55 protein-coding genes (1 of these 55 only partly in view) are annotated in these 55,950 nt (G+C 59.6%); 35 read left to right on the top strand and 20 right to left on the bottom strand.

Going from position 1 to position 55,950, the window contains the following annotated elements; all coding sequences use genetic code 11:
* Positions 1 to 493, bottom strand: partial view of a TetR/AcrR family transcriptional regulator gene (locus FJU08_RS17880; protein ID WP_141150407.1) — the 5' portion only. It extends 98 nt beyond the left edge of the window; the window shows 493 of its 591 coding nt (coding positions 1-493); it begins with the start codon at positions 491 to 493; the stop codon falls past the left edge of the window.
* 215 nt (positions 494 to 708) lie between these two features.
* Entirely contained in the window at positions 709 to 966 is a 258-nt protein-coding gene (locus FJU08_RS17875; protein WP_141150406.1) for a hypothetical protein, read from the bottom strand.
* A 49-nt stretch (positions 967 to 1,015) separates the two neighbouring features.
* Between FJU08_RS17875 and FJU08_RS17870 the strand changes: the two genes are divergently transcribed.
* The 8 genes from FJU08_RS17870 to cynS all read left to right on the top strand — a co-directional run bounded on the left by FJU08_RS17870 (position 1,016) and on the right by cynS (position 8,497).
* A complete protein-coding gene (locus FJU08_RS17870) occupies positions 1,016 to 1,858 on the top strand; it encodes an ABC transporter ATP-binding protein (RefSeq protein ID WP_141150405.1) in 843 nt (280 codons plus the stop codon).
* A gap of 35 nt (positions 1,859 to 1,893) precedes the next feature.
* Complete coding sequence (locus FJU08_RS17865; protein WP_141150404.1) at positions 1,894 to 3,180, top strand: ABC transporter substrate-binding protein; 1,287 nt, start codon at positions 1,894 to 1,896, stop codon at positions 3,178 to 3,180.
* Complete coding sequence (locus FJU08_RS17860; protein ID WP_210245271.1) at positions 3,177 to 4,022, top strand: ABC transporter permease; 846 nt, start codon at positions 3,177 to 3,179, stop codon at positions 4,020 to 4,022. The genes FJU08_RS17865 and FJU08_RS17860 overlap by 4 nt, the downstream gene beginning before the upstream one ends.
* Before the next feature lie 45 nt (positions 4,023 to 4,067).
* Entirely contained in the window at positions 4,068 to 4,607 is a 540-nt protein-coding gene (locus tag FJU08_RS17855; RefSeq protein ID WP_141150403.1) for an OsmC family protein, read from the top strand.
* 65 nt (positions 4,608 to 4,672) lie between these two features.
* Positions 4,673 to 5,812: an acyl-CoA dehydrogenase family protein gene (locus tag FJU08_RS17850; protein WP_407943724.1), complete on the top strand. Its 1,140-nt coding sequence runs from the start codon at positions 4,673 to 4,675 to the stop codon at positions 5,810 to 5,812.
* A 60-nt stretch (positions 5,813 to 5,872) separates the two neighbouring features.
* On the top strand, positions 5,873 to 6,727 hold the full coding sequence (locus tag FJU08_RS17845) for a sulfurtransferase (protein ID WP_141150401.1): 855 nt from the start codon (positions 5,873 to 5,875) through the stop codon (positions 6,725 to 6,727).
* A gap of 79 nt (positions 6,728 to 6,806) precedes the next feature.
* On the top strand, positions 6,807 to 7,988 hold the full coding sequence (locus FJU08_RS17840; protein WP_141150400.1) for an NAD(P)/FAD-dependent oxidoreductase: 1,182 nt from the start codon (positions 6,807 to 6,809) through the stop codon (positions 7,986 to 7,988).
* A 32-nt stretch (positions 7,989 to 8,020) separates the two neighbouring features.
* Positions 8,021 to 8,497 carry a cyanase gene (gene cynS / locus FJU08_RS17835; RefSeq protein WP_210245270.1) on the top strand — a complete coding sequence of 159 codons (477 nt, stop codon included), beginning with the start codon at positions 8,021 to 8,023 and terminating at the stop codon, positions 8,495 to 8,497.
* Positions 8,498 to 8,659: 162 nt separating this feature from the next.
* On the opposite strand, the gene FJU08_RS17830 is transcribed toward cynS, so the two are convergent.
* Complete coding sequence (locus tag FJU08_RS17830; RefSeq protein WP_181409907.1) at positions 8,660 to 9,865, bottom strand: ROK family transcriptional regulator; 1,206 nt, start codon at positions 9,863 to 9,865, stop codon at positions 8,660 to 8,662.
* A gap of 326 nt (positions 9,866 to 10,191) precedes the next feature.
* On the opposite strand from FJU08_RS17830, the gene FJU08_RS17825 reads away from it, so the two are divergent.
* The 3 genes from FJU08_RS17825 to FJU08_RS17815 all read left to right on the top strand — a co-directional run bounded on the left by FJU08_RS17825 (position 10,192) and on the right by FJU08_RS17815 (position 13,182).
* Complete coding sequence (locus FJU08_RS17825) at positions 10,192 to 11,208, top strand: sugar ABC transporter substrate-binding protein (RefSeq protein WP_141150398.1); 1,017 nt, start codon at positions 10,192 to 10,194, stop codon at positions 11,206 to 11,208.
* 109 nt (positions 11,209 to 11,317) lie between these two features.
* A complete protein-coding gene (locus FJU08_RS17820; protein WP_141150397.1) occupies positions 11,318 to 12,397 on the top strand; it encodes an ABC transporter permease in 1,080 nt (359 codons plus the stop codon).
* On the top strand, positions 12,394 to 13,182 hold the full coding sequence (locus FJU08_RS17815) for an ATP-binding cassette domain-containing protein (protein WP_141150396.1): 789 nt from the start codon (positions 12,394 to 12,396) through the stop codon (positions 13,180 to 13,182). Before FJU08_RS17820 ends, FJU08_RS17815 begins: the two co-directional genes overlap by 4 nt.
* 51 nt (positions 13,183 to 13,233) lie before the next feature.
* Here the strand turns inward: FJU08_RS17815 and FJU08_RS17810 are convergent, their stop codons facing one another.
* Entirely contained in the window at positions 13,234 to 14,487 is a 1,254-nt protein-coding gene (locus FJU08_RS17810) for a type II toxin-antitoxin system HipA family toxin (protein WP_141150395.1), read from the bottom strand.
* On the bottom strand, positions 14,480 to 14,788 hold the full coding sequence (locus FJU08_RS17805; protein ID WP_141150394.1) for a helix-turn-helix domain-containing protein: 309 nt from the start codon (positions 14,786 to 14,788) through the stop codon (positions 14,480 to 14,482). The genes FJU08_RS17810 and FJU08_RS17805 overlap by 8 nt, the downstream gene beginning before the upstream one ends.
* A 246-nt stretch (positions 14,789 to 15,034) precedes the next feature.
* Here FJU08_RS17805 and FJU08_RS17800 point away from each other — a divergent pair, with 246 nt between their 5' ends.
* The 10 genes from FJU08_RS17800 (at position 15,035) to folK (ending at position 25,223) form a co-directional block, all read left to right on the top strand.
* Positions 15,035 to 16,072 (top strand): ABC transporter substrate-binding protein, encoded by a 1,038-nt coding sequence (locus FJU08_RS17800; RefSeq protein ID WP_141150393.1) that lies wholly within the window; start codon positions 15,035 to 15,037, stop codon positions 16,070 to 16,072.
* 11 nt (positions 16,073 to 16,083) lie between these two features.
* Positions 16,084 to 16,944 carry an ABC transporter permease gene (locus FJU08_RS17795; RefSeq protein WP_235890792.1) on the top strand — a complete coding sequence of 287 codons (861 nt, stop codon included), beginning with the start codon at positions 16,084 to 16,086 and terminating at the stop codon, positions 16,942 to 16,944.
* Positions 16,941 to 17,732 carry an ABC transporter permease gene (locus FJU08_RS17790; RefSeq protein WP_141150392.1) on the top strand — a complete coding sequence of 264 codons (792 nt, stop codon included), beginning with the start codon at positions 16,941 to 16,943 and terminating at the stop codon, positions 17,730 to 17,732. The genes FJU08_RS17795 and FJU08_RS17790 overlap by 4 nt, the downstream gene beginning before the upstream one ends.
* Before the next feature lie 8 nt (positions 17,733 to 17,740).
* Positions 17,741 to 18,817 (top strand): ABC transporter ATP-binding protein, encoded by a 1,077-nt coding sequence (locus FJU08_RS17785; RefSeq protein ID WP_141150391.1) that lies wholly within the window; start codon positions 17,741 to 17,743, stop codon positions 18,815 to 18,817.
* Positions 18,814 to 19,746 carry an N-carbamoyl-D-amino-acid hydrolase gene (locus tag FJU08_RS17780; protein ID WP_141150390.1) on the top strand — a complete coding sequence of 311 codons (933 nt, stop codon included), beginning with the start codon at positions 18,814 to 18,816 and terminating at the stop codon, positions 19,744 to 19,746. The genes FJU08_RS17785 and FJU08_RS17780 overlap by 4 nt, the downstream gene beginning before the upstream one ends.
* A gap of 36 nt (positions 19,747 to 19,782) precedes the next feature.
* The gene (locus FJU08_RS17775; RefSeq protein ID WP_235890785.1) at positions 19,783 to 20,415 is read left to right on the top strand and encodes a helix-turn-helix domain-containing protein; all 633 of its coding nucleotides are present in this window, start codon (positions 19,783 to 19,785) and stop codon (positions 20,413 to 20,415) included.
* A 2-nt stretch (positions 20,416 to 20,417) separates the two neighbouring features.
* The gene (locus tag FJU08_RS17770) at positions 20,418 to 22,259 is read left to right on the top strand and encodes an adenine deaminase (RefSeq protein WP_141150389.1); all 1,842 of its coding nucleotides are present in this window, start codon (positions 20,418 to 20,420) and stop codon (positions 22,257 to 22,259) included.
* A gap of 3 nt (positions 22,260 to 22,262) precedes the next feature.
* Positions 22,263 to 23,426: an alanine racemase gene (locus FJU08_RS17765; RefSeq protein WP_141150388.1), complete on the top strand. Its 1,164-nt coding sequence runs from the start codon at positions 22,263 to 22,265 to the stop codon at positions 23,424 to 23,426.
* A 121-nt stretch (positions 23,427 to 23,547) separates the two neighbouring features.
* Positions 23,548 to 24,375, top strand: coding sequence for a dihydropteroate synthase (gene folP / locus FJU08_RS17760; RefSeq protein WP_141150387.1), 828 nt, complete (start codon positions 23,548 to 23,550; stop codon positions 24,373 to 24,375).
* A complete protein-coding gene (gene folK, locus FJU08_RS17755) occupies positions 24,372 to 25,223 on the top strand; it encodes a 2-amino-4-hydroxy-6-hydroxymethyldihydropteridine diphosphokinase (protein WP_141150386.1) in 852 nt (283 codons plus the stop codon). Before folP ends, folK begins: the two co-directional genes overlap by 4 nt.
* A gap of 19 nt (positions 25,224 to 25,242) precedes the next feature.
* On the opposite strand, the gene FJU08_RS17750 is transcribed toward folK, so the two are convergent.
* The 4 genes from FJU08_RS17750 to cysP form a co-directional block, all read right to left on the bottom strand.
* Positions 25,243 to 25,995 (bottom strand): ABC transporter ATP-binding protein, encoded by a 753-nt coding sequence (locus FJU08_RS17750; protein ID WP_141150385.1) that lies wholly within the window; start codon positions 25,993 to 25,995, stop codon positions 25,243 to 25,245.
* Positions 25,996 to 26,013: 18 nt separating this feature from the next.
* Positions 26,014 to 26,865 carry a sulfate ABC transporter permease subunit CysW gene (cysW, locus tag FJU08_RS17745; protein WP_141150384.1) on the bottom strand — a complete coding sequence of 284 codons (852 nt, stop codon included), beginning with the start codon at positions 26,863 to 26,865 and terminating at the stop codon, positions 26,014 to 26,016.
* Between the two features lie 2 nt (positions 26,866 to 26,867).
* The gene (cysT, locus tag FJU08_RS17740; RefSeq protein WP_141150383.1) at positions 26,868 to 27,713 is read right to left on the bottom strand and encodes a sulfate ABC transporter permease subunit CysT; all 846 of its coding nucleotides are present in this window, start codon (positions 27,711 to 27,713) and stop codon (positions 26,868 to 26,870) included.
* Between the two features lie 135 nt (positions 27,714 to 27,848).
* A complete protein-coding gene (gene cysP / locus FJU08_RS17735) occupies positions 27,849 to 28,847 on the bottom strand; it encodes a thiosulfate ABC transporter substrate-binding protein CysP (protein ID WP_141150382.1) in 999 nt (332 codons plus the stop codon).
* Between the two features lie 52 nt (positions 28,848 to 28,899).
* On the opposite strand from cysP, the gene FJU08_RS22825 reads away from it, so the two are divergent.
* A complete protein-coding gene (locus tag FJU08_RS22825; RefSeq protein WP_181409906.1) occupies positions 28,900 to 29,064 on the top strand; it encodes a hypothetical protein in 165 nt (54 codons plus the stop codon).
* A 17-nt stretch (positions 29,065 to 29,081) separates the two neighbouring features.
* Here FJU08_RS22825 and bglB read toward each other — a convergent pair whose 3' ends face one another.
* Positions 29,082 to 30,200, bottom strand: coding sequence for a beta-galactosidase BglB (bglB, locus tag FJU08_RS17730; RefSeq protein ID WP_141150381.1), 1,119 nt, complete (start codon positions 30,198 to 30,200; stop codon positions 29,082 to 29,084).
* A 327-nt stretch (positions 30,201 to 30,527) separates the two neighbouring features.
* The gene (locus tag FJU08_RS17725) at positions 30,528 to 31,535 is read right to left on the bottom strand and encodes a LacI family DNA-binding transcriptional regulator (RefSeq protein WP_141150380.1); all 1,008 of its coding nucleotides are present in this window, start codon (positions 31,533 to 31,535) and stop codon (positions 30,528 to 30,530) included.
* Positions 31,536 to 31,840: 305 nt separating this feature from the next.
* Between FJU08_RS17725 and FJU08_RS17720 the strand changes: the two genes are divergently transcribed.
* The 6 genes from FJU08_RS17720 (at position 31,841) to FJU08_RS17695 (ending at position 40,401) form a co-directional block, all read left to right on the top strand.
* A complete protein-coding gene (locus FJU08_RS17720) occupies positions 31,841 to 33,130 on the top strand; it encodes an ABC transporter substrate-binding protein (RefSeq protein WP_141150379.1) in 1,290 nt (429 codons plus the stop codon).
* 76 nt (positions 33,131 to 33,206) lie between these two features.
* Positions 33,207 to 34,088: a carbohydrate ABC transporter permease gene (locus FJU08_RS17715; RefSeq protein ID WP_141150378.1), complete on the top strand. Its 882-nt coding sequence runs from the start codon at positions 33,207 to 33,209 to the stop codon at positions 34,086 to 34,088.
* 10 nt (positions 34,089 to 34,098) lie between these two features.
* The gene (locus FJU08_RS17710) at positions 34,099 to 34,938 is read left to right on the top strand and encodes a carbohydrate ABC transporter permease (protein WP_141150377.1); all 840 of its coding nucleotides are present in this window, start codon (positions 34,099 to 34,101) and stop codon (positions 34,936 to 34,938) included.
* A 23-nt stretch (positions 34,939 to 34,961) separates the two neighbouring features.
* Entirely contained in the window at positions 34,962 to 36,056 is a 1,095-nt protein-coding gene (locus FJU08_RS17705) for an ABC transporter ATP-binding protein (RefSeq protein ID WP_141150376.1), read from the top strand.
* A gap of 85 nt (positions 36,057 to 36,141) precedes the next feature.
* The gene (locus FJU08_RS17700; protein WP_141150375.1) at positions 36,142 to 38,082 is read left to right on the top strand and encodes a heparinase II/III domain-containing protein; all 1,941 of its coding nucleotides are present in this window, start codon (positions 36,142 to 36,144) and stop codon (positions 38,080 to 38,082) included.
* Positions 38,083 to 38,163: 81 nt separating this feature from the next.
* Positions 38,164 to 40,401, top strand: a complete 2,238-nt coding sequence (locus FJU08_RS17695) for a glycoside hydrolase family 2 protein (RefSeq protein WP_141150374.1) — start codon at positions 38,164 to 38,166, stop codon at positions 40,399 to 40,401.
* A gap of 125 nt (positions 40,402 to 40,526) precedes the next feature.
* Here FJU08_RS17695 and FJU08_RS17690 read toward each other — a convergent pair whose 3' ends face one another.
* From FJU08_RS17690 to FJU08_RS17660, 8 genes are all read right to left on the bottom strand, one after another.
* Positions 40,527 to 41,936 carry a hypothetical protein gene (locus FJU08_RS17690; protein ID WP_141150373.1) on the bottom strand — a complete coding sequence of 470 codons (1,410 nt, stop codon included), beginning with the start codon at positions 41,934 to 41,936 and terminating at the stop codon, positions 40,527 to 40,529.
* 281 nt (positions 41,937 to 42,217) lie between these two features.
* Complete coding sequence (locus tag FJU08_RS17685) at positions 42,218 to 42,943, bottom strand: class I SAM-dependent methyltransferase (RefSeq protein WP_141150372.1); 726 nt, start codon at positions 42,941 to 42,943, stop codon at positions 42,218 to 42,220.
* On the bottom strand, positions 42,940 to 44,901 hold the full coding sequence (locus tag FJU08_RS17680; protein ID WP_141150371.1) for a RiPP maturation radical SAM C-methyltransferase: 1,962 nt from the start codon (positions 44,899 to 44,901) through the stop codon (positions 42,940 to 42,942). Before FJU08_RS17680 ends, FJU08_RS17685 begins: the two co-directional genes overlap by 4 nt.
* A complete protein-coding gene (locus tag FJU08_RS17675) occupies positions 44,898 to 45,743 on the bottom strand; it encodes an aKG-HExxH-type peptide beta-hydroxylase (RefSeq protein ID WP_141150370.1) in 846 nt (281 codons plus the stop codon). Before FJU08_RS17675 ends, FJU08_RS17680 begins: the two co-directional genes overlap by 4 nt.
* A 72-nt stretch (positions 45,744 to 45,815) precedes the next feature.
* Positions 45,816 to 45,959: a hypothetical protein gene (locus tag FJU08_RS22820; RefSeq protein WP_181409905.1), complete on the bottom strand. Its 144-nt coding sequence runs from the start codon at positions 45,957 to 45,959 to the stop codon at positions 45,816 to 45,818.
* Between the two features lie 257 nt (positions 45,960 to 46,216).
* Positions 46,217 to 47,392, bottom strand: a complete 1,176-nt coding sequence (locus FJU08_RS17670) for an acetyl-CoA C-acetyltransferase (RefSeq protein WP_141150369.1) — start codon at positions 47,390 to 47,392, stop codon at positions 46,217 to 46,219.
* On the bottom strand, positions 47,389 to 48,048 hold the full coding sequence (locus FJU08_RS17665) for a 3-oxoacid CoA-transferase subunit B (RefSeq protein ID WP_141150368.1): 660 nt from the start codon (positions 48,046 to 48,048) through the stop codon (positions 47,389 to 47,391). Before FJU08_RS17665 ends, FJU08_RS17670 begins: the two co-directional genes overlap by 4 nt.
* Positions 48,048 to 48,761: a CoA transferase subunit A gene (locus tag FJU08_RS17660; protein ID WP_141150367.1), complete on the bottom strand. Its 714-nt coding sequence runs from the start codon at positions 48,759 to 48,761 to the stop codon at positions 48,048 to 48,050. Before FJU08_RS17660 ends, FJU08_RS17665 begins: the two co-directional genes overlap by 1 nt.
* Before the next feature lie 82 nt (positions 48,762 to 48,843).
* Here FJU08_RS17660 and FJU08_RS17655 point away from each other — a divergent pair, with 82 nt between their 5' ends.
* Entirely contained in the window at positions 48,844 to 49,407 is a 564-nt protein-coding gene (locus FJU08_RS17655) for a helix-turn-helix transcriptional regulator (RefSeq protein ID WP_235890783.1), read from the top strand.
* Between the two features lie 7 nt (positions 49,408 to 49,414).
* On the opposite strand, the gene FJU08_RS17650 is transcribed toward FJU08_RS17655, so the two are convergent.
* Positions 49,415 to 50,011, bottom strand: coding sequence for a LuxR C-terminal-related transcriptional regulator (locus FJU08_RS17650; RefSeq protein WP_210245268.1), 597 nt, complete (start codon positions 50,009 to 50,011; stop codon positions 49,415 to 49,417).
* Positions 50,012 to 50,116: 105 nt separating this feature from the next.
* Here FJU08_RS17650 and FJU08_RS17645 point away from each other — a divergent pair, with 105 nt between their 5' ends.
* From FJU08_RS17645 to FJU08_RS17620, 6 genes are read left to right on the top strand one after another with little or no spacing between them, the layout of a single operon-like run.
* Positions 50,117 to 51,319 carry a substrate-binding domain-containing protein gene (locus FJU08_RS17645; protein ID WP_141150365.1) on the top strand — a complete coding sequence of 401 codons (1,203 nt, stop codon included), beginning with the start codon at positions 50,117 to 50,119 and terminating at the stop codon, positions 51,317 to 51,319.
* A gap of 13 nt (positions 51,320 to 51,332) precedes the next feature.
* Positions 51,333 to 52,097 carry an ABC transporter ATP-binding protein gene (locus FJU08_RS17640; RefSeq protein ID WP_210245275.1) on the top strand — a complete coding sequence of 255 codons (765 nt, stop codon included), beginning with the start codon at positions 51,333 to 51,335 and terminating at the stop codon, positions 52,095 to 52,097.
* Complete coding sequence (locus FJU08_RS17635; protein ID WP_141150363.1) at positions 52,094 to 52,801, top strand: ABC transporter ATP-binding protein; 708 nt, start codon at positions 52,094 to 52,096, stop codon at positions 52,799 to 52,801. The genes FJU08_RS17640 and FJU08_RS17635 overlap by 4 nt, the downstream gene beginning before the upstream one ends.
* Positions 52,802 to 52,810: 9 nt before the next feature.
* Complete coding sequence (locus FJU08_RS17630) at positions 52,811 to 53,803, top strand: branched-chain amino acid ABC transporter permease (RefSeq protein WP_141150362.1); 993 nt, start codon at positions 52,811 to 52,813, stop codon at positions 53,801 to 53,803.
* A complete protein-coding gene (locus tag FJU08_RS17625) occupies positions 53,800 to 54,870 on the top strand; it encodes a branched-chain amino acid ABC transporter permease (protein ID WP_141150361.1) in 1,071 nt (356 codons plus the stop codon). Before FJU08_RS17630 ends, FJU08_RS17625 begins: the two co-directional genes overlap by 4 nt.
* Positions 54,867 to 55,724 (top strand): alpha/beta fold hydrolase, encoded by an 858-nt coding sequence (locus FJU08_RS17620; RefSeq protein ID WP_141150360.1) that lies wholly within the window; start codon positions 54,867 to 54,869, stop codon positions 55,722 to 55,724. The genes FJU08_RS17625 and FJU08_RS17620 overlap by 4 nt, the downstream gene beginning before the upstream one ends.
* Positions 55,725 to 55,950: the final 226 nt, after the last annotated feature.

Here is a 55,950-nt window from a genome sequence, read left to right as displayed (position 1 = left end):
GTGCAATCTGATGCGTCAGGGCTTCCGGATCGTCCGGGCTGATCTGGCGCGTCAACTCGCTGATCTTTTCCAGCACGATTTTCTTGTGACGCAGCGCGATGATGCGCATCCGGTCATCGGTCTTGTCGTGCTCGCCAACGGCATTGATGAAGGGGCAACCGTAGAAATTCTCCTCGGCGAACCATTTCTTCAATACATTGAAACTGTTGACCAGTTTTTGCGCCGGCGTGCCGTCAAAAGCGTCCACCTCGGCGGAAAACCAGGCGCGCCAGGCCGAGCCCTCATGTTCCAGAACGGCTTCCACCAGGCCCTCTTTCGAGCCATAGGCCTTGTAGAGCGTGGTCTTGGCGGTCCCCGCCGCTGCGACAATCGCATCAACACCGGTTGCGTTAATGCCATGACGACAGAAGAGGTCGGAAGCGGCCAGAAGCAGCCGTTCACGGGCGCTGGCAGAGGCATCGAAGTCCTGTTTATGCGGTGAGTTTGTCGTCATGAAATGCTCCAGAGGCTACAAACCGATCTGTTTTCTCTATCGCGAGGACGTGACGATTTCAACGGTCTGGCTTGAACTATCAAGGAATCCGGCGGTTTTCGCATAGCGATGCATTGCCTATGTTGGTTTCTGCCCGCCACCGCCTCGAGCGGCAGAGCCGCCTGCCCGCGCATCGGGCTTGCGGTGTACCCGGAGTCTGCCGGTTTATTTTTGCGTCAGTCTGCCTGCCATTTCTGCCTTGTTTTTGAGCGGTAGCAGCGCGCAGCGGTGCGCGCATTGTCATCGATTGTGAAGCCAAGCACCTGGAGCCTTTCCGCCAGTCGGTTCGCGATAGCCAACGCAGAGATGTCAATCATCTTCTGGTTATCCCATTGAATAGTCGATAATTTTTGTGGGGTATGCAGAAAATCCTGACGAGAGCCATCAATCGCTTCGGCTTGAAAACTGTCAGGAATTCTGGATTTGGCACGCATTCTGCATAGAGGTGTACAGAACGGTTTGTTTCTTTTTGGAGCCTTGCTGATGAAGGGTGCGCATATCGCTCTCGACAATATTTCTCACCGCTATCGTCGGTCCAGGGGTCTGGCGGTCAGTGATGTCTCGCTGCGAATCGAAGCTTCTGAAGCGGTGGCGCTGGTGGGGCGGTCGGGCTGTGGCAAGTCCACCCTGCTGCACATCATGTCAGGCATGATGCGGGCAAGCAGTGGTTCTGTTCATATTGACGGGCTTGAGGTGAAAGATCCGTCGCCGAAATGGGTCGTCATGTTTCAGCAGCCCTCGCTCTATCCGTGGATGACGGTGGCTGAGAATGTTGCACTGGGGCTGCGCTTCACCGGGCGCAGACGTGAGATCGACACGCGCGTGCCGGAACTTCTGAAGCTCGTTGAACTGAATGATTTCGGAAGTCGCAACGTTCAGGATCTTTCCGGCGGGCAACAGCAGCGCGTGGCACTGGCCCGCTCGCTGGCGCCGCATCCCGATATTCTGCTTCTGGACGAGCCCTTCTCGGCGCTTGATGCCTTTACCCGTGCGTCATTGCAGCGCGATGTTCGCCGGATCGCCAAGGAAATGGGCATCACCCTGGTTCTGGTCACCCATGATCTGACGGAAGCCGCCATCATGGCTGACCGGGCAGTCGTTCTGTCGGCCAATCCAGGACGGTTGAGCGAGGTGGTCGATATCGATCTAGAAGACCGGAGCGATCTGCGGTCGGCGGAATTTTCCCGTCTGCGCAGCCGTCTCAACGCCGCCTATGGCCGTGCTGCGGGAGGCTTAAGCGTCGCCGATCCGGATGCTGTCAGCCTCCCTGCTACATCGGAAAATGATGACGGCGACGGCAAGGCCCTCCCGGCCAGGGTGCAATAAGATTTCAGCCAATCAGACAAAACAGAGGAACAGCTATGTGCCAATTTTGCAATGATCCTGCGCATTTCGCCGACGACATACAGGCCGCCGCCCGGCAGGATGGCAAAGGCTTTTCCTGCACTGGCGTGACGCGCCGCCAGACCCTCGACCTGCTGGCCGCCGGCGGTCTTGCCGCCCTGCTTGGCTCGCTGACGGCGGGTCTTGCCAATCCGGCCCGTGCGGCAACCAGCGATGATGAGGTGGTGCGGATCGGCTATCTGCCGATCACCGATGCAACGCCGCTGCTGGTGGCTCACGGGCTTGGCTATTTCGCCGATGAGGGGCTAGAAGCGGAAAAGCCGACGCTGATGCGCGGCTGGTCGCCGCTTGTCGAGGGCTTTGCCTCCAACAAGTTCAACCTTGTGCACATGCTGAAGCCGATCCCGGTCTGGATGCGCTACAACAATGATTTCCCGGTCAAGATCATGGCCTGGGCGCATACCAACGGTTCGGGGCTGGTCGTTGGACGGCACACGGACGCGCATGGCTTTGCCGATCTCGGCGGAATGACGATTGCCGTTCCCTACTGGTATTCGATGCATAATATCGTGCTGCAAATGGCGCTGAAAAGCGCCGGTCTCGTCCCGGTTATCAAGGGGGAAGGCGAAGCGCTTCAACCGAATGAGGTCAATCTGCTGGTCATGGGGCCGCCGGAAATGCCGCCGGCGCTCGCGGCCAGGAAGATCGACGCCTATATCGTTGCCGAACCTTTCAACGCGCTGGGTGAGCTGAAGGCAGGCGCGCGCATGCTGCGTTTTACCGGTGATATGTGGAAGAACCATCCCTGCTGCGTGATCTGCATGAATGAGAACACCGTTTCGGCAAAACCGGAATGGACGCAGAAGGTGATGAATGCGCTGGTGCGCGCTTCGGTCTACGCTTCCGAGAACAAGAAAGAGGTCGCCGACATGCTGTCCAAGGATGGCATGGGCTATCTGCCGGTGCCTTCGGCCGTCGTTGAACGGGCCATGACGCTCTACGACACGCCGGACTATGAGGAAAGCGGCGCGATCCGCCATCCCGACTGGGGCAATGGCCGCATTGATTTCAACCCCTGGCCCTATCCGTCAGCCACACGCATGATCGTTGACGCGATGAACACGACGCTGGTTTCGGGCGACACGACCTTTCTCAATGGCCTCGACCCCGATTTCGTCGCCAAAGACCTCGTCAATTACGACTATGTGAAAGCCGCACTTGCCCGGTATCCCGGCTGGATGAAGGATCGAAGTGTCAATCCGGACAGCCCGTTCGAGCGCGAAGAGGTTTTGGCGATCCAATGAGCGATCTTGTCCTTGACCAGGCTGACGGCCAGACCGACGACCCCCATGCCGCCGGTCTGGCACGGGAAGCGCGGCGAAAGATGGCGGCCAGCCTCGCCTATGCCGTCATCGGCATGGCGCTGCTTTTTGCCTGCTGGTGGCTGGGCGGCTATCTCGTCGAAACCAACCCGGATCTGATGGCCTTTTCCGATTTCGCACCGGGCCCGGCGCTCTCCAGGCTCGGGGAAATGCTGCAAAGCGGAGAAGCCTGGTCTATGACCTGGCCGAGCCTGCACCGGGTGTTGAGCGGGCTTGCCATTGCGATCGCCATCGGCGTGCCGGCCGGCATTCTGATCGGCCGGGTCTCGGTTCTGCGTGAGATCACCAATATCCCGTTTCAGTTTCTCAGGATGATCTCGCCATTGTCGTGGATGCCGATTGCCGTCATGTCCTTTTCCTCGTGGGACGGCGCCATCGTTTTCCTCATTGCCATTGCCGCGGTATGGCCCGTGCTGTTTGCAACGGCGGCCGGCCTGCGCCGCGTCGATCCCGCCTGGTTCCGTGTCGCCCGCAATCTGGGTGCCCGGCCATGGCACATGCTTTTCACCATCATCCTGCCCGCCATCGCCCAGGACATCCTGACAGGGATCCGGCTGTCGCTTGGCGTCGCCTGGATCGTTCTGGTGCCGGCCGAATATCTCGGGGTCACATCGGGCCTTGGCTATTCGATCAACGATGCCCGCGACACGCTCGAATATGACCGCCTCGCCGCCACCGTGATCATCATCGGCGCTATCGGCTTCTCGCTCGATTTCATCTGCCAGCAGATCATCCAAAAGTTGAGCTGGCAAAGGGACGCATGATGCTGCGTGAAAAAATGCGTTACACCATCAACAAGGAGACTATCAATGACTGACCAACCCGCAACCGCACTCACCGGCTGCCTCGCCCCCATCAGCAAGGATGGCCTTGACGATCTGATCGCCAAGGGCAAGGAAAACCCCAAGGCCGTCAAGACGCTCAAGTGCAAGACCGTCGCCGAAGGCCGGTTCCGCCACGCCAATTATATTCGCAATCTGGAACCCTATATCGTCGACGAACCGCCGGGCCTTCTGGGCGATGACACTGCGCCGAACCCGTCGGAAGCCTCGCTTGCAGCGCTCGGCTCCTGCGTCGCCGTCGGGCTGCACGCCAATGCTATCCATCGCGGGATCACCATCAATTCGCTGGAACTGGAACTGGAGGGTGATCTCAACATCACCGCTGTCTGGGGTACGGGTGATGTCTCGGAAAAGCCGGTCGGCTTCACCGATGTGCGCATCAAGGTCCACATGGACGCCGATGCACCGCAGGACGTCATTGATGAGCTGATCGCCCATGTCTGCGCCTGGTCACCGGTTTTCAATACCTTCAAACGCCCCGTCAACATGATCGCGACCTCGGTCTGAGGCGGCTTCCCGCCCGGTCGAAGCCGGGCGGGTTCGTCTGTTCACAAGGAGAAAGACGGATGAATATGCAAACCGCGATTGCCGGAGGCGAGCGCACCGCCATCGCGCCGGTGGAAGATGCCGAGGCAATCATCGCCCGCGCGGCCGAAATTGGCCGTGTTGAGCTTCAGCCACTGGTGCACAGCATCGATGCCGAGGGTGTCTATCCTGAAGCCGTAATGCGCGCGCTGGGGGCTGCCGGTGCCTTCCGGGCGCATGCGCCACTCGCGCCGGACGCGGCTTTCGATCTGAAGACCTCGATCGGCGCCATGAGTGCCATCGGTGAATATTGCCTGTCGACCGCCTTTTGCATGTGGTGCCAGGACGCGCTTGGCTGGTACATTGCCAATAGCGACAATGCTGCGCTCAAGGCCGAGCTGGGCGAAAAGGTTGCTTCGGGCCAGATCCTCGGCGGTACGGGGCTTTCCAATCCGATGAAGGCGATTTTCGGCATTGAGAAGATCAAGCTTGCCGGCAAGCGCGTCGAAGGCGGTTTCGAGGTGACGGGACGCCTGCCATGGGTCTCCAATCTCGGGGACGATCATTTCTTCGGCATGATCTTCGAATTGCCGGAAGAGGATGGCCGTCTGGTCATGGCGGTTGCCGATTGCGCCGATGAAAGAATCAAGCTGGTCGAGGGGACGGAATTTACGGCCCTGGACGGTACGCGCACCTTCGGGCTGCAATTGCGCAAGGCCTTCATTCCGGCCGCAAGAGTGATCGCCGATCCGCTCGGCCCCTATATCCAGCGCATCCGCGCCGGTTTCATCCTGCTGCAGGCCGGAATGGCCTTCGGCATGATCCGCTCCTGCATCGATCTGATGGAACAGGCCGGGCAGACGCTTTCCCACGTCAATTGCCACCTGCCGGATCAGCCTGAGGATTTTCGCCAACAGCTAGCCGCCCTCGAAGCGGAAGTCAGCGCGCTTTGCGAAACGCCATTCGACACGTCGACAGACTATTTCATCCGTGTCCTGGAGGCTCGTCTCCAGGCCGGAGATGCCGCCGTGGCGGCCGCCCATAATGCCATGCTGCATTGTGGCGCACGCGGCTATGTCAAGAACGGCGCCGCCCAGCGGCGTCTGCGCGAGGCCTATTTCGTGGCAATTGTCACGCCCGCCACCAAACAGCTTCGCAAAATGCTCGCAGACCTGAAGGCCGCCTGAAGCCGGGCGTTCTTCCACCATCAATGACAAATAAGGCCGAACCGGCCAGAGGAGAACGACATGAGTGAGAATACGCTGATTTCCCCTGCAGAGCTCGACACGCTGATGATGTCCGAGCCCTGTGTGATCATTGATACCCGTGCCCCGGATGCCTATGGCGAGGGCCATATTCCAGGTGCGGTCAACATGAACGACATCTTCACCTATCTGGCGACTTCAACGCCGGATGGCATGAAAGCGCTCGCCGGCAAGTTCGCCGAGGAATTCGGTGCTGCTGGGCTTTCGGGGGCCGAAACGGCCGTGATTTACGAGCAGTCGATGAACAGCGGCTTCGGTCAGTCCTGCCGCGGCTATTTTCTTTTGAAATTCCTCGGCTATCCCAAAGTCAAGGTTCTGCATGGCGGTTTTGCTGCCTGGGCGGCGGACGGTCTGCCGGTCACAGCTGAGGCATCTGCGCCCACGCCGAAGACCTTTCCTGCGTCCGAAGATGGCTATGGCCTGATGCTGGATGTCGATGCGATGAAGGCCTCGCTCGGCGATGACGGCATTGCCAAGCTTGATGTGCGCGATATCGACGAATGGATTGCGGCAAGCTCCTCGCCCTATGGCAAGGATTTCTGCCCGCGCAAAGGTCGCATTCCCGGCGCCAAATGGATCGAATGGTACCGGATGATGAAGCCGACGCCTGAAGGCCCGATGATGAAATCGAAGGACGAGATCCTCGCCGAATGCGCGACGGTCGGGATCACGGCGGAAACGCCGGTCTATCTCTACTGCTTCAAGGGCGCGCGTGCTTCCAACACCTTCCTGGCGCTGAAGGAAGCAGGCGTAAGGGACGTGAAGATCTATTTCGGCTCTTGGAATGAGTGGTCGCGCGACCCGTCCCTGCCGATCGAGGAAGGTCTTCCCTTCTGAGCTACAGGCTCATCTTGACCGGGCGGAGCGGTTCGCCGCTTCGCCTCCCATTCTTCACCTCTGATTATTTGAAGAAACCATGACGGATCCCATTATCATCGTCGGGGCCGGGCAGGCCGGTATGAAGGCTGCCGAAACCCTGCGGCGCGAAGGCTATGACGGCGAGATCATTCTCGCTGGTGCCGAGGGCCTGCGCCCCTATCAGCGACCGCCGCTTTCGAAAGCCTATCTCAAGGGGGAGCTGGCCGAGGAGCGGCTGTTCCTGAAGCCGGAAGATTATTTCGAAAAGGAGGCGATCTCCTTTCTGCCGGCCCTTGCCGTCACGGCAATTGATCCGGCGGACCATCGCGCCACATTCGCCGATGGCAGTGTCCGGGCGTATCACAAACTGCTTCTGGCAACGGGAACGGAGGCGCGCCGCATTGCGCTTCCCGGTTTGGAACTTGAAGGCGTCTTCACGCTGCGCGGCATGGCCGATATTGCCCCGATTGCCGACGCGCTGGCAAAGGCCGAAAATATCGTCATCATCGGCGGTGGTTTTATCGGCATGGAATTCGCCGCCGTTGCTGCCGGTTTCGGCAAATCCGTCACCGTGATCGAAAGCGCGCCGCGCATCCTGATGCGCTCGGTTGCTACCGCGGTTTCCAATGCCTTGCAGGAATTGCACCGGCAAAATGGCGTTCGCCTTCTTCTTGGACAGGGTGTCGCGGCGATTGAAGGTCACGGCCGAGCTGAAGCCGTCGCGCTTGCAGGCGGTGCAAGGCTCAGCGCCGATCTGGTGCTTTTGGCCGTTGGCGCCAATCCGCTGACGGATATTGCCGCTGCTGCCGGTCTTGCCGTCGATAACGGCATCGTTGTTGATCAGGCCTGCCGCACCCGCGCACCGGATATTTTTGCGGCGGGTGACTGTACGATTTTCCCGTCGGCCCGCTATGGCCGGATGATCCGGCTCGAAAGCGTTCAGAATGCCTCGGATCAGGCGCGCGCTGCTGCCCTTTCCATGCTGGGGCAAACGGTCAATTATGATCCTGTGCCATGGTTCTGGTCGGATCAGTACAAGGCACGGCTGCAGATTGCCGGTCTGTCTGAAGGCTATGACCGCACCGAGAGTGAAGCCGGAGAGGACAGTCTGACGCTCCGCTATTTCCGGCATGACCGGCTGATTGCCGTCGACACCATCAACAATCCCCGCGCCCATATGCTGGCGCGCAAAACCCTTGCCGCAGAACCGGTCGGAAGACCGAAAAGCGATGCGGCCTGATTTTCAAATGACCAAACCCAGGAGAGTTCCAAATGACTGATGCCCCCGCAAAACTGATGTCCAAGATCGAGATGACCGAACTGGTCATGGCGGCGAAATTCGCCAAGCAGACCAGCTGGGAGGCGATTTCCGCCGCTGCAGGCATGTCGGAAGTCTTTGTCGTCTCGGCCTGCCTTGGCCAGAACACGCTTCCGGCTGAGGCTGCCGCCAAGGTTGCCGCATTCCTTGAACTCGGCAACCGCACCAAAGATGTCGAGATCGCCCTGCAGCTGCCGCCGAAAAAGGGTCAGGACGCCGAAACCGTGTCGAAAGATCCGCTGATCTACCGTTTCTTCGAAATCACCTATGTCTATGGCGATACGATCAAGGAACTCATCCACGAGAAATTCGGCGATGGCATCATGAGTGCGATCGATTTCGACCTGAAGATCGACCGTATCCCCAATCCGAAGGGCGATCGCGTCCAGGTCACCATGAGCGGAAAGTATCTCGCCTATAATCAGTGGTAATCTGTACCGGCATTGCCCTTGCCCAGCACGATAAGCCTCCCTGTTCTCCAAAGAACAGGGAGGCTTTGAAAATGGGCTAAACCGGCAAGGGGCGCCGGTTGGCACCGTCGCTTCAGCTATCGTCTTCAGCGGGATCGCAATATGTTCTCCGTCTCTGCCGGTTCACTTACGCTGAAGCGTGTTCTGGTCGATCATGCAGTCGGTTGAGATACAATAGGCTGCGGCGCCGAGTGCGCGGGCTACAGCGCCAAAATGGCCGGCGCCGATTTCCGGCCGGGAAACGCCCTGCAGGTCGAGCCGTCCCATCTGTTCGATCACCTCGTCGACAAGGCGGTTGCGGATGGCGTCGGGAAAGGCGCCGTCGATAATCACCGCTTCGAAATCGATCACGGCAAGGGTTGAGACAATGGCGTGGCCGAGGCTGCGCCCGGCGCGGGCGATCCAATCGCTGACGAGTGGCTCGAATTGCTGCCAGTCCGGATCCTCGACATAAAGTGCATCGGGATTGCCGCCGGAGGCAGCGATCTGGCGTTCCAGAACCGCGAGCGAGGCATGATCGATCAGCCGGTGGCCACCCGGTTCGTCGGGGATGCGCAACGGACCGAAGCCGCCGGAATTGCCATTCCGGCCGGTAAAGACGCTGCCATTGAGGACGATACCGCCACCGATGAAAGTACCGGCGAAGAAGTAGATGAAATCCTGTTTGTGGGTCTGCGGTCCGAATATGAGTTCGCAGCGGCAGGCCGCCGTGCCATCATTTTCGCAGGTCACCGGTCCCGCAACGAGGCCTTGCAGGGCGGCAACGATATCGAAGCTGCGCCAGTTGCCCATCTCCTCGCGCGGCGCGTCAAACACATCACGCCAGTGCCAGATTTCCGACGGCATGGCGACGCTGAAGCCGAAAATCTCATCGCGCTTCTTGTGCGCCGAGCGCAGGAGCGGGGTGAGGTTGGTCTTGACGAAGTCTATCAGCCCCTCCGGCGTCGGATAGTTGTGCCGCCGGCTGCGGCGGGCAACGGCGACGCCGGTGAAGTTGGCGACCACCATGTCGAAGCTGCGGCGGCCGACCTTCAGGCCGACATAATGCCTTGCGTCCGGATTGAGACACATGGGGACCGACGGCTGGCCGACCCGGCCGCGAATGGGCGCTTGGCGCAAGAGCAGCTCATCGGCTTCCAGCGCGTTGAATATCACCGACACCGCATTGGGTGAGAGGCCGGTTGCGCGCGTGGCTTCCGCCTTGGTGAGCGCGCCATATTGACGGATAAGGTGCAGGACCAGGCGCTCGTTGAAACCGCGCACCGTCGTCTGGTTCGATCCTCTGATCGGGGTCGAAAGCAGGCGGTCTTCCTTGTCGGCGGCGTTCATTATCGTTTTGTTCCAATGTTTTGGGCCGGCCGTGCAGGGCGACGGCAAGGTGGCTGGTATTGTCGGCATCATAGAGCTGCCCGGCCCTGCAGACAAGTATTTGCGGCTGGTGTTGTGATAATTAATATTTCATTCAAAAGTTTTTATTGACAGTTTTCCTGCTTCAACCTAGCCTTATTTCAGCCTTCGCGGCAGGGAGGAGACTGTCCGGCGAAAGATATCAGACGTGGCGAGGAGGCCCGTCTGCAAGATCTGTCGGCCATTCACGACTTTCCTTTGAATTCGTATTCAGATCCGCGCGGGTGAAACCGATATGGGAGAGGACTATGAATATTCTGAAACTGGCTGCCTTCAGCCTGATGGCATCCCTTGGCGCAGCCGGCGCTGCATCTGCCCAGGGCAGCGCATGCCTGATTACCAAGACAGATACAAATCCCTTCTTCGTCAAGATGAAGGAAGGTGCGACCCAGCAGGCCAAGGCCATGGGAATTGACCTGAACACCTATGCGGGCAAGATCGACGGCGATGTCGAGACCCAGATTGCTGCCGTGGAAACCTGCATTGCCGCCGGTGCTGACGGCATTTTGATCACACCGTCGGACAGTCGCGCGCTGGCACCGGTGATCAAGGAGGCGAAGGATGCGGGGCTTCTAGTGATCGCACTCGACACGCCGTTTGAACCTGCCGATGTTGCCGACGCGACTTTTGCGACGGACAATTTCAAGGCCGGCGAACTGATTGGCCAGTGGGCCCATGCTACGCTCGGTGACAAGGCCGCCGATGCCCGCATCGCCTTTCTTGATCTTAACCCCTCTCAGGTATCGGTCGACTATCTGCGCGATCAGGGCTTCATGAAAGGCTTCGGCATCGACATCAAGGATCCGACCAGGATCGGCGATGAGGATGACAAGCGGATTGCCGGTCATGACGTGACCGATGGCAATGAGGAAGGTGGCCGGCAGGCCATGGAAAACCTGCTTCAGCGCGATCCGACTATCAATGTTGTCTATACGATCAACGAACCGGCCGCGGCCGGTGCCTATGAGGCGCTGAAGGCCATGGGGCGCGAGAAGGATGTCATTATCGCTTCTGTTGATGGCGGCTGCCCGGGGGTCGAAAACGTCAAGGAAGGGATTATCGGTGCGACGTCGCAGCAATATCCGCTTTTGATGGCATCCAAGGGGATCGAGGCCATCGCGGCCTTTGCCGCCGATGGCACGAGGCCCGAAACCACGCCGGGCCTCGATTTCTACAATACCGGCGTCAATCTGGTGACCGATGCGCCTGTCGATGGCGTGCCGTCAATTTCGGTTCAGGAAGGCCTCGACAAGTGCTGGGGCTAAGGCCGCTGGCTGAGGCCGGATGCCCCTCGGGCATCCGGCTTTCCTTCATGCCTGCCGTCGCGCCGCCGCGCCGGTTCGGCCCGGATCATGCCCCCGCGGGACAAAGACCATGAGCGAAGATAACACCAAGCCCCTGGGAAGCGATTTCGAGGCAAGCCTTGCCGACAGCAATCGCGAGCAGGCCCATTTCGATGAGGAAACCCTCACTGCGCTGGACCGGTTGCGACGACTTTTGCACAGCAATCCAACGCTGGTGCCGATCATCGTGCTGCTGGCCAGCATCATCGCTTTCGGCTTTGTCGCCGGGGAGCGCTTCTTCTCGCCCTTCAATCTGACGCTGATCATGCAGCAGGTGTCGATCATCGGCATGCTTGCCGCAGCGCAGAGCCTGGTGATCATCACGGCCGGCATCGATCTCTCTGTGGCGGCGATCATGGTGCTGATGGCCGTCATTATGGGCAATCTTGCCGTCTATCTCGGCGTGCCTGCCCCCCTGGCCATTCTCGTCGGGTTTATCGGCGGTGCGGCGGCCGGTGCGCTGAACGGCTTTCTGATCACCCGGATCAAGCTGCCGCCCTTCATCACAACGCTCGGCACGTGGAATATTTTCTATGCACTGGATCTCTGGCTTTCAGGCGCCCAGTCCATTCGCAGCCAGGATATCGACGCGGCGGCGCCGATCCTGAAATTTTTCGGTGAGGCGCTCACGATCGGCGATGCGCGGATCACCTATGGCTCGATCCTCATGGTCGTGACCTATGGTGCGCTCTGGTATCTCCTCAACAAGACGGCCTGGGGCCGCCATGTCTATGCCACCGGCGATGACAAGGAAGCAGCAGAACTGGCCGGTATCCGCACCAACCGGACCCTGATTTCCGTCTATATGCTGGCCGGTCTTGTCTGTGCGCTGGCAGCATGGTCTTCGATTGGCCGTGTCGGCTCCATCAGCCCGCAGGCTTTCTATGATGGCAATCTGCAGTCGATCACGGCGGTGGTCATCGGCGGCATTTCGCTCTTCGGCGGGCGCGGTTCTGTCATGGGCGCGCTGTTTGGCGCCTTGATCGTCGGTGTGTTCCAGTCGGGACTTCGCCTTGCCGGTGTCGATGTGCTCTGGCAGGTCTTCGCCATCGGCTGGCTCATCATCATCGCGGTCGCAATCGACCAGTGGATCAGAAAGGCAGCAGCATGAACAAGGACGAAAAACCCATTTTGTCAGCGCGTAATATCGTCAAGCGCTATGGCCGCGTTGTCGCCCTCGATCATGCCGATTTCGACCTTTATCCGGGCGAGATACTCGCCGTGATCGGCGATAATGGCGCGGGAAAATCATCGTTGATCAAGGCGCTGTCGGGTGCAATTCAGATCGATGACGGTGAGATGCATCTGGAAGACGCACCGATCAGATTCACCTCACCGCTGGAGGCACGTGAGGCGGGCATCGAGACGGTCTACCAGACGCTTGCCCTTTCACCGGCCCTGTCTATCACAGATAACATGTTTATCGGCAGGCAGCGCCGCAAGCCCGGCCCTTTGGGGCGTTGGCTGCGCATGCTGGATCACAAGGCGATGGAACAGTTCGCGCGGGAAAAGCTCTCCGATCTCGGCCTGATGACGATCCAGGATATCAATCAGGCCGTTGAGACCCTGTCCGGCGGTCAGCGGCAGGGTGTCGCGGTTGCCCGCGCGGCTGCCTTCGGCTCCAAAGTCATCATTCTCGATGAGCCGACGGCGGCGCTGGGGGTCAAGGAATCGCGCAAGGTGCTGGAGCTTATTCAGGATGTGCGCGCGCGCGGCATACCAATCGTGCTGATCAGTCACAACATGCCGCATGTCTTCGAGGTCGCCGACCGTATTCACGTTCACCGCCTTGGCCGCCGGCTCTGCGTGATCGATCCGAAGGATTATACGATGGCTGATGCTGTCGCCTTCATGACCGGGGCCAAAGCGCCGCCGCGCGCGCAGCAGGCCGGCTGAAACATCGGGCATAGGCCAGATGACTGGAGCTGTGCGCAAAACGGCCTGCTGTCACGGTCTTGCGCATGTTCGCAATATCGGGGTCATGGTTTCGATGTGGGTGTCGATCCGGCGGAGAACCCTTTCCGGAACGACTCCGCGTTCGGGCAGGCTCCACCAGAGGTCGTTGACCTTATCGGTGATTTCGGCCACGGCCCTCAACACGGCGGGTTCAGGCAGGCGGGCGCGATTGGCGAAGGCTTTCCAGCGCGGTGCGGTCAGGGCCCTGAAGCTGTGCTCCCCGCCGAGTGACAGCGCCAGCCGGTCAGCAGGAAGATAGGGTACGGTTGAAAGGACATCATAGACCGGGGCCAGCGCCGGGCTGATACCTTCGCCGCGATAGATCAGCGACCAGTTTTTCAGATGCATGTCGCCATTGCCGGTCAGCGCCATCAGCGCAAGGCGGCGCACGAATTCAAGGGCTGCATCCGGCGAGACGGCCATGCTCAAGGCGGCAGCGATGTCGTGGTAGGCAGCTCCCTCATATTTCCTTCCGGGATAGATGCCGAAGACCTGGGCGAAATCCTCAATATGAATGCGGCTGCCTTCGGCGCGGTCGAAGCGCTTGACCAGCAGCACCCGGCCATCGGAAAGCGTGTTGAAATCCTCTGGAATACCCTCGAATTCCGATTGCTCCACCAGTTGGTAATCCGGCACGTCCATGCCGAGCGCACGCGCCAGTGCCAGATTGGCATATTCATTTTCCGAGACACCAGGAAAAGCGGTGGAGGGGAATTTGGCGATATACTGGCCCTCATCGTCCCCGAGCGGCACGGTCAGGCCGCCACCCTTACCGGTATTCTTCATCACCGAAAGCTTCATCTGAACACCCGCCAGCGAGAAACGCGCCTTTGGCCTCGCCAGCGCCGCATCGCCAACGGTCTTCGCCGCGACATCGGCTGGTAGAGCGCGGACCGCACCGGGAAGGTCTGCGCCAAGGGCCGCCAGAAGATCGAAATCATTGCCGGGTCGCACGGCGCCGGCATGGTGGCGCTCCATTGCGTCGCGCAGGCGATCTTCCGGCAGAAGATTGGCGAAAAACGGTGGCAGTGTACCGGAAAGGGGCTTGGGATCGCGCCGCAGGCCGCCGCCGGCTGCGCGGAAGGACAGGCTGAGGATGGGGATGCCACCCGTTGCCCGGTAGTCAGGATCAAAACTGAACGCGTTGAAATCACCGGGAGTGCGAACAATCGTGCCGACGGTCAATCCGCCAAGCGAGACAGTGAGTGCGCTGATATCGCGGGCAGCCTTGCGCGTTTCAGTCATCGTCGTCCACCTCCGGCATGGCTAGAAATGCGGGCCGGTCGTCATCATCGTCAGGGCTGAGCAGTGCCTCGACAGCGGGGACGACGGCCTGCGGGACCAGCATCACCTCCAGACCCAGCGCACGGGCGAGGTTGATCAGTGTCGTCGCGCGCGCGGCGGCGATGCCCGTTTCGATGTCGCGGTAGCGCGGCCGGGAAATGCCGGCACGGGTGGCGAGTTCTTCCTGGGTCAACCCGGCCGCCAGTCTGGCCTGTCTCAGTCGCTGGCCGATGCCAACAAGGATATCTGAGTCCGATTTCATAGTGATACCTATAGGTTTCATATAGGATAGAAATGATCTGTATAGATATCGTATCACATCTCTCGACACGCATTAAGATCTGTTTTCAGATCATATCTGGAGTGATGATCTGAAAACAGATCATTTCGGTGTAAATTTTGCCTATGGATTGTGCAAAAAATTTGCTGCATAAAATTTGACAGAATTCGAAAATTTCTCTAGATGGAAAAAAGTTTTCCGATCCGAGATTTTGAAGGATTTTACTGCATGTCGCAAATCTCCCGTCTTGCCCGTGCAACAGCCGTTGCCGCGCTTTTCACCCTGCCGGCACTTTCGGCCGAAGCCCAGGATACTTTCGTCGTTTCCAACTGGGGCTATTCGAATGATTTCTATCAGCCCTACATCTTCGAGCCCTTCGAAAAGGCACATGACGTCAAGATCGTGGTGGAAACCGGCGGTGCGCCTGAGCGTCTCAACAAGGCCCGCATCCGCGGCGGCGTCGACGTCATCCTGCTGACCGACAAATTCTCGCAGATCGGTATCGATCAGGGCGCGTTCGAGACAATCGATTCGTCCAAGCTCAGCAATTTCGACGAGCTTTACGAAGCCGCGCAGCATCCGCAGGGCAATTATGGCCCGGCCTATACATTCGGCCGCTACGGCATTGTCTATGACAAGACCCGCACCGACAAGCCGATCACCTCCTGGTGCGATCTGTGGCGCCCGGAATTCGCCAATGCGATCGCCATGCCGGCATTCAACACCACCGGCGGACCGCTGACGGTGATGATGGCCGGAAAATGCGCCGGTTCCGATGCTTTTGAAGATCCCGACACCGCCTTCAAGAAGATGGGCGAGCTGAAGCCGAACATCGTCAAGACCTTCTCCTCCGGTTCGGAACTTACCAATCTTCTGTCCACCGGCGAGGCCTATATCGGTCTTGCCCAGGATTATGCATTCCCAGCGATCCAGGCGGCCAATCCGAACATCGGCTGGGCGGAGCTTTCCGAAGGCGATTTCCGGATGATGAACACCTACAACATCCCGAAAAATGCCAAACACAAGGATCTGGCACTGGCCTTTATCGATTTCTCGATCTCGCAGCAGGCGCAGAAGGATGCATCGGTTCAGCTCGGCGGTGGCTCCGGCCCGGTCAACAAGCTGGTCGAGCTGACGCCGGAACAGTCATCCAAGCTCGTCTATGGCGAAAAGGCCGTCCTCAGCATGCAGCCGACGCCCTATGACAAGCTTCTGAAGGTCAATGATGACTGGGAGCGTCGCTGGAACGGCGTCTTCGGTCACTGACGGATCCGACATTGAAGGCCCGTCTTTCCTTCGCGCAGCGCATCAGCGCTCTTGGCCCGTGGTTGCTGGTACTTCCGGCAACTGCGGTGCTTCTGTTTATCCTGGTGCTGCCTGTCGCCGGAACGCTGGCGGAAAGCTTTGCAAGCCCCGCCGGCTATTTCGCCAATTACCGCGATTTCTTCGCTGACAGCTATAATCGCACGGTGATGATCCGCTCCTTCCGCATCGCCTTTCTATCAACGGTCACATCGCTCATTTTAGGCTTCGGCGGCGCCTATATGATCGCCAATGCCTCGCTTGGTCTGAAACGCGTGCTGCTGATCCTGTCGGTCTTCCCGCTTCTGACCAGCGTTGTCGTGCGGTCCTTTTCCTTCATGGCGATCCTTGGCCGCAACGGAGTGGTGAATTCGCTGCTGATCAAAGCCGGCATCATCGATCAGCCGCTGGAAATGCTGTTCACGCAGGGCGCGGTGATTGCCGGTCTTGCCTATCTCTTCACGCCGCTGATGATCCTGTCGCTGGTCGGCGTCCTGGAAAATATCGAGGACGATCTCTATCTGGCCGCCGGTTCGCTCGGCGCTTCGCCGGTTGCCGTCTTCTTCCAGGTGACGCTGCCGCTCGCCGTGCCGGGCATGATGGTCGGCTCGATCCTGGTTTTCACCGGCTCGCTGGCGACCTTTGTCACCCCGACGCTTCTGGGCGGTGAACCGCAGATGACGCTTGCGACACTGCTGTACCAGAAGGCTATGATCTCGTTTGACTGGGGTGTCGCCAACACGATTGCCGCCATTATGATGGCAACCGCAATCATCTGTGTTGTTGTACTCGGCACCATTGCCAGCAGGCTTTCGGCACGGAGGGCTATCCATTGACCGGACGTTCCATTCATCCGCTCTCCCGCCTGTTCGGCTGGCTTGTCATCCTGTTTCTCGCCGGGCCGATTGTCATCGTCATCGGCACCTCGATCAGCAATACGCCCTATCTCGCCTTTCCGCCGCAGGGTTTCACGCTGAAATGGTATGCCAATGTCTTCGATCATTCGGGCTTCCTCGATACTTTCATCATCTCGATGGAAGTGGCGTTCGGCGGCACGGCGATCGCACTGGTCACCGGACTTGCCGCCGCCTATGCACTGACACGCTACAAGATGAAGATCCCCGGCTGGTATGGCTCGGTCTTCTTCCTGCCCTTCTTCATTCCGGAAATCGTCTTCGGCTTTTCGCTTCTGAAAACCCTGATCGTTCAGTTTCAGCTGCCGATCCTGCCGTCACTGATCCTCGGCCATGCCATCCTGTGCCTGCCCTATATGGTGCGGGTCATCGGCGCCGCTCTCTCAGGCTTTGATTTCTCGATCCAGGAGGCGGCTGTCAGTCTCGGCATGCATCCGGTCAAGGCGTTCTGGACCATCGTCCTGCCGAATATCCGCTCCGGCGTGATTGCCGGCATGGTGCTGGCCTTCATCACCTCGCTGAACGACATGGCCGTGGCGCTGTTCCTGACCGGCCCCGGTATCTCGACCCTGCCGATCGAGGTCTTCACCTATGTGCAGCAATTCTTCGATCCGACGGTCAGTGCCGTTTCGGTGCTGCTGATGGGCGTTACCATCCTCGTCATGGTGCTGATCGAACGCAGCCTTGGTCTCAGCAAGACCGTTCAATAGGAGTTCCAATGGCTGAAAACGCCGTCATCTTGAACAATGTGACCGCCCATTACGGGGCAACCCAGGTCCTGCACGGTCTGAACCTTTCCGTCGGCGAGGGCGAGCTTGTGTCATTGCTGGGCTCATCCGGTTGCGGCAAGACCACGACACTGCGTCTTCTGGCGGGCTTTCTGCAGCCGACCGGCGGCACGATTTCAGTGGCCGGGCGCGATGTTACCGGCCTGCCGCCGCATAAGCGCGATGCCGGTATCGTGTTTCAGAACTATGCGCTGTTTCCGCATCTGAGCGTTGCCGAAAATGTCGGTTTCGGGTTGAAACAACGCAAAGTGGCGCCTGCCGAACGTGAAAAGCGTGTTGCCGATATGCTCGCCCGTGTCGGGCTTTCCGACTTTGCCAACCGGTTGCCCGCCGCCCTTTCCGGCGGTCAGCGCCAGCGTGTTGCCGTTGCCCGGGCGCTGGCCATCGATCCGCCGCTTTTGATGTTCGATGAGCCGCTCTCCAATCTCGACGCCAAGCTGCGCGTCGATATGCGGGTGGAAATCCGTGAGCTGCAGAAGGCCAACGGCCGCACCGCCATTTACGTCACTCATGATCAGGAAGAAGCTTTTTCGATCTCCGACCGTGTGGCGATCATGAATGCCGGCAATATCGTTCAGCTTGATACGCCGGAAGCGCTGTATACGCGGCCGGTCAACGCTTTCGTCGCCCGCTTCGTTGGCTTTGACAATCTGATTGCCATGCGTGTTGCATCGCGCACGGGAAGCATGGTGACGGCGCAGCTGGAAAATGGCACCGGGATCGTACTCGACGAAGCGGTGACCGGACCGCTGCCGGACCGCTTCGTCATCGGCGCGCGGCCGGAGGGCTTGCGCCTTACCGATGCGGGAGACGCCAACACCATTGCCGGAACAACGCTGATGCGTTCATATCTTGGCCGTGCCTACCAATATAAGGTCGAAACGACGGCCGGTGTGCTGATTGCCAACGGCGCGCTGCAAAACCCGATTGCCGCTGGCGAAAACGTCGGACTGGCGTTTGATTTTGCCCAATGCTGCATTCTGAAGGATGAAGGAGCGACGCTATGAGCCGGACAATTGTTGCCGCTGCCGCACAGATGGGACCGATAGCGCGTTCGGATACGCGGGTGATGGTTGTCAAACGGCTGATTGCACTTCTGGGCGAAGCGGCCTCGCGCGGCGCCGAACTGGTTGTCTTTCCTGAACTGACACTGACGACCTTTTTCCCGCGCTGGCATATGACCGATCCGGCGGAGATCGATGCCTTCTACGAAACCGAAATGCCGGGCACGGAAACCAAGCCGCTGTTTGATGCGGCGAAGCGGCTGAAGATCGGCTTTTATCTCGGCTATGCGGAACTGGTGGTCGAAGACGGCATCAAGCGTCGCTTCAACACCTCCATTCTGGTGGATCGTGATGGCGAAATTGTCGGTAAATATCGCAAGATCCACCTGCCGGGCTGGGACCGGCCGCAGCCGGATCTCGCGGCCCAGCATCTGGAGAAATATTATTTCGAGCCGGGCAATCTCGGCTTCAACGTCTTCAAGACCATGGGCACGCGGATCGGCATGGCGATCTGCAACGACCGCCGCTGGGCAGAGACCTATCGCGTCATGGCGCTGAAGGGGTCGGAAATGATCCTGGTCGGCTACAACACGCCTGATGACCATACCGGAAATTTCGATTTCGATAGCCTGACCCAGTTTCACAATCAGCTGTCCATCCAGGCTGGTGCCTACCAGAATTCCAATTGGGTGGTGGCGACCGCCAAGGCCGGTCATGAGGAAGGATCAAACCTGATTGGTCAGTCGATGATCGTCGCGCCGTCCGGCCAGATCGTTGCCATGGCGGTCTCGACCGCTGATGAAGTCGTTGTTGCCAGATGCGATCTCGATATGGCAGCCCTTTATCGCCGGACCATTTTTGATTTTGCCCGCCATCGCGAGCCGGATCATTATAGATTGATCGTCGAGACCAAGGGGCCGGTGACGGACTGAGATGTTGATCAGGGGCACGAAACAGGGGATGAGGGCATGAACCAGCCGGATGCGATGCGCGAAAGCGAGGCAAACGAGAGCGGCTCCATAGCCCGCGTCCTCTCCGATCTGCGCCGCGAGAACGGCTGGACGCTGGCTGAGGTCTCGAAACGAACCGGAGTTTCGATCTCGGCGCTGTCGAAGATCGAGAACGGCCAGAGCCAGCCAGCCTATTCCGTACTCACCCGGCTTTCCGGCGGGCTGGGGCTGGATTTTGCCGACCTGCTTGAGGGCAAGGGCCAGCGCGCGAGCTTTGCCCGGGCAGCACGCGCGGTTACCCGGGCGGGCGAGGGCAGGCGGCTTCAGAATGATATGGGCATGTATCGCATGCTATCGACGGATCTCGCCGCCAAGGCGCTGACGCCGATGGTCATAGACGTGCCGCCGCGTGCTGACGGGGTGGAACCCGCCCGCAGCGCCCATTCCGGCGAGGAATTCGTTTATGTGCTTTCAGGCGAAGTGGTGTTCGAAATGTCACCCTATACCCCTTTGACGCTTTCGACCGGTGATACGGTCTATTTCGATGCGGCCTCCGAACATGGCTTTTATTCCGCCGGTTCCGGCAAGGCGCAAATCCTTTCCATCTGCTATTCCGGCTCCGGTGAGGCGCCGGACCATCTGACGGTGTGATCATGATCGATGCAAAATCCGAAGTCCGGCTGCGCCAGCAGCTGACCCTTGTCGCGCTCGGCAAGCAACCCGCAGACCGGATCTTGAGGGTCGGGCGGCTGCTCGATACGGCGACGCGCACATGGAGCGACAATGCCGAGATCGTCATCAAGGGCGAACGGATCGCCTATGTCGGCCCGGCCGGTTCCTGGCCCGGCGACTGCGAGATCATCGATGAGCGGCCCGATCTGATGGCCATTCCCGGCCTTGGCGAAGTCCACAAGCATATCGAAAGCTCACATCTGACACCGGAATGGGAAGCCGCTCTGGTCATGCCGCGCGGCAATACCTGGACCTGCGAGGCAAGCCACGAATTTTCCAATGTGCGCGGTTCGAAGACGCTGGATTTCTGGATGACGGCGCGTCAGCACGGCTCGCCGCTGAAGATTTTCCCGCTGCCGGGTTCTGCCGTGCCGCCAACGGCCTATGAACATGGCGGCGGCTATCTGGGCTATGATGAGCAGCGCGATTTTCTTGCGGGCAGCCTGATGGTGGCAGGCCTTGACGAGGTGATGGACTGGCCGGCCGTGTGGAATCCGGACAATGCCTCGCATGACCGGCTCTGGGGCATGATCGAAGCAACCATTGCCGCCCGCGGTGTCGTCGAAGGGCATGCGGCGGGCCTGAAGGATCTGCCGACCATCAACGCTTTTGCTGCGGCCGGGCTTGCCTCCGACCATGAGGCGTGGACGGCGGAAGAATTCTGGGACAAGCTCACCCATGGCCTTTTCGCCGAGCTGCGCCCGCATTCCATGCCGGATGTCATCAAGGGATTGCTGCAGCGCGGGCTTGCCGATTGGTCGCAGATTGCCTTTGCCACCGACGACCGCAGCGCATCGGAAACGCTTTCCAAGGGAGCGACGGACTACAATGTCCGCCTCGCCATCCAGTCCGGTCTGCAGCCGGAAATTGCCATTCAGTGTGTCACCATCAATCCGGCGCGTCACATGCGGCTCACCCCCTGGGTTGGCACGATCGCGCCAGGCCGGTTTGCCGATATCGTGCTCCTGTCCGATCTCGAAGCCTTCACGATCGCCGAGGTCTGGGCGGATGGCAGGCAGGTCTCGAAGGGCCATGATTATATCCTGCCCGTGCCCGAGATTGCCTGGCCCGACTGGGCGCGCGATACGGTGCAGACGGGCGGTGCCTTCAGCGCGGCGGACTTCGCCATCACCGCAGAAACGGGCCGCGAGACGATGACGGCGGCCGTCCTGCGCCCCTTCCACTGGGAGGACGATTTCCTCACCTATGACCTGCCGGTTAAAGACGGGCAGGTTCAGCGCGATACATCGCGCAATATCACCAAATTCGCCATTGTCGACCGCTATTCGGGCAAAAAATCCGTCTCGAAAATGTTCTGGGCAGGGACGGGACCGAAGACGCCGAATTGCGCGCTGGCCAGTTCGCTCGCCCATGACAAGCACAATATCTGGTGCGTCGGCTCTTCTGACGAGGCCATGGCCGAAGCGGTCAATGCGCTGCGCGAGATCGGCGGCGGCTGGGCGCTGGTCAATGACAACAAGGTCGTCGCCACGGTTCGCTACGAGATTGCCGGGCTGATGTCACAGCGGTCAGCGAAAGATCTCGATGCGGACATGCGCGCACTTTATGCCGAGGGCGACAAAATCGAATGGATGTTCGAGCCGTCGTCCTCGCCGCGCTGGTGGGCTGGGTTCCCCGAGCGGCTTGCCTTTGCGACGCTGACCTGTGCGCCCTGGCGCTGGGTTCTGGTGGCACCCTCCGATTATGCGCCGGAGGGCCTGGTCAATGTCTCCACTGGTGCAACGCATAAGGTGGTCTGGTAAGCGATGACGATCCATACTGAAATGCCGCCGCAACCCGGTTTTGCCGGTGCAGACGCGCTTGCAACACCCTGTGTTGTCATCGATACCGCAAGGCTCACCGCAAACATTGCCGATATGCAGGCCATTGCCGATGCCGGTCAGGTCGCCATGCATCCGCATATCAAGACACACAAATCGCTCGCCATTGCCGGCATGCAGCGCGATGCCGGGGCTAAGGGCGTGACGGCCTCGCATCCGGGTGAAGCGGCCGTCTTCATCCGCGCCGGCTTTTCGCCCGTGACACTGGCCTATCCACTGGTCAGGCCGGAGCCGGTAGCGGCATTGCTGCGGCTCGGGCGGGACCATGGGGTTGCCGTTCGCTTCATCGCTGACAGTGCTGTTGGTATCGCAGCGCTGGAAGCGGGCGCGACCGCGACCGGTGTTAAGCCTGAGGTCTTTATCAAGGTTGATGTTGGGCTTCATCGTTGCGGTGTCGACCCTTTCGCTGCTGAAAGTCTGGTGCTTGTAGAACGGCTGGCCGCCTCTGCGCTCGGCTTTGCCGGCCTGCTTTCCCATGCCGGTCACGCCTATGGCGCGGGCGCCCTCGACGGGGTGCGAACGGTCGCGGGCGATGAACGGCGCCTGCTGCTCGATTTTCGCGAAACCATCAGAAAGCGGGGCATTGAAGTGCCGAAAATCTCGATCGGCAGCACGCCGTCACTGATCGCCAATGATGGTTTCGATGGCATTGATGAAGTGCGGCCCGGCAATTACGTGTTTTTCGATATGACGGCGGTCAGGCTGGGCGTTGCAACCCGTAGACAGCTTTCGCTGGCGGTGTCAGCAACAATCATCTCGAAAAACCACGAATTCTACATCATTGATGCCGGATCGAAGACGCTCAGCTCCGATCTCGGCGCGCACAGTGTCGGCACAGGCGCTGGCTTTGGTGAGGCGTGGAGCAACAGGCTTGAAGCGCCGCTGAGCGTCGCCAAGCTCTCCGAGGAGCACGGCATGGTCCGGCGTGACGGCAGTGATCTGGCCATCGGCGAGCGGCTGCTCATCTATCCCAATCATGCCTGTGTCGTAGTCAATCTGGCACCGGATCTTGCCTTCCTTGCCGATGGCAGGGCAACCCGGCTTGGCGTCGATGCGGCCGATATGGTGACGCGAAACAGGATCGGTTGACGGGCAAGCCCTGCCCGGCCATCAAAGGCATTGTCTCCGGTTTACAACGCGTTCCAGGGGTCGCCAACGGGCGCGAACTGTGGTTCAAGGCTTTTTCCGTTCAAGCAGGGAAGGGCCTTTGATGACTGACCGCCTGATAAAACGTGACCGGTTTCTGGATGCGGTGAAGGCCGGTCCCGTGGTGATGGGGATCCTCAATATCACGCCGGATTCCTTCTCCGATGGCGGATGCTTCAATGCGCTGGACGATGCCGTCGCGCGGGCAGCGGCGATTGCGAGCGCCGGGGCCGCGGTTGTCGACGTCGGCGCGGAATCGACGCGGCCGGGGGCCTCTCCGGTTTCGCTGGAAGATGAACTGGCCCGGCTGGAGCCGGTATTGGGCGCGATTTGTGCCGCAAGCCCGGTTGCCATTTCCGTCGATACCTACAAGGCGGACGTGGCGCGGCGATCAGCCGAGCTCGGCGCCGCCATCATCAACGATATCTGGGGCCTGCAGGGCGATCCGGCCATGGCGGAGGTGGCGGCGGCCAGCCAGTGCGCGGTGATCGTCATGCACAACCGGCATGATATTGACGCAGATCGCGACATCATCGATGACATTCTGCGCTTCTTTGAGCAAAGCCTTACGATTGCCCGAAAGGCGGGTATCGCTGAGCACCATGTCATTCTCGATCCGGGCATCGGTTTCGCCAAGACACCGGAACAGAATTACGCCGTTCTTGCCCGGCTTGAGAGGCTGAAATGCTTTGACCGGCCGATCCTTCTCGGCCTGTCGCGCAAGCGCATGATTGGTGAGGCAACCGGCCGTCCGACCGATCAGCGCATGGCCGGGACGCTTGCCGCCAATATGCTCGGCCTTTGCGGCGGCGCCAATATCATCCGGGTTCACGATGTTGCTGAGCACGTGGATGCCGTCAGGATTTTCAGCAGGACAGCGAGTGCCCGATGAGTGACTGGATCAATATCAAGAACCTTTGTGTCTATGGTTTCCATGGCGTTTTGCCCGAGGAAACCCGGCTGGGGCAGCGTTTTTACATCGATCTCGATTGTGCGCTCGACATGACGGATTGCGCCGCCAATGATGAATATGAAAAATCCGTCTGTTATGGTGCCCTGTCCCGCCGGGCGATCGAAATTGCCAGCGGCGCGCCGTTCAAGCTGATCGAAACGCTGGCCTCGCGCATTGCCGATGCCGCGCTTCAGGAATTTCCGCGGCTGGAGCGTGTGGTGGTCCGGGTGCGCAAGCCTTCCGCTCCGGTTGCCGCGGACTTTGATCATGTTGGCGTTTCGGTTGACAGGCGGCGCCAGTACCGGGTTGCCATGTCGCTTGGCACCAATATTGGCGACAAGGCGGTCAATCTGAAGACGGCGCTCGCCCATCTTGCCACCGAGGATGATTTCGAGATCACGGCGGTATCGCGTTTCTATCGCACCGCGCCCTGGGGCAATGAGGATCAGGACTGGTTTCTCAACACCTGCGCCATTGCCCGCACAACGCGCGCGCCGCTGGACCTTCTGAAGGCCTTCAAGCGGATCGAGCTGCGCATGGAGCGGGTGCCGGCCGAGCGCTGGGGGCCGCGGCTGATCGATATCGATCTGCTTTACGCCAATGACCGGGTCATCAATTCACCGCAGCTGACGCTACCGCATCCGCAGATGTTCGAACGCGCCTTCGTGCTGGTGCCGCTTGCCGAAATTGCCGGGGATGACGTGGTTCTGGGACGCAAGATTGACGATGCTGTCGCCGCGCTCGACATCACCGCCGATGACGTCTATCCGGCTGACGGGCCGCGATAGGCGAGGCCACGGGCAAAGGTCAGATACCGGCGCCCTGGCTCTGGTAGTTGGCCATGCCTTCCAGAAACTCGGCGACGAAAGGCGTTGCCGGCCGGCGCAGCAATTCATCCGCTGTGCCCACCTGTTCGATCCGTCCCTCCGACATCACCGCAATCCGGTCGGCAATCTCGAAGGCCTCCTCCTGATCGTGGGTCACAAGAATGGCGGAGATGCCGACCCGCTTCTGCATGTCGCGGAGCGCACCGCGCAGGCCCTTGCGGATCTTGGCGTCGAGGGCGCTGAAGGGTTCGTCAAGCAACAGCATGCGCGGCTCGATGGCAAGGGCGCGGGCAAGCGCCACACGCTGGCGCTGGCCTCCCGAAAGCTGGGACGGATAGCGCTTGGCGAGATGGCCGATTTCGGCAAGGTCCAGCAAATCACGGACTTTCGCTGCGATGGCCAGCCGTGCTGGCCGGGTGGCGCGCGGGCGCATTTTCAACCCGAAAGCAACATTGGCTTCAACGCTCATATGCTCAAACAGCGCGTAGCTCTGAAACACCATGCCGAAACGGCGCAGCCGGGCTTCCACGCCGGTAATGTCCTCACCGTCAAAGACAAGCCTGCCAGCCTCGGCATATTGCAGCCCGGCAATGATGCGCAGAAGCGTGGTCTTGCCTGAGCCGGAGGGTCCGAGAAGGGCGACGAATTCACCGGGTGCGATGTCGAGGCCGACATCATTCAGGACCGGGGTGCCGCCATAGGATTTCGAGATATTTTCAATGTTGAGGGCCATTGCGGTTGTCCTTGAAACTCAGTGCGTGGCGGGATGCCGTGCCTCGATCACCGCGCGGAGAATGAGGGTAATGACGGCAATCACGGTCAGGATGGTGGCGGCAGCAAAGGCGCCGGTAACATTGTAATCGTCATAGAGGAGCTGAACCTGCAGCGGCAGGGTCATGGTCTCGCCGCGAATATTGCCGGACACGACGCTGACGGCGCCGAACTCACCGATGACACGGGCATTGGCGAGGATGGCGCCATAAAGCAGCGCCCAGCGGATATTCGGCAGAGTGACGAAGAAGAAGGTCTGCCAGCCGGTCGCGCCGAGCGTCAACGCGGCCTCTTCTTGGTCCTGGCCGCTCACCTCCATCAGGGGAATAACCTCGCGGGCAACGAAGGGGCAGGTGACGAACAGCGATACCAGCACGATGCCGGTGAGGTTGAACATCAGCTGGATGCCGTAAAGATCGGCATATTGGCCGACAAGCCCGGTCGCGCCATAGACCAGCAGATAGCACAGACCGGCAACGATCGGCGAGATCGAAAAGGGCAGCTCAATCACGGTCATCAGGATGCGCCGGCCGGGAAAGCGGAAGCGGGTCACCGCCCAGGCGGCGGACAGGCCGAAGGCAATATTGACCGGCAGGGCGATCAGCGCCGTCAGCACGGTGAGCTTGATGGCATGCAGCGTTTCGGGCTCTGAAATCGCGGCCGTATAGGTCGAAAGGCCTTGCGAAAAGGCACGGACGAAAATGGCAAGGCTCGGCAGGCCCATGACGAGGGCGGCAAACAGGATGGCGACAAGGACAAGGGCCAGCCTCTTGGCACGCTGGCGCCGGATCAGGGCCCTGACACCGGGATGGGTGACGGTCTGGTGCGTCATGGTCAGGCTCCCCGGTTCAGGTGACGTGCGGCCCTTGCCTGGGCGATATTGGCGGCAATCAGCACGATGAGCGCCAGTGCCAGGATCGTTCCGGCAATCGCGCTTGCCGCAGGGAAATCATATTCATCAAGGCGGATCATGATCAGCAGCGATGCAATCTCGGTCTTGTAGGGCATATTGCCGGCAATGAAGATCACCGCGCCGAATTCCCCAAGCGAGCGGGCGAAAGCCAGCGAGGCCCCCATGATGAAGCTTGGGAAAAGCTGCGGGAAGATGATGGTGCGAAACACCTGAAAATCGGTGGCGCCGAGCGTTCTGGCGGCTTCCTCGCGGTCGGTCTTCAGACTTTCCAGCACCGGCTGGACGGTGCGAACGCCGAAGGGAACGGAGGTGAAGGTCATGGCGAGCGCAATCCCCCACCAGGTATAGGCGACCTTGATGTTGACCTCGGACAGGAGCATGCCCATCCAGCCATTGCGGTCATAAAGCGCCACCAGCGCGATACCGGCAACGGCGGTCGGCAGCGCGAAGGGCAGGTCGATCAGCGCATCGATCAGCCGCTTGCCGGGGAAGGAATAGCGCGTGATCACATAGGCAAGCAGCAGGCCGAAACAGGCGTTGAAGACCGTGGCAAGGGCCGCCGCCGAAATCGTCACCCGGAAGGCGGCGAGCGTGCGGTCATTGGAGATGATCCGCCAGTAGTCAGCCGGACCGAGCTGGCCGATCTGGAAGAACAGCGCGCTGAGCGGCAACAGGATGATCAGCGCCACGAAGAGAAGCGTGATGCCGAGTGTCAGGCCGAAACCCGGCATGACGCTGCGGCTGGCACGGCGCGCTGCTGATGGCATGAAAAGGCTCATATCAACCCTTGGTGTGAAAGCGCGGTTAAAACAGATGATCCTCCGCCATGAAAAGGCGGAGGAACGGCCATCGGAGACAATCTGTCTGCGGGATGGCGGCGGGCCGCCATCTCCCCGGCAGTGTTATTTTGCCAGAAGCTGGTCCAGCACGCCGCCATCGGCGAAGTGGGTTTCATTGGCCTTTTCCCAGCCGCCGAAGACATCCTCGACGGTGACAAGCTTCACATCCGGGAACTTGTCGGCATATTTTGCCACCACTTCCGGGTTATGGACACGGTTGTTGAAGGAGGCGAGGATCTCCTGACCGGGCTCGCTGTAGAGATATTCGAGATAGGCCTTGGAAATCTCTTCCGTGCCGCGTTCCTTGGCAACCTTGTCGACAACGGCGACCGGGAATTCGGCGAGCAGCGACATGGACGGCACGACGCGTTCATATTCGTCCTCGCCATATTGCTTGCGGATATTTTCCACTTCGGCCTCGAAGGTGATCAGCACGTCGCCGATGCCGCGTTCGACAAAGGTCGTGGTGGCGCCGCGCCCGCCCGTATCGAAGACCGCGACATTGCCAAGCATCTTGGCAACGAAATCGCGCGCCTTGGCGTCATCGCCGCCATTCTGCTCCAGCGCATAGGCGAAGGCAGCGAGATAGGTATAGCGGGCATTGCCGGAAGTTTTCGGGTTGGGGAATACGAGCTGAACATCGTCGCGGGCGAGGTCGCTCCAGTCCTTGATACCTTTGGGATTGCCCTTGCGCACCAGAAAGGCCGGCAGCGAATAGTAGGGTGAAGCATTGTTCGGCAGCGCCTGCTGCCAGTCCTTGGCGACAAAGCCGTTATCGGCCAGAACCTGAACGTCAAGCACCTGGTTGAAGGTGACGAGATCGGCCTTTAGCCCCTGCATGATGGCGCGGGCCTGCTTGGAGGAACCGGCATGCGACTGCTTGATCGTCACATCCTGTCCGGTCTCTCCCTTCCAGTATTCGGCGAAGGCCGGGTTGATCGTCGCGTAGAGTTCGCGCGCAATATCGTAGGAAACATTGAGAATTTCCACCTGATCGTCGGCCCGGGCGGGCGCGATCATCAAGAGGGCGGCGCCGATGGCGGCGAGGAGGGTCTTTTTCATCGATGAACCGATCTGTTGGCTGTCCTAAAACAGCCACAATCTAGAAAAGTCGATGATTGCAACCAAGAAAACGTTTCGCCAGGAAGCTGATTGGAAGAAAAATTTAATTCAATCTTTGGCGGAAATTCGCGTTTTATGCTCTGCACTACGTTTTTGCAGTGCGGAAACCTGTCTTACAGACCGGCATGGTGCTGGCCAGCCTGATCCGATGCAATGACGAAAAGGTGGCAAGCCTCAGATGAAGACGCGCAGATATTCAGAAAGGCAAAACATTGCCATCGCTTGCCCGTAGGGCATCGAGGTTCGCCTGATCTGCCGGTAATAGTCGAGATCGGCGCCCATGGCGGTTCCAAAGGAGACGTTTTTCAGCTCTCCGTCCTTATCGATATTGGCGACCACGGCGCGAACCGCCTTTTCGGCCGTCTCGCGATAGTCCTCGCTCAAGAGCCGCATTCGGACCCCTTTCATCAGGCCGTAAGCGAAACCGGCTGTGGCCGAGGTTTCGACATAGCTTGACGGATCATCGAGCAGCGTGTGCCAAAGGCCGCTGCCATCCTGCATGTCCCTCAGCGTTTTGGCCTGTCGGGTGAAGGTCGAGACAAGGTGGCGGCGGATGGGATCGTTTTCCGCCGGCTGCAATAGATCAAGAAACTCCGGAATGGCGATGGTGATCCAGGAATTACCGCGCGCCCACAGCGCCCTGGCGAAGTTGTGGTTCCCGTCAAATGTCCAGCCGTGATACCAGAGGCCCGTGGCCCGGTCGGCGAGATAGTGGGTGTGGATCAGAAACTGGTATTTCGCTTCCTCGATATAGTCCGGACGGTTTAGCACCTGGCCGATCTTGGTCAGCGGCAGCACGCTCATCATCAGCGTGTCATCCCACATCTGCTGATCGTTGACGTTGTCATAGACGATGTGCTGGATGCCATCCTCGCGGGTCTTCGGCATGTCATGCATGACCCATTCGGCCCATGTTTCCAAATAGGGTTTCCAAACCGGATCAGGGTTCTGCTCGTAAAGAAAGGCCAGCGTCAGGAAAGGCGCGACGGTGTTGACATTCTTCGTCGGCGTCCCTTCGGCGAGGCGGGCCGAAAACCAGTCGGTGATGATTTCGAAGGCGGCCTTGTTACCGGTCAGCTGCCAGTATTTGAACAGGCCGTAAAGGCCGATGCCGTGGGTCCATTCCCATCCGGCCCAGCCCTTGGTGTCAATCACCCTTCCATCTTCCAGGCGCAGCAGAAACGCCCCGCTCCTGTCCTCGATGTGAATGAGATTGTCGGCGAGCCGATCGATCAGGCCGCAAACCTCCTTGCGGGTGATGAAGTGCTCTTTTTGACGCAGAAGCGGGTCCATACCCAATCCGGCCCCCCAAACCCAAAAAAAAATGAAATTCAATTCTGTTTTTATGTGATCACGAATTGAAACGACGCGCAACCGATTTCCGCGATGACTGTCGAATTGATTTTTGATTATTTTTCAGGTATTTAAGCGTTCATTCCAAAAGCTTTGACATACAGTATTTCCTTCCCGCTGTTCCGCTTCGATGAAGCGAAAAAGGCGGATTACGTCGCCGCACTGAGGCAAGAGGCCGGTGAGGCCTCGCAGACGCTGGCTATCTCGGCTGAGTACGGGCATACCGCTCAGCCGGGGTGCAACGGCGTGCAGCAGAAGACGACATCGTCAATGCCCGGCTGAAACCTTGCGCTGGGTTGAATCGCGGATGATCAGCGCCGGTTCGAGAACCAGGTCATCCGGCGGGGGAAGATCCTCGATCAGCGCCATGATTTTCTTCATCACCACCTCGCCGGTTGCCTGGCTGCAGACATCAACCGTGGTCAGCGGCGGTGAGACGTAGCGGCTGATCGGAATATTGTCGATGCCGGCAAAGGCCACGTCGTCCGGTACCTTGAAGCCAAGGGCCGTGGCCTCGCTCATCACGCCGATGGCGACGAGATCATTGCAGCCGATGATGACTTCCGGCCGGTCGGGGCGCAGCAGGATCCGCGCGGCCGCCCGTTCACCGGCCTCGCTTGTCGGCTCTTCGACATCAAACACCATCAGCTTGGCGCCCGCAGGCTCGAGCACGCGCCGCAGGCCATGCAGACGTTCGACATTCCAGGCGGCCCGGGAATATCCGACATAGCCGAAGCGGGTGAACCCCTGGCGGACAAGATAATTAGCAAGGAGAGCCGCAACCTCGACACTGTCCGTCCCGACGGTCATGACGTTCTGGTGTTCGGGCTGGCCGAGAAAGGCAACCGGCTTGTCGAGACCGGCAAGCCAGTCAGCCACTTCAGTGGGAATGCGTGCACTGACGATCAGCCCGTCGGTGCGTGGCGTCAGGGCCTCAAGCAGGGGCCGCGCTGCGGCAATGCTTTCCTCCATATCCACGACAAAGAGATTATAGCCATTGGCCAGCGCCACCCGGTTCGCGCCCTTCACCACATTGGCATAATGCGGATTGGCGATATCCATCACGGCAAGCCCGATCGCCGTCGTACGTCCCGTCACCATGGAGCGGGCCAGCGGGTTCTGGCTATAGCCAAGCGTGTCGATTGCCAGACGCAGCTTGTCTTCGACAGGCTTGGAAAAGGATTGCTGGCCGTTGACATATTTCGACACGGTCGCGATCGACACGCCAGCCTTGGCGGCGACATCCCGGATCGTGGCTCTTCTTGGGCGACTCATGTGAGGTAAACGCTTTCCTTAATTTGAATCAATTTCTTCCAGGCCGGGAGATGGTGCGAAGCTGCAACTGGCGTGAAAAGACAGAGAAATCGCATAGTCGATCCAAATTCGCGATCTGGTTGTCAAAATCTACCACAAAATGTGTTCGCAGGCACCAGAATATTTTAGTTAAACGTTTTCTTGATTCAGGAAACAAACTGTGTCTATAGTCGATGCGTCCAATTACAGGACACCCCGCCGAGGATCGCGAATCGAACGCATTCTGGAGGCGTGCGGGGTAGAACGTCGCTTTGAGGAGGATTCCGATGAGAATCATTGGCGCGCTGGTTTCCGCAGCGCTGGTAAGTACGGCCATGGCTTCCACGGCCTATGCCGCCGACACAATCAATGTCTGGATGCGTTATGGCGATGCCGAACGGCCGACCATTGAACGTATCATTGATGGTTTTACGGCCGAAACGGGCATCAAGGTTGATCTGTTTCTGGCCAATATCGATTTTGAGACGCGGCTTGCCCGCGCGGCTGCAGGCGGGGATCTACCGGACCTGATCATCAATGACGCCACGTCCATGGGGCAGCTTCAGGACATGGGTATCGTCAAACAGATCGACCGTGCTTCGGTCAAGGGCGGTGATCAGCTGCATGATATCGCATGGCAGAGCGTCGAGGCTCCCGATGGCAGCTATTACGGCGTGCCGACATCGGCGCAGGCCTTTGCCGTGTTCATCCGCAAGGACTGGCGCGAGAAGCTTGGCTATGACGTGCCGAAAACCTGGGACGACCTCTATAATCTGGCCAAGGCCTTTACCGAAGATGACCCCGATGGCGACGGCAAGGCTGACACCTATGGTTATGTCATGCCGCTTTCGTCTACGCGCGGCTATACCGCCTGGTTCATGTCGGATCTGATCTGGCAAGCTGGCGGCTCATTCCTTGAAAAACAGGGCGATGGCTACAAGGCGTCACTAGCCACACCGGAAACCGCAAAGGCGATCGATTTCGCCCGCAAGATGATCTGCGATGGCTATGCCCAGCCTGCGGCCATCACCTCCACCACGGGCGACGCGACGCCGGTCTTTTCCTCCGGTCAGGCAGGCATCTATCGCTCCGGCCCCTATCATATTGCCGCCTTCGTCCGCGAACCGGGCCGTGACAAGTTCGAAGTTGTCGCCCCGCCATCCGGTCCTGCCGGCCAGGCAGAGCTGGCAGAAGGCGAAGCCGCCTTCATCATGTCCACCTCCGAGCATGCCGCCGAGGCGCAGCAGTTCATCGAATATCTGATCTCGCCCGAAGGGCAGGAAACCGGCATGGCCGCCGGGACCGGCGACAACGCCATCGTGCGTCTCTCGGTCAACAAGAATGTCGACGTGACCAAGATCCAGCCCGATCCGGCCTGGGGCACCTTTGCCGATCTCTACGGCACGACGGCCCGTTATTTCCCGCGGGTTCCCAACTGGAAGCCGATCCGTCAGGCAGCATCTGACGGGCTCAACACCATCCTGTCGAGCTGCAGCTCAGATGTGATGTCCGGTCTTGAAGATACCGACAAGCTGATTGATGCCGAGCTTTCAAGCCAGGGCGTGCTTGCGAAATAAGCTTCAACCGCGCCGGTAAGGCACCGGCATCATCTTTAGCATGAGATGCCGGTGCCTGCCATGACAGGAGGAACACATGCGTGTTCAATCAAAAAACGCCCGATGGCTCATTCCGTGGCTGTTTCTGGCGCCTGCCCTGATCGTCTTCACCTGGTTCAAGTTCATCCCCATCATCAAGGGGCTGATCATGAGCTTTTACAAGGTCAAGTTCGTCGGAGCGGACCAATGGGTGGGGCTGGCCAATTTCGAGCGTGCCTTTTCCGATACGGCGCTGCATGCGGCCGTGCTCAACACCCTGATTTACGTGGTTACGACAACGCTGGTCGGCGGCATCTTCGCTTTCGCCGTGGCGCTGGCGCTTGAAGGCCAGGCCCGCCATATCCGCCTGATCCGCACGGCAATCTTCTTCCCGGCCGTCACCTCGATCGCCGTTCTCGCCGAAATCTGGCGCATTCTGTTCTATCCCGGCGCCACTGGTGTCGTGAACCAGCTGATTGGCGTCTTTGGCGTGGCGCCGCAGGGCTTCATGTCCAATCCCGATCAGGCGCTTTATGTCGTCATCCTGCTGCAGATCTGGAAGAACGTCCCCTACAACATGGTGATCTTTATCGCAGGCCTCGCCGGCATCAATCGCGAGCTTTACGATGCGGCGGCCGTTGATGGCGCAAGTGCCTTCCGCAAGCTGTGGCACGTCACCATTCCGGGCCTGGTTCCGGCCTTCTCCGTGGTCATCATGCTGTCTCTCATCCGCGGTTTCCGCGTCTTCACCGAGATCTACACCACGACCGGCGGCGGCCCTGCCAATGCGACCGAGGTCATCATGACCAGCATCTTCAAAACCGGTTTCGAGAAATTCGATTACGGCTATGCCGCAGCGGTTTCCTTCATGCTGTTTGCCTTCACCGTGTGCCTGACCATCCTGCATGTCACCGTGAAGAACCGCATCGACAGGACGTAAGGAGGATCCGATGAAAATCACGCTTCCGCAAATGATCGCGCGCGGCATCGTCTATGCACTGCTGGTCATTGTCTTCTGCGGTCCCTTCTGGGGCATTCTGGCCACGGCCTTCACCAAGAATACGGTTCAGCCCGGACAGCTGGTGCTCTGGCCAAGTGAGCCGACCCTCGACCACTTCGCCTATGCCTGGACCAAGGTCAGGGTGTGGGTCTATCTGTTCAATTCGCTCTTTGTCGTCATCATCGGCACGGTGTTGCAGACACTGGTGAGCGCCCTTGCCGCCTATGCATTGGCGCGCAAGAAATTCCGTGGGGCCGCGATCGTCAGCCTGGCGATCTTGTCGACAATGATGCTGCCGGATGAGGTGATTGCGATCCCGCTCTACCTGATCCTGCATGCCAAGCTGCCGGTTCTGCACACCACGCTCTACAACACCTATGCGGCGATGATCCTGCCGGTGGTTGGCTGGGCCTTCTCGGTCTTCCTGCTGACGGAATTCATGAAGGCGATCCCGCGCGATCTGGAGGATGCCGCCCGTGTCGACGGCGCCAACGAATTCCAGATCTTCTGGCGGGTGGTTCTGCCGCTGGTCAAGCCGGCGCTCGGCACGGCAACGATCTTCGGCTTCCTGATGATCTGGGATCAGTATCTGCTGCCGCTGATCGCCGTCGATGATCGCAATCTCTACACATTGCCGGTGGTGCTGCGCTCGCTGCGCGTCGACGAAATCATGCAGCAGAACATCTTCATCGCCGTCACGGTTATCGCCACGGTGCCCTGCATCGTCGTCTATCTCCTGCTTCAGAAACAGTTCAACCGCGGGCTGATGTCCGGCGCGGTCAAGGGTTAAAGCGAAAGGTTCGGGTTAAGACCATGGGTTCAGTAAGCCTTAGCAACGTCAACAAATCCTTCGGCGCGGTCGATGTCATCCACGACGTGTCGCTGGAAATCGAAGATGGCGAATTCTGCGTCCTGATCGGCCCTTCAGGGTCGGGCAAGTCAACACTGTTACGCATTATCGCCGGTCTGGAAGAGGTCACGAGCGGTGTCGTCTCGATTGCCGGGAAGGATGTGACCGATCTGCCACCCAAACAGCGTGATATCGCGATGGTGTTCCAGACCTATGCGCTCTATCCGCAGATGACGGTGGCGGAAAATATGGGCTTCGCACTGAAGCTTGCCGGCATGCCGAAGGTGGAAATTGCGGAGAAGGTCAAGCAGACGGCGCGCATGCTCGAACTGGAGCCGCTGCTTGAACGCCTGCCCAAGGCGCTTTCCGGCGGCCAGCGCCAGCGCGTCTCGATGGGCCGGGCGATCGTCCGCGATCCGTCGGTTTTCCTGTTCGACGAGCCGCTGTCGAACCTTGATGCCAAGCTACGCGTTCAGGTGCGCGGCGAGATCGCCGATCTGCACAAGCGCCTCGGCACCACGTCGATCTATGTCACCCACGATCAGGTCGAAGCGATGACGCTTGGTCAGAAGATCGTCGTGCTGCGCGATGGCCGCGTCGAGCAGGCCGGTCCGCCGCTGAAGCTCTACGATGATCCGGTCAATACCTTTGTCGCGAGTTTCCTCGGCACCCCGTCGATCAATCTGATCGCGGCGAAGGTCGAGGGTGCGAATGGTGAAGCTGCAGCCCGGCTGGCCGACGGCACGCTGCTACCGCTCGGTTCGGGTCATGCCTTCGCTCCGGGTCAGCAGATCCTCTACGGAATCCGGCCCGAACATGTCCGTGTGTTTGAGGGACGAACGGAAGATGGCATCGGCGCCACCATCCACGCAGTCGAAAATACCGGCTCCGACATGGTCATCCTGTCGGACGCGGACGGCTTCCGGATGACGGCGGCGTTCAAGGAGCAGCGCCCGCTTGCCACCGGCCAGGACATTACCATCGTTCCCGATCCGTCAAAGGTGCGTGTTTTTGATGCTGAGAGCGGAAAACGCATTCGCCGCAGCGAAGACAGCTGAGACGCGAAGAGAAGAAATGAAACAGATGCGCAGCTGCCGGCCGGCATGCCGGTGGCCTGTGCCAGAATGTGGAAAATTGTAAGCCATGTTTAACGAAGCGTTTAAGGTCGAACAGCTTCTCGAAGGCTTGAAGCAAAGGCCGGACTGGAGACCCTTTCCCGATATCGAAGAGCGGGCGCGCTGGGACGCGATCGCTACCGATCCGAACCTTGCTCTTCCTGTGAAAGGCATTCTGGCGGTTGCCGACAGTATTCTGGACGAGGAAATCGATCCTCTGACCGGCTCCATGTACATGAATTTCATGACCAATGGAGACCGCGTCTTCTACGAGGAGAATTATTTCCGGCGACGCTATGAACTCTCCCATCTCGTCATGGCCGAATGTCTGACGGCGAAGGGCACCTATCTCGCCAAAATCATCGACTATCTCTGGGAAATCCTTGGTGAAGTCAGCTGGTGCGTGCCGGCGCATAATTTCGCCGGTCAGCATGACATGGTGATGTTCAAGGCTGCCAACCCCTGGAAAGCGGATGATCCGCTGCCGGTTCCCGGCGATGACTATCTCGACCTCTTCGCCTGCGAGACGGCGGCAACGCTTGCAGAAAGCTGCTATCTGCTGAAGAGCCTGCTGCTCGAGACGGTTCCCTCGCTCTATTATCGCATCCATAGCGAGATTGACCGCCGGGTGCTGAGCCTCCTGGAAGGTCCGAAGCTTTACGGCTGGTATCTTGGCCGCAACAACTGGACCGCCTGGTGCTCGCACAATCTGCTCTTGACCGCCTGCTATATCGTCGATGATCCGCAGCGGCTGGCCAGCATCGCGCTGAAACTGATGGTACCGATGCAGCGTTTCTTCGACACAATCGAACCGTCAGGGGCGTGTATCGAGGGACCCGGCTACTGGGTCGTCAGCGCCGGCCGGCTTGCCGGTTTCGTCAGCCTGGTTCAGGAGCGTTTCGGCATCGATCTGAAACCCGGTGAGAACCAGAAATTCCGCAATTTCGGCGAACATATCCTGCCGCTCAACATCGGCAGCAACCTGTTCGTCAATTTCGCCGATGGCGGCCTGAAGATCGATCTCGATCAGGGCCTGATCAGCCGCTACGCGCAGCTGATCGGTTCTGCCCAGCTTGCCAGTCTGGTGCGCGAGGATGTCGACCGGATCGCTGCCCGCAAGATCGCCAGTCCCGGCCGCGCGCGTGGCCGCAACGACTATGCCCGCCAGTTTCTGGTTCATCTGACACGGCTGTTGTACTGGACGCCGGACAAGGCAGCGATTTCGCCGCGGGTCTGCGAAAAAAGCGTCTTCCTTGCCGATATGCAGATGCTGATTGCCCGCTCGGACACGGCCCCCGGCAAGGGGCTCATGCTGAGCGCGATTGCTGGCAGCAACGATCCGCATGTCAATCACCACTCCCACAATGACGTCGGCCATTTCAGCGTCTGTCTCGACGGCGAGCCGCTGCTGATCGATCTCGGTCAGGGCGCCTATTCCCGTGCAACCTTTACCGAAACCCGCTACGATATGTGGCATATCAGTTCCAGGGGACATAATGTTCCTGCCGTCAACGGCATGCTGCAATTTGCCGGCGTCGGGGCGGAGGCACGTGATGTCGTCTATCGCCATGAAGGCGCGAAGAGCCTTCTGTCGCTTGATGCCAGCCCTGCCTATTTCCGTGAACCGCGCGATAATCGCTTCTTCCGCCAGATCAGCTTCGACCATCAGGCGGCAACCATCGATATCCGCGATGAAATCACGCTTGGCGAACCGCTGACGGGCTTTCAATTGCCGCTCAATGTCTCGGACCGCGAAATCATCGTCAACGCAGACGGCAACTGCCGGATTGTGGGGCGAGAAAGCGGATTACTGATCAGGCCCGACAATCTGAAAGTCACCGGCGTCGACCCGGTCGAGATCACCGATCCGCGTCATCTGGAAGTCTGGGGACCCCGGGTCTTCACGATCCGTCTTGAGGCCATTGACCTCAGCCATCCGGTCTTTGGGCTGAAGATCAGCATCGTCTGAGGCTTTCGAAGACCATTCTTGCCCGGCCGGTTCCTCCCGACCGGCCGGGCGCTTCAATGATCCGCTCCGCAAGGTGAACCAATGCGCAAAACTGTCTCTTTCAACCGGGATTGGACCTTCTCGCCCGGCTTTCATGCCGCCGCAGCCGGCACGGATTGCCAGGGCACAGCCGTGACCCTGCCGCATAATGCGGTCGACCTGCCCTTTTCCTATCTCGACGAGACGTCGTACTGGAAGGCATTCACTTATCAGAAGCGTTTCACGGCAGATGCAGACTGGGCGGGCCGGGAAGTGGTGCTGGTCTTTGACGGTGCCATGGCCAATAGTGTGGTCTATCTGAATGGCGTTGAGATCGCAGCGCATCCGGATGGCTATACGCCCTTCGAGGCTCGGCTGACGGAGCACCTCACCGAGGGGGAGAACCTCTTGACCGTCAAGGTCGACGGCTCGGAAAACAAGGCGATCCCGCCTTTCGGCGCGCGGATCGATTATCTCACCTATGCCGGGATTTACCGCGATGTCTGGCTGGAGGTCCGGGCACCGGTATCGATCGCCAATTGCAAGGTTGAGACACCGGATGTTCTGGCACCGTCGAAACACGTTCACCTGGCGGTTGAACTCGCCAATCCGCAGGCATACGCGCTGGACGGCGCAAGGCTGCATGCTGTGATCGAGACCATGGCGGGCGAGGCAATTGCCACTGGGGCCGTGCCGGTCTCTGGTGAAAAGGTGACGCTGGATTTTGACGGACTTGATGATGTGGCGCTCTGGGATATCGACAGCCCGGTGCTTTACTGCGTCGCCCTGAAGCTGACGACGGCAGCCGGTGACGACGAAAGGACCGTGCGCTTTGGCTTCCGCGATATCGCCTTCACGCCTGAAGGTTTCAGCCTGAACGGCAGACCGTTGAAACTGCGCGGGCTCAATCGCCATCAGTCCTTCCCTTACGTCGGCTATGCGCTCGGCCGCGCGGCCCAGATCCGCGATGCGGAAATCCTGAAGCATGAACTGAAACTCAATATCGTCCGCACCTCGCATTATCCGCAGTCCAGCTGGTTTCTCGACCGCTGTGATGAGATCGGCCTGCTGGTGTTCGAGGAAATCCCCGGCTGGCAGCATGTCGGCGACGATGCCTGGCAGGCGGCGGCGGTGGACAATGTTGCCGCCATGATCCGGCGCGACTGGAACCACCCCTCGATCATCATCTGGGGCGTGCGCATCAATGAAAGCCGTGACGTGCATGACTTCTACACCGAAACCAACCGTGTCGCCCATGCGCTGGACAGCACCCGTCCGACCACCGGCGTGCGCTGCATCACCGACAGCGAGCTTCTGGAAGACGTCTATTCAATGAATGATTTCATCCTCAATATGGAGGAAATCAGCGGCCAGCGACCGCGCACAGCGCTCAGGCCACGCCGTGAAGTGACGGGGCTGGACCGGCCGGTGCCCTATCTGATCACCGAGTTCAACGGCCATATGTATCCGACCAAGGTTTATGATCAGGAACAGCGGCAGGCAGAACATGTCACCCGCCACCTCGAAGTGCTCGACGCCGCCTATGGTGATCCGGAAATTTCAGGCGCGATCGGCTGGTGTGCCTTCGACTACAACACCCACAAGGATTTCGGCTCCGGCGACCGGATCTGCCATCACGGCGTCATGGATATGAATCGCGAGCCGAAATTCGCAGCCTATGTCTATGCCAGCCAATGCGACCCGCAAGAGGGTGTCACGCTGATGCCGGTGACCTACTGGACGCGCGGCGACCGCAATCATGGCGGTGTTCTGCCGCTGATCATCCTGACCAATTGCGATGAGGTGGAACTTGATTTCGCCGGTCATCCGCCGCGCCGGTTCAAGCCGGACCGCGCGCTTTACAAGCATCTGCCGCATGCGCCGGTGATCATCCGCCGCGAGGATTATCCCGGTCCGGAATTCGGACATTGGGGCATGGGCTGGCAGGATGTGACCTTCACCGGCTATGTCGATGGTGCGCCGGTCAAGACGGCCCGCTATATATCCAACCCGCTGCCAAACGAACTGTCGTTGACACCCGATGCACCGGCCATCGGCGAAGATGATTGCGTCCGGGTGATGGTGCGGGTGCTGGATCAGGCCGGCAACAAGCTGCCCTATCTGTTCGAACCGATCTCGATTGCCGTTGAGGGACCGGGCACGCTTGCCGGTCCCGCACAAAGATCGCTGAATGGCGGGGCTACGGGCTTCTGGGTCACGGCATGTGGTGCCGGCACCATCACGCTTTCCGTCACCCATGCAAGCCTTGGCACAAGGCGGGTCACGGTAACAGCTGGCTAGACCATAAGCCAAGGCCGCCTGTCGGTCCTGAAGCACCGATCTGTTTCAATCAGATCGGTGCACTATCCAGTTGTTTTTGCCGCATGATCTTGTCGATCTTCACTTCGCTCCGGGCAAGTCAAATCCTATCGCGCGTGGCGCACCTCGATCACGGTCACCCTTGTGGCAAGGCGGTCAAGAGCGGCGCCGATGGTTCGGCGTGCATTGGCATCGAGATTGGCATCCCATTCATCAAGAAAAACCAGATCGACCGCATCATCATTGAGCATTTCATCGACCAGCCGCTGCATGATCTCCCCGGTGGAGCCGGTCGCGCCCGGTTCGGCAAGCGCTGCCGGTGCTGCGGGAATGAAGACATAGGGCCTGTTTCCGGCTCTCGACGCCATCAGGGCAAGCAGGGTTGACTTGCCGCTGCCATTCGGCCCCTCGATCAGATGACGTCCTTTACCAAGCCGCGTGGCGTCAACGGTTGCAAGATCATCGGCAAGCGGGGCACGATTGATGGTGATGCGATCGGCACTGATCCGGCGGGTGATTGTCTTTTCTGTTTGCGGCGGCAGGTCATCGAGATCGATATTGCGGATCTCTTCAAGCAAGCGTGGCGCTGAGAAGCAAAGCTGGGCCACGCCGATGATCTGCGAGATGATCTGGATGTGTCGCGGAAAGCTGGCAATCAGCACACTGAGGAAGGCAACGTCGCCGGCATGGTTCGAAAACAGCCTGAAGGTAATGGCAAGGATCGAGGCCAGCGCCAGTGCTCCGACAAGGCTGGTGCCTGCGGCAATGCGGCGTTCACGGGCGCAAAAGCGCTGTTCGGCCTCGCTCAGCGCCTCGCTCATGCTTTGTGCGGCGGCCATGCGCTGGCGCTGTGATCCGATTGTCAGGCGCGTCCAGCTATTGCGCACCCCCTTGTCCAGCGCGACGCGAGCCTTTTGCGCGGCGCGCGAACAGGCGCGGATATCCTGATGCAGAAAGCGGAAGGTAACGAGAGAGATCAACGCCGTGACCGCATAGGCCAGGAAATATTTGGCGTCGACGAAAATCAGGATCGGCACGATCGTGAAGAGCGCATTAAAGACGCTGCTCAAAAAGCTCTCGACAATCGTGACCGTCGACTGGGCGACAACATAGGCCTCGGAGGCAGCAGCCGAAAGCGCGCGGTCACGCACCGGGCCATTGGCGTAATCGAGAGGTTGCCGGGCAAAGCGTTTGGCATAGCGCTGAACCTGCCCGGCCATGATGGCAACCTGCCATCGCGCCTGGGTCGGCTGGATGAAATAGGATGGCACATGGGGCAGCAGAAACAGGCAGGCCGTCAATATCAGCATCGGCCACGGATTTTGACCTCTGGTCACATCTTCGACCAAGACGGCGAGCGAGTAGACCGTGCCGCCGACAAGCGATTGCTGCACAAGCGTCAGTCCCAGCAGGACAAAAAAATGAGGCGATCCGAACCGGGCAAAGGTGAAGATCGTGGAAAGACGGTGGCTGGGCAAATGTGCCTGTGACGGCAAGGAGTGCGTAAGGAATGTCATGGCTTACCCTCGCGGCTTGCCAGGCTTCAAATCTGCGGCGCCGGCGCACCGGACCGCCCGTTACAAGTCACCTGTCCCAGCAGCCAGGGGGCATTCCGGCTCATGTCTGCATTGCAGGTGCTGGTGCCTGGGCCTTTGTGTCGGCCGGGCACGGATGCGGAAGAGGGTGGTCAGGGGGGAGTTTGGCCGAAGATGAAGCTGGCGTCAGGGATAATATGCGCGCGACCGGCGAGCCAACATCCAGGCCATTGCAACACGCGATCATCAATCTGTTTTTTCATTCAGTCTGCCCTGAGTTCTGCAAGCCACGGACCCCTTTCGGCATCCTGCCACTGTTCTTCGATGGTCCAGCCGGTTTGAACGGCCAGGTTTTGGAGTTCGTCGAGCGACAGAAACAGCCAGCCCTCGGCGAGCGAAAGCCGTGATCCGTACTGAAGTCGAGAAAAAGTGAGCCCGGGCGGACGGCCGGCAGCAATATTGCGGCGGGCATAGTCACGGCTGAGCGTAAGCGCCGGGGCGCAGATATCGATGGAATCACACCACAGCCTTGCGCCAGGCGCGGCAGCAAAGCGCAGCCGCTCCAGCAGTCGCAGCGCACCGCTCCATGAACCGGCAAGGCCGATATTATTCCCAAACAGAGTGAAGGCATCGACCTGATGGGGTTCAAGCGGCGCATAGAGAATATCAAGCTGGATCGCATGTCGCGCGCCGCGCGCGCTGGCAATCGCAACGGCCTCTTTCGAACAGTCAATTCCGGTGGCCGCGATACCCCGTCGGGAAAGCGAAAGCAGCGTACGTCCGGCGCCGCAGCCAATATCCCATACACGCCCACAGGCGCGGCCGATTGCATGATATTCGAAACCGGCTGGCTCTTCTTGAAAATATTGCGCCATATCATAATGCTGCGAAAAGCCATCCTCGCGGTGGATGATCAGCTTCTCCTCGGTGTCACCGTTCCAGTAACCGGCAAGGGCTGCACCGAAAACCCGGTTCATACTTTCCCTCATGCCGAAAGTCTCCGGCTCTTAAACGGGGCGATCTCGGGAAAGGCCTTGTAAAAGGCATCCCGTTTGAAGGCCCTGAGCGCCGGCATGGCCTGACGTCCGCCGATGGCATAGGCATCGATCTCGACCGGCAGGAAAATATATTGTCCGGAGACATGGGCGATCATCTTGCTGGCGGTGAGGGTTTCAAGTGCTGCCGCAATCTCCGGTTTTGACAGTGCGCCCTCCAGCTTTTCGAAGAGCTTTGCCGGTGTTGCCCCGTCACGGATCGCGCGGGCAACGGTGGCGGTCGCGCGATCCAGACGATGGCGTAGCGATGCCGCGCAGTCGCGCGTATCCAGCACCAGAAGTTCACCGTCTTCGCCCTCTCCAGCCATCAGCATCGTATAATGGTAGGCCTTCTTCCATTCGGCGACGGCAGCAGACAGCTTTTCAAACAAGGCCGGAAGCAAATTGGCATCGGCCGCGTCATGCTGGAAGGTGAAGTAATAGGCGAGATCGTGAAGCTGCCGGTCATCCAGCGCATAGACATGCCGATAGGCGGGATCGGGGATGATGTTTTTGATGCCATAATTGGCACCCCGTTCGAAATAGGGACTGAAGCGCAACAGCACAAAGCGGGTGAAATCAGCCGGGGGCGGCAGATGGGTGAGGAGTGGAAGCAGCGCCAATGTGCGCTGATAGGCGGGCGCTCGCTCGCCGGGAAAGCCAAACAACAGGTTCCAGTTGCACTCAAGCGCTTCCTCGTCGCAGCCCTTTAGCAGCCGCACATGCTGGCCGGCATGGGCACCCTTGTCGATCAGGGCGAGGATATCGTCGTCAAGCGCTTCAATACCCGGCTGGATCGACAGAATTCCCGCTTCGCGGAATGTCGCCAGATATTGCCGCTTCAGATTGGATTTCAACTCATAATAGATGTCGAGATCAAGCCCGGCTTCGGCGAGCATCGGCACAAATGTCTCGAGATACTTCACATCCATGATGTTGTCGGAGGTAAATATCCGGTCTGGACGATGGGCCTTAACGGCATTTTTAAGCTGCCGGAGCGCTGTCTCCGGCGATTTGGCGCGGAAGGCCATACGCTCGGCATTGATACCGCAAAAGGTGCAGTGGTGCTTTGCGCCCCACCAGCAGCCACGCGAGGTCTCGAAGACCAGACTGGGTTGCAGCGTTTCTGACAGGCCACGCGCGGCGAGATCGGCATAGAGATCGCGATAGACCGGCTCGGGAAGATCATCGAGACAGGTGATCGCCTGGGCTGGCACGGTGCGATCGGAAGGTGTTTCACTCGTGATGCAGCCCGGTATCCTGGCGATTTCGGCGCGCTTGCCCTCAAGAAAGGCTTTCACAATCGCGGGAAGGGCAAGATCGCCCTCACCATTGACGACAACATCAACAGCACCGAAGGCCTCGATCAGCACACGGCCCGCCGGGCCCTCGCAATTGGCCCCGCCAAAGACGATCAGGCAGTCAGGCAAGCGCTGTTTCAGTGCCCGGGCAACCGCAATACCGGCAACCGCCTGCTGGAACACATTGGAAAAGGCAAAAATGCGTGCCCCCGATGCAACAAGTGCATCTGCCCAGCGCGCGATCATGGCAGGAACCTCGTCCCGCAGGTCACGCGCGAGGTGCAGGAGCGCTTCCGGCAGCGGCTGGACCTTCCGGTCAGGCCGGTCAGGCTGGCGGGCATAGGCGAAATAGGCTTCGTCACGCGTCGCATCGGGCCCAAACACCGCTTCGGCAAAGACCCAATCCCCCAGAAAGAAGGAAACGCCGGGCAATTCGCCGATCTTGAGATAGGGGTCAATGCCGAGCCGCTCGACAAGGTCTAGATAGAGGCTGAACTGGCGGGTGCGATAGCCCCTTGCCTCCAGCCCCCCCTGAAGCAGGCCAAGAGCGAGCGAGGAATGGAGCGCCGGCCAGAAAGGCGGGTTCACCAGCGCGACATCAATGCGGTTCATGTGACTGCCTGCTCCTGTTCGAGCTGGGCAAAACCTGCTTCAAGTTCACCAAGGCGGGCTCTCCCATGGGCCGTCAGGCCAGCCGCCTGCGCGCGCGTCGACAAAAGGCAGTTGCGCGTTGTGTCCATATATTCGAGCGGCCGTCCGGATGTGTGGCGGCGGTGGCGCATCAGAATATAGGCGACGAATGCGGAGTGGTAGGCCTTGTCCAGCGGACGCTCGCGGTTAAGGATCGCCGAACGGGCCGGATAGTCCTCAAGCACTTTCATTGAATAGCGGAAGATCCGGTGGCACAGATCATCTATGAAGAGGCATTGATGCATATATTCATGCAGGATCAGCTCGACATAGTCATCAACGTCAGCGGCCGGATTTTGCATGCCGCACCAGATAACACCGATCGCGTCCGATGAGGTGCCGCCGCCATAGCCTTTGACGCGGGCAAAGACGAAGGCGCCCACCACGGCAGTGATGCCACGATAGGTTTCGGGATAAAGGGTTGCAATCCGGTCCAGCGCTTCATTGATCCGATCCTCAGACAGCGCGGCTTCATCCGCATCAAACAGGACGGTCGCGACGTCGGCAGTCGACCCTTTTCCCATCAGGGTACGCAGAAGTTTTTCCTCGTCCGGATTGCCGGGCCGGGCGATCAAAAGCGGCCTGTCATGGGCCAGATCATGCGGGACGGGAACCTTGAGTGCCTTGTTAAGAAAAGCAAAAAAGCGCGCCCGGCGCGTCTGCCCACCCTTAGCGTCCGGGTCAACGACCTCAAGAAGCGCGTCAATAGAAGAGAGCACCGTCTCCGTCTTGTAGACGGGCAGCTGAAAAATATCGCTGTTCATGGGGTTTGTCCGCCTGGTTTGAAGACAAATGCGCCGCCGCCTGAAGATGAGCGGCAGCGCAGGGCAACATCATTATTCGTGGATAATCATGCTGCTGGGGTTGGCCTCAAGCACGTGGCTTTCAAGATAGGCCTCGACATTCTCACGCAACTCTTCGCGAATGTCGTCCATCGGTTCTTTTTCAAGTGTATCTGTATTTTCGATTTTATCTTTCATGACTTCCTCACTGTTCCGGGAGGATTAGAGTCATATATATCTTTCATTCCGATACAATTATATAAGAAAAATAATATTAAGTTTCGGAATATGAAATAAAAATTCAATTATGAATGGAGTTTCATTTGATGAATATACCGAAATTACAATTGGTTTTTCTATTTATTGTTCTGTTTCGATATCTGGTATAATTATGTACTTTAACGGAAAGGGAGCAGCCGGAATGCCATCCGGCCGCGCCGTCTCTATGCCAGATTTCAGCCCCGCTCGACGCACATGGCGACACCCATGCCGCCGCCGATGCACAGCGTCGCCAGGCCTTTCTGCACGTTCCGCCGCTTCATTTCGTGCAAGAGCGTGACGAGAACGCGTGCACCAGAAGCGCCGATCGGATGGCCGAGCGCAATGGCCCCGCCATTGACGTTGACCTTTGCCGGATCAAGGCCAAGCTCGCTATTGACAGCGCAGGCCTGGGCGGCAAAGGCCTCATTTGCTTCGATCAGATCAAGATCGTCAATCGACCAGCCAGCGCGTTCCAGTGCCTTCAGCGAGGCATTGACCGGGCCGATCCCCATGATGGCCGGGTCGACACCGGCGGTGGCAAACCCGGCAATGCGCGCCATGGGATGAATACCGCGCAGCTCTGCTTCCGTGGCGGACATTAGCACCATGGCCGCAGCGCCGTCGTTCAGCCCCGAGGCATTGCCGGCCGTGACCGTGCCGTTCTCGTCAAAGGCAGGGCGCAGCTTGGCCAGTGTGGTTTCGTCGGCGTCCGGCCGGATCTGCTCATCGCGGTCAAAGATCATTTCACTGCGCCGGCTTTTCACCGAAAAAGGCACGATCTCGTCAACGAAGCGGTTTTCACGATCGGCTGCTGCGGCCTTGTGGTGGCTGGCAAGCGCAAAGGCATCCTGCTGTGCCCGGCTGATCTTATAGCGGCTGGCAATGTTTTCCGCGGTGATCCCCATGTGGAAATCACCGAAGGCATCCATCAGCCCGTCATTCAGCATGGTATCGACCATGGTGGCATTGCCCATCTTGGTGCCGCCGCGCAGATGCTGGCAATGGGGCGAAAGCGACATGTTTTCCTGCCCGCCGGCCACCATGATTCGGGCTTCACCGGTGAGGATCTGCTGCATGCCAAGGGCAACGGCGCGCAGGCCCGAACCGCAGACCTGGTTGATACCGAAAGCGGTGGCTGCTTCCGAAATTCCGGCCTTCATCGCCGCTTGCCGGGCCGGGTTCTGGCCCTGACCGGCAGTCAGCACCTGGCCTAAAATGACCTCGTCCACCTCGTGGCCCGATACATTTGAACGGGAAAGCGCTTCACGGATCACGGCCGCGCCCAGTTCATGGGCAGGCACGGTTGACAGCGACCGCATGAAACCGCCGACCGCGGTGCGGCAGGCGCCGGCAATGACGATATCACTCATGCCAGTTCTCCCGCCGTGAGCGCGATATCGAAATCGGCTTCGGTCTTCGCCCTGATGTCATCAAGGCTCACCCCATCGGCCAGCTCAATCAGCGTCAGCTTTGCCGGTCCATGGCGGGCGACGGTGAAAACACCCAGATCGGTGATGATGAGGTCGGTGACGCGGCTGCCGGTCAAGGGCAGATCGCACTGTTTCAGCAGTTTCGATTTGCCCTTGGCCTCATGCTCCATGACGACGACGACACGCTTGACACCGGCGACGAGATCCATCGCTCCGCCCATGCCCTTGACCATCTTGCCGGGGATCATCCAGTTGGCGAGGTCGCCATTTTCTGCCACCTGCATGGCACCGAGGATCGACAGGTCGATATGGCCGCCGCGGATCATGGCAAAACTGTCGGCGCTGGAGAAATAGCTGGTCTCCGGCAACGCCGTCACCGTCTGCTTGCCGGCATTGATCAGGTCGGCGTCTTCCTCGCCCTCGATGGGGAAGGGGCCCATGGCCATCATGCCGTTTTCGCTCTGCAGGCGCACGTCCATGCCATCGGGGATGTAATTGGCCACCAGCGTCGGAATGCCGATGCCGAGATTGACATAGAAGCCATCCTGCAGTTCACGCGCCGCGCGGGCCGCCATCTGTTCACGTGTCCAGGCCATCAGACTACCTCCTCGGTGCGGCTGCGGGTGGTGCGCTGCTCGATATGCTTTTTCGGGTTTTGCACCTCGACGATACGCGAGACGAAAATGCCGGGCGTGTGGATATGGTCGGGGTCGATGGCACCGGCTGGCACCAGATGCTCGACTTCCGCCACTGTCAGTCTCGCCGCCGTTGCCATCATCGGATTGAAATTGCGCGCGGTCTTGCGGTAGACAAGATTGCCTTCGCTGTCGCCCTTATAGGCATGGACCAGAGCGATATCGGCGAACAGCGAGCGCTCCATCAGATAGTCCTCGCCGTCAAAGGTCCGGACCTCCTTGCCCTCGGCGATCATGGTGCCGACGCCGGTTTTGGTGAAGAAGGCCGGAATACCGGCACCACCGGCGCGGATGCGCTCGGCCAGCGTGCCCTGCGGGTTGAATTCCAGCTCCAGCGCGCCGGAGAGAAACTGTTCGGCGAACAGCTTGTTCTCGCCGACATAGGAGGAAATCATTTTACGGATCTGCCTTGTTGCCAGCAACCGGCCAAGGCCGATCCCGTCAACGCCGGCATTATTGGAAATCACCGTCAGGTCCCGAGCGCCCGAGGCCTCCACGGCCTCGATCAGTGCTTCGGGGATACCGCACAGGCCGAAGCCGCCCGACATGATCACCATGCCGTCCCTGATCTCGCCGGCCAGCGCTTCCGCCGCAGACGAAAATTGCTTTTTCATGATGTCTCCTCCCGGTTTCAAACCGTTCCTGAAGACTAAAATAGGCTTGATATTTGTCAGGCGTTAGTCGTATTTCTACTATATGGCCACACCGCAAACCGCCCCGTTTCGCTTTCCGCTCGCCGATATCCCGGTGCCCATGGTCTATGCCACGCACCGCATCATCCGCGATTGCAATGCAGAATTTGCCGCCGTTTTCGGCTATGAGCGCGAAAGCCTGATCGACCGCAGCTTCTCGCGTCTCTATCCGGGGCTGGAGGATTTTGTCCGCACCGGCGAGATGTGGCGGGTGAACCTGCCGGAACATGCTGTCTATTATGACGAGCGGATCATGGCCGACAGTTCGGGCCGGCGCTTCTGGTGCCGGGTGCGTGGCCGCTCCTATGATCTCACGGATCCCTTTGCCGCAGCGCTCTACTGTTTCGAACCGATGACCCGACCGGTGACAGGTGCCACGATGAAGCTGACGGGACGGCAGCGGCAGATCCTCACATTGGTCTCGCAGGGCAAGACCAATGCGGTAATCGCAGCCGAAATCGGTCTTTCGGCTCGCACCGTCGAGGCGCACCGGCTGCGGCTGACCCGCGCGCTCGGCCTTGCCAACAGCGCCGAGCTTTTGACATGGTTCCTCAACAGCGAGCAGTAGGCCTGTTTCAGCGCCGCTCGACGATATGGGCAGCTTCGGCATCGCCCAGTGCCTGCAGCAGGGCGCTGGTATTGGCAACGCCGAATTTCTTTAACATCCTGGCGCGATAGACCTCGACCGTGCGGTGGGACAGCTCGATCTTCTGGGCGATCTCCTTGCTGGTCAGCCCCTCCGACAGCAATGAAACGATCTCACGCTCGCGCCGGGTCAGCGCGTGATAGGGGCGGGAGATGGAGAGGTCGGCAAAGCTCCAGACCGCGCGCTGCAACGGTTCGTCGGGAGTGAAGGAATGGCCGCGTACCCGGCACCAGAACAGCGTGCCGTCCTTTTTCGCCATGATCCGCTCATCCCAGTAGCTGTTGCCCTGTTTCAGCTGTTCGACGCCGCGATCGCGGATATTCACGAATTCGGCTTCGGATGGATAGAGCAGGGAGAAAGTCTGTTCCCTCAGGGCATCGCGCTCATAGCCGAACATGCGGGCAAAGGTCAGATTGCAATCGCGGATCACCCGGTTTTCGGTAACGACAAGACCGACCGGCGCATAGGTAAAGGCAAGTTCGGCAAAGTCGCCATCGCTAAAGGCGTCCTCAATACGTATTCTCACAATATTCCCCAAGCCCGCCGGTCTCATGTAGTCTTCCCGACGGAGGATATGTCAGGGCAAGCGTGCCGACAACTGTCGTGCTTGCCCTTCATGGAGGAGACAATCATGACCAATCTGTCGCGGCTCTTCGGGCCGCTTGTTCTTGGCGTGGCTCTGGCAACGGGCGCCCATGCCGGTGATCCGATCAAGATCGCCCTGGTGCACGGCCTTTCCGGCAGCACGTTCGAGACCTTTTCCAAGCAGAGCGAGACCGGTTTCGAGCTCGGGCTGGAATATGCCACCAACGGCACCAATGAAATCAATGGCCACCCGATCGAGATCATCCACAAGGATACGCAGTTCAAGCCGGATGTTGCCCGTGCGGTGCTGGCGGAAGCCTATGGTGATGACGATGTTCTGCTGGCCGTCGGGGCGACATCATCCGGTGTCACGGCTGCCATGCTGCCGGTCGCCGAAGAATATGAAAAGCTGCTGATCGTCGAGCCGGCCGTGGCCGACAGCCTGACCGGGCCCGACAGCAACCGCTATATCTTCAAGACCTCGCGCAATTCGTCCATGGACATGCAGGCCCAGGCGCTGGCGCTGAAGCCGGATGAAAACCTTTATGTCGCAACGCTTGCAGAAGATTATGCCTTCGGCCGTGATGGCATCACCGCCTTCAAGACCGCGCTTGATGGCTCCGGCGCCACGGTGGTGGACGAGGAATATGTGCCGCAGGGCACCACCGATTTCACCGCCGCGACCGAGCGCATGTTCAACGCGCTGAAAGACAAGCCGGGCCGCAAGGTCATTCTCGTCTATGTCGCCGGCGGCGGTGACCCGATGGGCAAGATCCTCGCCATGGAGCCGGACCGCTATGGCATCGAACTGTCGACCACCGGTAATATTCTCTCGGTGCTGCCGACCTATAAGCGCGTGCCCGGCATGGAAGGTGCGGTCTATTACTATTACGAGGACTACGACAACCCGATCAATGACTGGCTGGTGAAGACCCATGAGGCGCGCTACGGCACGCCGCCGGATTTCTTCACCGCTGGCGGCATGGCGGCGGCGCTTGCCGTGGTCAAGGCGATCGAAACGGCCAAAACGCTTGATACCGAAGGTCTGATCACGGCCATGGAAGGCATGAGCTTTGATACGCCCAAGGGCGAAATGACCTTCCGTCCGGAAGACCATCAGGCCATGCAGTCGATGATCCATTTCAAGATCAAGGTTGATCCGAATGTCGACTGGGCAATTCCCGAGCTTGTCCGCATCATTCAGCCCGACGAGATGAATATCCCGATCGGCCGCAACAACCAGGAATGACGGTAGTTTCGTGATACATCCTTCTCTTGTTACCGAGGACCTGACGATCCGGTTCGGCGGCCATGTGGCCGTCGACCAGGTAAGCTGCGCTTTCAGGCCCGGCGAGCTGACCGTGATCGTCGGGCCCAACGGCGCCGGCAAAACCACCTTCTTCAACCTGATTTCCGGCCAGCTGAAAGCGACGTCGGGCCGGGTGATGAAGGACGGCGCCGATATCACCCGGCTGTCACCCTCGGCGCGTGCGCGCCACGGTGTCGGTCGCGCCTTTCAGCTCACCAACCTGTTTCCGGCACTGCCGGTGCTGGAAAATATCCGCCTCGCCGTGCAGGCCCGCGAAGGCGCCGGCTGGCATATGTTCAGAAGCGTTGGCTCCTTCCGCGACATCAATGCACGGGCCGAGCGCTACCTCGAAGCCGTACGGCTGACTGCAGCCGCCTACAAGTCCGCCGCATCGCTGCCGCATGGCGATCAGCGCAAGCTCGAAGTGGCGTTGTTGATGGCCATGGAACCGGATATCTACATGTTTGATGAACCGACTGCCGGCATGTCGCTCGACCATGCGCCGGATGTGCTCGATCTGATTGCCGAGATCAAGCATGACCATTCCAAGACCGTGCTGCTGGTGGAGCACAAGATGGAGGTGGTGCGCGCGCTTGCCGACCGCATCATCGTTCTGCATAACGGCGCGCTTCTGGCCGATGGCCCGCCAGCCGAGATGATGGCCAGCCAGATCGTCCGCGATGTCTATCTCGGCAAATCCGGGGAGGCGGCGGCATGAGCGCGCTTCTGACCATCCAGCATATGAAGACCGATATCGGCCAGTATAAGGTGCTGCATGATGTCTCCTTTGCCGTGCCGGAGGAGGGCGTGTTCGTTTTGCTGGGCCGCAATGGTGCCGGCAAGACCACGACACTGCGCTCGATCATGGGCCTGTGGCAGCCGTCGCCCGGCTCGATCCTGTTTCGCGGGACCGATATAACCGGGCTGCACACAGCCGATATCGCCCGACTCGGCATCGCCTATGTGCCCGAGGATATGGGCATTTTCGGCGGTCTCACCGTGGCGGAGAATCTGGTGCTGGCAACGGCAACGGGCGTGCCGGATGACACCCGTCTTGCCCGTATCTTCGCACTCTTCCCGGCGATCGAAAAATTCTGGACCAGCCCGGCGCGCGCGCTTTCCGGCGGCCAGAAGCAGATGCTGGCTGTGGCCCGCGCCATTATCGAGCCGCGCGCGCTGATCCTGATCGACGAGCCGACCAAGGGACTGGCTCCGGCGATCATCGACGCCATGGCCGATGCCTTTGCCGAGGTTGCCACGACAACGCCGATCCTGCTGGTCGAGCAAAATTTCCACTTCGCTCGCCGGCTCGGCAAGAACGTCGCCGTGATCGAGGACGGACAGGTCGTCCATCAGGGCACGATGACCGATTTTGCCGCCGACCGGGATCTGCAGGAACGGCTCTTGAGCCTGTCTGCCTGAGGAAAAACCATGTCTGAATTGCGTAAATTCTTCGAACGGTCTGGCGGGGTCAATCTGCTGCCGGTCATCCTGGCCGTGATCGCCTTCGCGCTGATCGGCCAACCATCCTCCTGGGCGACGCTCACGGTTGCGGGGCTTGCCATGGGGATGATGGTATTCCTCATGGCCTCCGGCCTGTCGCTGGTCTTCGGCATGATGGATGTGCTGAATTTCGGCCACGCCGCCTTCATCTCCTTCGGCGCTTTCGTTGCCGCAAGCGTTCTGGCGGCGCTCAATGGCTGGCTCGGTTCCGACAGTGTGTTTCTGTCCGGCCTTGCCTTTGCGCTTGCCTTCGTCGCGGCCCTTACCTTCGGCCTGGCGGCGGGCTGGTTCTTAGAAACTGTGGTGATCAAGCCGGTCTATCGTGATCATCTGCGCCAGATCCTGATCACCATGGGGGCGATGATCGTCTCGGAACAGATCATCCTGGCGATCTGGGGCGGCACGCCGATCACCGTTCCAAGACCGCATTTTCTCGAAGGCGCCTGGATCATCGGCGATGTGTCGATCGAGATCTATCGCGTCTTCGCCTTTCTGCTTGGGCTGATCGCCTTCGTCGGTCTCTACATGGCGCTGAACCATACCCGCATCGGCCTGCTCATCCGCGCCGGTGTCGAAAACCGCGAAATGGTCGAGACGCTCGGCTTTCGCGTCGACCGGCTGTTCATTGCCGTCTTCATGGTCGGCTCGGCACTGGCAGCCCTCGGCGGCGCCATGTGGGGCGGCTATCAGTCGCTGATCACACCGGCTCTTGGCAGCCAGATGATGATCATCGTCTTCATCGTCGTCATTATCGGCGGGCTCGGCTCCATCGGCGGCACGCTGCTCGGTGCCATCACTGTGGGCCTCGTCACCAATTATGTCGGCTTCCTGGCGCCGAAAATGGCGCTGGCATCCAACATGATCCTGATGACCGCCATCCTGCTGTGGCGCCCCAACGGATTGAGGCCCGCCGTCAAATGATGAACCGGATCACCTATGGCGCACTTGGCGTCAAAACTGCGGCCCTCCTTATCTGGGCGGTCCTGCTTTTCGCACCTTTCCTGTTTCAGGATGTGCGCTCGATTGAAGTCGCTGCCCGCGTGCTGATCTTCATCGCGCTGGTGGCAAGCTATGATCTCCTGATCGGCTATACCGGCATCGTCTCCTTCGCCCATACCATGTTCTTCGGTTTCGGTGCCTATGGGGTGGCAATCGCACTCAAGCATTCTGGCCCCGGCTGGGGCGAGGTAGCGCTTGGCGCCTTGGCCGGGCTCGCTGTTTCGATGATTGTGGCTGCGGCCATCGGTCTGCTGAGCTTACGCGTCAAGGCGATCTTCTTCGCCATGATCACGCTCGCCGCCGGTTCGCTGGTGCTGGTTCTTGCCTCACAGATGTCCCAGTTTACCGGCGGTGAGGATGGCATCACCTATGTTGCACCGGCTCTGTTCAAGCCAGCAACCAAGCTGATCGTCGATGCCCATGGCAAGGTGGTGAGCCTGTTCGGCGTGAAGCTCAATGGCAAGCTTGCGGCCTATTACTTTGTCTTCCTGTTTTCCGGCCTCATCTTCGCCGCCATGCTGCGCCTCGTGGTTTCACCGCTCGGCACAGTGCTGAAGGCGATCCGCGAGAATGAGGGCCGGGCCGAAGCCATCGGTTACCGGGTCGTCGCCTATCGCACCTTCGTCTTCACGATCTCCGCCGTTGCCGCCTCGCTGATCGGCTCGGTCTATGCCATCTGGCTCAAATATACCGGGCCGGATACCACGCTCTCCTTCGCCATCATGGTCGATATCCTGCTGATGGTCGTCATTGGCGGCATGGGGACGATGTGGGGTGCGGTAATCGGCGCGACGCTCTTGGTCGTGGCCCAGTTCTATCTGCGCGACATCATGGAAGCGGCCGCCTCAGCACTCTCTGCAGTCCCGCCAGCGGCGGCCCTGATGAACCCCGACCGCTGGCTGCTCTGGCTCGGTCTGATCTTCATTCTGCTGGTTTATTTCTTTCCAAAGGGTATTGCCGGAACGGCGATGGAAAAGGGAAAACGATGACACAGCAACCGCGTTTTACCTTTGTGCCCGTCGGCCGCCATGAGCTCCATGTCACCGAATGGGGCGCACGGGATGCGCCAGCGATCGTGCTCTGGCATGGCCTCGCCCGCACCGGCCGCGACTTCGACGAACTGGCGGCAGCACTTTCGCAGGACCATTTCGTTCTCTGCCCGGATACGATCGGGCGTGGTCTGTCCAGCTGGGCGCAGACGCCGCAGACCGACTATTCGCTGAAATCCTACGCCAATCTGGCCATCGGCCTGCTGGATCACTATCAGATCGCCCGTGCCGGCTGGCTTGGCACATCCATGGGCGGGCTGATCGGCATGCGCATCGCCTCCGGTGCCTCTGCCGCGCGGCTGTCCTTTCTGGTGGTCAACGACATCGGCCCGGAACTGCCGCAGCCGGCGGTCGATCGCATCATCGCCTATGCCGGCAGCGCGCCGGTCTTCGCCTATCTGCACGAGGCCGAAAACTGGTTCCGCACCGCCTATCTGCCCTTCGGGCCGGCTCCGGCGCCGTTCTGGACGCGTATGACCCGCACCTCACTGCGCAGGCGTGGCGATGGCAGGCTGACCACGCATTATGACCCTGAGATCGTGGTACAGTTCACCGCATCAGCCAGCGAATTGGCGAGCTGGGATCGCTATCAACGCATCACACTGCCGACCCATCTGATCTGGGGAACGCAATCCGATCTTCTGACCGAGGCAATCGTCGAAAGAATGAAAGCGCAAGGCCCGAAACCGGCGGTCACCGCATTTGCCGATTGCGGCCACGCGCCCTCGCTGTCACAGCCTCAGGCTATCGGCGAGATCAGACAACAGATCAGTCGTCTTGAAGCCCTCTGCTGAATGCATATCAACGAGAGCGCGTCGGATTTGTCGGCAGTTTTTGCCTAATATTAATGCAGATCACATGTTTGCTGCCGGTGTGTGCAAACCGCAAGACCGCTTTGATCCGGTGACTGCGCATCGATCGTAAAACTGAAAAATAAGATTTAAAACCAATGCGTTATTCGATTTTTAGGAAAAAGTTTGGAATATGCGTTGACGGTATTGGTTAGGTAGGTCTATAAGC

Source organism: Martelella alba (assembly GCF_006516955.1).
GTDB classification, from domain to species: Bacteria; Pseudomonadota; Alphaproteobacteria; order Rhizobiales; family Rhizobiaceae; genus Martelella; species Martelella alba.
This window is presented reverse-complemented; position numbering and strand designations above follow the sequence as displayed.

What these genes read in the sequence shown, in the direction of transcription:
- FJU08_RS17825 (WP_141150398.1), top strand. Translation starts at nt 10,192, where the DNA reads ATGAATATTCTGAAACTGGCTGCCTTCAGCCTGATGGCATCCCTTGGC.
- FJU08_RS17765 (WP_141150388.1), top strand. Translation starts at nt 22,263, where the DNA reads ATGACGATCCATACTGAAATGCCGCCGCAACCCGGTTTTGCCGGTGCA.
- FJU08_RS17785 (WP_141150391.1), top strand. Translation starts at nt 17,741, where the DNA reads ATGGCTGAAAACGCCGTCATCTTGAACAATGTGACCGCCCATTACGGG.
- FJU08_RS17800 (WP_141150393.1), top strand. Translation starts at nt 15,035, where the DNA reads ATGTCGCAAATCTCCCGTCTTGCCCGTGCAACAGCCGTTGCCGCGCTT.
- FJU08_RS17710 (WP_141150377.1), top strand. Translation starts at nt 34,099, where the DNA reads ATGAAAATCACGCTTCCGCAAATGATCGCGCGCGGCATCGTCTATGCA.
- FJU08_RS17725 (WP_141150380.1), bottom strand. Translation starts at nt 31,535, where the DNA reads ATGAGTCGCCCAAGAAGAGCCACGATCCGGGATGTCGCCGCCAAGGCT.
- FJU08_RS17620 (WP_141150360.1), top strand. Translation starts at nt 54,867, where the DNA reads ATGACACAGCAACCGCGTTTTACCTTTGTGCCCGTCGGCCGCCATGAG.
- FJU08_RS17635 (WP_141150363.1), top strand. Translation starts at nt 52,094, where the DNA reads ATGAGCGCGCTTCTGACCATCCAGCATATGAAGACCGATATCGGCCAG.
- FJU08_RS17845 (WP_141150401.1), top strand. Translation starts at nt 5,873, where the DNA reads ATGAGTGAGAATACGCTGATTTCCCCTGCAGAGCTCGACACGCTGATG.
- FJU08_RS17655 (WP_235890783.1), top strand. Translation starts at nt 48,844, where the DNA reads ATGGCCACACCGCAAACCGCCCCGTTTCGCTTTCCGCTCGCCGATATC.
- FJU08_RS17700 (WP_141150375.1), top strand. Translation starts at nt 36,142, where the DNA reads ATGTTTAACGAAGCGTTTAAGGTCGAACAGCTTCTCGAAGGCTTGAAG.
- FJU08_RS17870 (WP_141150405.1), top strand. Translation starts at nt 1,016, where the DNA reads ATGAAGGGTGCGCATATCGCTCTCGACAATATTTCTCACCGCTATCGT.
- FJU08_RS17875 (WP_141150406.1), bottom strand. Translation starts at nt 966, where the DNA reads ATGCGTGCCAAATCCAGAATTCCTGACAGTTTTCAAGCCGAAGCGATT.
- FJU08_RS17630 (WP_141150362.1), top strand. Translation starts at nt 52,811, where the DNA reads ATGTCTGAATTGCGTAAATTCTTCGAACGGTCTGGCGGGGTCAATCTG.
- FJU08_RS17815 (WP_141150396.1), top strand. Translation starts at nt 12,394, where the DNA reads ATGAACAAGGACGAAAAACCCATTTTGTCAGCGCGTAATATCGTCAAG.
- FJU08_RS17810 (WP_141150395.1), bottom strand. Translation starts at nt 14,487, where the DNA reads ATGACTGAAACGCGCAAGGCTGCCCGCGATATCAGCGCACTCACTGTC.
- folK (WP_141150386.1), top strand. Translation starts at nt 24,372, where the DNA reads ATGAGTGACTGGATCAATATCAAGAACCTTTGTGTCTATGGTTTCCAT.
- FJU08_RS17855 (WP_141150403.1), top strand. Translation starts at nt 4,068, where the DNA reads ATGACTGACCAACCCGCAACCGCACTCACCGGCTGCCTCGCCCCCATC.
- cysP (WP_141150382.1), bottom strand. Translation starts at nt 28,847, where the DNA reads ATGAAAAAGACCCTCCTCGCCGCCATCGGCGCCGCCCTCTTGATGATC.
- FJU08_RS17670 (WP_141150369.1), bottom strand. Translation starts at nt 47,392, where the DNA reads ATGAGTGATATCGTCATTGCCGGCGCCTGCCGCACCGCGGTCGGCGGT.
- bglB (WP_141150381.1), bottom strand. Translation starts at nt 30,200, where the DNA reads ATGGACCCGCTTCTGCGTCAAAAAGAGCACTTCATCACCCGCAAGGAG.
- FJU08_RS22820 (WP_181409905.1), bottom strand. Translation starts at nt 45,959, where the DNA reads ATGAAAGATAAAATCGAAAATACAGATACACTTGAAAAAGAACCGATG.
- FJU08_RS17715 (WP_141150378.1), top strand. Translation starts at nt 33,207, where the DNA reads ATGCGTGTTCAATCAAAAAACGCCCGATGGCTCATTCCGTGGCTGTTT.
- FJU08_RS17660 (WP_141150367.1), bottom strand. Translation starts at nt 48,761, where the DNA reads ATGAAAAAGCAATTTTCGTCTGCGGCGGAAGCGCTGGCCGGCGAGATC.
- FJU08_RS17680 (WP_141150371.1), bottom strand. Translation starts at nt 44,901, where the DNA reads ATGAACCGCATTGATGTCGCGCTGGTGAACCCGCCTTTCTGGCCGGCG.
- FJU08_RS17775 (WP_235890785.1), top strand. Translation starts at nt 19,783, where the DNA reads ATGAACCAGCCGGATGCGATGCGCGAAAGCGAGGCAAACGAGAGCGGC.
- FJU08_RS17675 (WP_141150370.1), bottom strand. Translation starts at nt 45,743, where the DNA reads ATGAACAGCGATATTTTTCAGCTGCCCGTCTACAAGACGGAGACGGTG.
- FJU08_RS17805 (WP_141150394.1), bottom strand. Translation starts at nt 14,788, where the DNA reads ATGAAATCGGACTCAGATATCCTTGTTGGCATCGGCCAGCGACTGAGA.
- cysW (WP_141150384.1), bottom strand. Translation starts at nt 26,865, where the DNA reads ATGACGCACCAGACCGTCACCCATCCCGGTGTCAGGGCCCTGATCCGG.
- FJU08_RS17750 (WP_141150385.1), bottom strand. Translation starts at nt 25,995, where the DNA reads ATGGCCCTCAACATTGAAAATATCTCGAAATCCTATGGCGGCACCCCG.
- cysT (WP_141150383.1), bottom strand. Translation starts at nt 27,713, where the DNA reads ATGCCATCAGCAGCGCGCCGTGCCAGCCGCAGCGTCATGCCGGGTTTC.
- FJU08_RS17625 (WP_141150361.1), top strand. Translation starts at nt 53,800, where the DNA reads ATGATGAACCGGATCACCTATGGCGCACTTGGCGTCAAAACTGCGGCC.
- FJU08_RS17780 (WP_141150390.1), top strand. Translation starts at nt 18,814, where the DNA reads ATGAGCCGGACAATTGTTGCCGCTGCCGCACAGATGGGACCGATAGCG.
- FJU08_RS17830 (WP_181409907.1), bottom strand. Translation starts at nt 9,865, where the DNA reads ATGAACGCCGCCGACAAGGAAGACCGCCTGCTTTCGACCCCGATCAGA.
- FJU08_RS22825 (WP_181409906.1), top strand. Translation starts at nt 28,900, where the DNA reads ATGATTGCAACCAAGAAAACGTTTCGCCAGGAAGCTGATTGGAAGAAA.
- FJU08_RS17685 (WP_141150372.1), bottom strand. Translation starts at nt 42,943, where the DNA reads ATGAGGGAAAGTATGAACCGGGTTTTCGGTGCAGCCCTTGCCGGTTAC.
- FJU08_RS17820 (WP_141150397.1), top strand. Translation starts at nt 11,318, where the DNA reads ATGAGCGAAGATAACACCAAGCCCCTGGGAAGCGATTTCGAGGCAAGC.
- FJU08_RS17840 (WP_141150400.1), top strand. Translation starts at nt 6,807, where the DNA reads ATGACGGATCCCATTATCATCGTCGGGGCCGGGCAGGCCGGTATGAAG.
- FJU08_RS17770 (WP_141150389.1), top strand. Translation starts at nt 20,418, where the DNA reads ATGATCGATGCAAAATCCGAAGTCCGGCTGCGCCAGCAGCTGACCCTT.
- FJU08_RS17865 (WP_141150404.1), top strand. Translation starts at nt 1,894, where the DNA reads ATGTGCCAATTTTGCAATGATCCTGCGCATTTCGCCGACGACATACAG.
- FJU08_RS17645 (WP_141150365.1), top strand. Translation starts at nt 50,117, where the DNA reads ATGACCAATCTGTCGCGGCTCTTCGGGCCGCTTGTTCTTGGCGTGGCT.
- FJU08_RS17705 (WP_141150376.1), top strand. Translation starts at nt 34,962, where the DNA reads ATGGGTTCAGTAAGCCTTAGCAACGTCAACAAATCCTTCGGCGCGGTC.
- cynS (WP_210245270.1), top strand. Translation starts at nt 8,021, where the DNA reads ATGACTGATGCCCCCGCAAAACTGATGTCCAAGATCGAGATGACCGAA.
- FJU08_RS17665 (WP_141150368.1), bottom strand. Translation starts at nt 48,048, where the DNA reads ATGGCCTGGACACGTGAACAGATGGCGGCCCGCGCGGCGCGTGAACTG.
- FJU08_RS17690 (WP_141150373.1), bottom strand. Translation starts at nt 41,936, where the DNA reads ATGACATTCCTTACGCACTCCTTGCCGTCACAGGCACATTTGCCCAGC.
- FJU08_RS17860 (WP_210245271.1), top strand. Translation starts at nt 3,177, where the DNA reads ATGAGCGATCTTGTCCTTGACCAGGCTGACGGCCAGACCGACGACCCC.
- folP (WP_141150387.1), top strand. Translation starts at nt 23,548, where the DNA reads ATGACTGACCGCCTGATAAAACGTGACCGGTTTCTGGATGCGGTGAAG.
- FJU08_RS17720 (WP_141150379.1), top strand. Translation starts at nt 31,841, where the DNA reads ATGAGAATCATTGGCGCGCTGGTTTCCGCAGCGCTGGTAAGTACGGCC.
- FJU08_RS17695 (WP_141150374.1), top strand. Translation starts at nt 38,164, where the DNA reads ATGCGCAAAACTGTCTCTTTCAACCGGGATTGGACCTTCTCGCCCGGC.
- FJU08_RS17850 (WP_407943724.1), top strand. Translation starts at nt 4,673, where the DNA reads ATGCAAACCGCGATTGCCGGAGGCGAGCGCACCGCCATCGCGCCGGTG.